The sequence below is a fragment of the Ancrocorticia sp. genome (assembly GCF_052089425.1).
GTDB lineage: Bacteria > Actinomycetota > Actinomycetes > Actinomycetales > Actinomycetaceae > Ancrocorticia.
On the sequence record NZ_JBQCZW010000012.1, the window covers coordinates 1 to 57,671 of the forward strand.

A 57,671-nucleotide genomic window follows, 5' to 3' on the forward strand; every position below is an offset into this window, starting at 1 on the left:
CGCGGCGCGGGCCACGATCCTCGGAGATCTTGAGCTGGCGGCCCGATACGCGGGCTTCGGAGATACGCTCGCGCGTCTCATGGGACAGAGGCACGCCGATCTCCACGAGGGAGAATGACGGGTAAATATCGATCTGACCTAGGTCAGAACCACGAAGCCCACCCTCATGAGTGAGTGCACCCACGATAGCGCCGGGCTTGACGCGATCCTTGTGGCCAACTTCTACGCGGTAGCGTGTGGAGTTTTCCATCTGGCGTCCCCGTCCGCCGCGGTCACGGCCACGGCCGCCACGATCTCCACGATCGCCTCGTCCGCCACGATCTCCACGGCCACCGCGCTCATCGGCATCCACCGTGAGCTTCTCGGGTTCTTCACCCTTGACGGGGCCGGGATCGCGAACGCCAAGCGCCAGCAGCGCGAAGATGAGATCCTCGCGGGACATGGGCTCTGCGCCTTCCGGTGTATCGGCCATATCGAACTCTTGGAGAACATCGCGGTATACGGAGAGGCGGCCATTGGCGTAGCGCGCGCGGGCAAGGCCCACGAGCTTCTCGGCGCGCAGCTTGGAAACCTCGGCAGGGGTGGGAAGCTCGATCTGATCCATGTGGGAGTTCGTCTGCTTCTCGATGCGGCGAAGGCGTGCGCGTTCCTTCGGGGTGACGAAGGTCAGTGATTCGCCAGTGCGCCCGGCGCGGCCCGTACGGCCGATGCGGTGCACGTAGGTATCGGTTTCGCGCGGAACATCGAAGTTCACCACAAGCCCGATGCGCTCCACGTCCAAACCACGTGCGGCAACGTCGGTTGCCACGAGGACGTCAAGTGTGCCGTCCTTGAGGCGTTCAACGAGGCGCTCACGATCGCGCTGAGCAACGTCACCAGACAGGGCGGCGGTTGAGACGCCGCGCGATCCGAGTTCGATGGCTAGATCCTCGGCGGTGGCGCGGGTGCGCACGAACACGAGGGCAGCATCGGCGTCCGTCACAGCGAGAACGCGGGAGATGGCGCCGATCTTATGACGCTCCGGCACAACGGCGAAGGTCTGGTGAACGGTGGACACCGTGGAGGCGGGCCGCGAAATGGTGACGGCCTCCGGGTTGTTCATGTGCTGATCGGCCACGCGACGAATCGCCGGGGGCATGGTGGCGGAGAACAGGGCGGAAACGCGTTCCTTCGGAAGCTTCGAGGCGATGGTTTCCACGTCCTCAGCGAAGCCCATACGAAGCATCTCATCGGCTTCGTCCAGCACGAAGTAGGTGACGTTCTCCAGCTTGAGGGCGCCACGGTCCATGAGGTCCATGAGGCGGCCCGGTGTGCCAACAACCACTTGTGCTCCACGCTCAAGGGCGCGCAGCTGAGGGGTGTAGGAGGAGCCGCCGTACACGGCAACAACGTTGAGATCGCGCGAGTGAGAGGCGAAATCTTCGATCGCTGCGGCGCCCTGCATGGCGAGTTCGCGGGTGGGGGCCAGCACGAGGGCCTGAACCCTGCGGGCATCTGGATCCACGTGGGCCAGCAGGGGCAACCCGAAGGCGGCCGTCTTACCGGTTCCGGTTTGCGCAACGCCCACAACGTCGCGTCCCTCAAGGAGGAGCGGGATGGCCTTGGCCTGAACGGCCGTGGGATGCACGAATCCCATATCGTTGACCGCTTGCTGAAGATCGTCAGGAAGGCTGAGATCAGAGAAGGTGAGGTCGGTTGAATTAATATCTGCGCCAGAGGCGTTTGTCATGAATCTACTTTCACATTGGCCAGAACATGCCGCAGACACAAAACTCACAAGGGGCGACAAGAAACTGGGGGCGCTCGATGCGCCTCAAGAAGCATAGTGGCTCAAGACGCGCGAGTGCAGTATGAGATGGGCTACTTAGTCCTCATCAAAGCTCGCAGCCAAGCGGGTTTCCTCGGCGCTTCCGGGTGCGGGCTGGGTGCGTCCAGAGATCAGGAAGCCCACAAAGATGACGAAGGTCATGAAGCCGATGGCCGCAGCGAAGGCGGGGGACTGGGCGGGGAGAATCATGGCGTAGGCGATGCCTGAACCTGCCACTGCCAAGGATGCACCCAACGTATCGGAGATCTGGAGTGCTGAGGATGTGCGGCCCTGATTGGCCTGCGCGCTCATTGCCAACCCGTGCACGGTCATCGCTGGATAGGTCAGCCCGATTCCCAGCCCTGCGACTGTCCACGCGACCAGTACAGCGAGACCGCTGACGCCAGCAAAGGCACCGGCGATCGACAGGGCAATCCCCAGCGTTTGAAGGCCCGTACCAATCACGGGAATGCGTGCCCGCCACACGGGCCCTGTCATGCGGCCCTGGACCCACGAGCCGGCTGCCCATGTGACCGAGCCGATTGTGAGAACCAAGCCGGCCTGAAATGGCCGCCAGCCGTGAACCTCTTGGAGAAGCAGTGGGAGGAATATCTCCACGCCAATGAAGGCTCCGTTGGCGATGCCGCGGATCAGAACCGTCGTGGGGAGTCCGCGGCGGGCCGTGAACGTGCCATGGGGCAGAAGCGGGCGGGCGAAGAGAATCGTCCAAATGACGAGGGCCGCGATCGTGGCATAGACGGCCGCGTTGAAGGATTCGGGTTCGGCGCCGGATAGGACTTGAAGGGCAGCGGCGCCCACCCCGGTTGCCACCGCGCAACCGACCGTCAAGCGGATATGCCCACCTTGAGGTGGCGTTGCCTCGTGCGGGATCTTCCGGGTGACCTTTACCAAGCTGGGGGCGGCCAGCAGGAGAATCACCGGCACGATTCCAAATACTAGCCGCCACGTGGTGTGTTCCACGATGAAGCCGGAGATAGCTGGCCCGATCAGCGAAGGGAGCACCCACGCTGCCGCGAATGCGGCGAAGAAGGCCGGTTGCCGGCTAGCTCGCACGCTCGAACCGACCAGCGTATACAGAGGAACCACGCATAACCCGCCGCCCAGACCTTGGATCACGCGGCCCAGGACGAACAGTTCCATGGTTGGGGCAAACGTACACAGAGCCAGCCCCGCAGCGAACAGACCGATTCCCGTATAGAGGCACGTTTGTGGGCTGCGGTGATCGGACCACGGCCCGGCAAGAGCAGTTGTCATCAGCTGAGTTGCCAGAACAACGCCCATCGCGAGCGCATACAGGTTTTGCCCGTCAAGTTCGCGCACAACGGTTGGCATGGCGGTGTTGACAGCAAGAGTTTCAAATGCGATCACGCTGATCAGGCCAACGGATAGCCATAACAGCACGCGCTCCAACGCTGGGGAAATCTTTGCCATATTCCTTATCGTAACCACGCGTGCCTGTGTGAGAAGCACCGCGAACGAAGCGGTTTGGTCACACACGAGGCGGGAGTAGCATAAAAGGGTGATCCTCACTCGTCTCGTGAGAATCTGGAGCCCGCTCGTCTCGCGGGTGATATATCAAAGAGAAAGAGGTACAGCGTGCTTCGCACCAGAAACGCCGGATCGTTGCGTTCTGCCGATATTGGCACAACAGTGACCCTCACCGGATGGGTTGACCGCCGCCGCGATCATGGCGGCATCGCCTTCATCGATCTGCGTGACGCCACTGGCATCGCACAAATCACCATTCGTGAAGAGGTTGCTCACGAGCTGCGCAATGAATACTGCGTCCGCGTGACAGGCATTGTCCGCGAGCGCCCGGAAGGCAACGCCAACGCTGCGCTGCCCACCGGCGAAATCGAGGTTGAATCGGACGATGTTGAGGTTCTCAACCCGTCAGCTCCGCTTCCCTTCCAAGTTTCTCAGCACGCCGAGGATGGCGGTCAGGTAGGCGAGGACGTCCGCCTGAAGTACCGCTACCTAGATCTGCGCCGCGCCCCTGAGCAGCACGCCATCAGGCTGCGCCACAAGGTTTCTCAGGCCGCCCGGAAGGTATTGGACACTCACGATTTCGTTGAGGTGGAGACCCCAACCCTGACGCGTTCCACTCCTGAAGGTGCTCGCGACTTCCTTGTACCAGCACGCCTGAGCCCAGGTTCGTGGTACGCGCTGCCCCAATCTCCGCAGCTTTTCAAGCAGCTGCTCATGGTGGGTGGCATGGAACGCTACTACCAGATCGCTCGCTGCTATCGCGATGAGGATTTCCGTGCAGACCGCCAGCCCGAGTTCACTCAGCTGGACGTTGAGATGTCCTTCGTGGATCAGGACGATGTCATTTCTGTGTCCGAGGCTATCCTCAAGGACGTGTGGAGCCTGATCGGATATGAGATCCAGACGCCGATCCCGCGCATCACCTTCAAGGATGCCATGGAGCGGTTCGGCTCAGATAAGCCGGATCTGCGCTTCGGCTACGAGCTGGTGGATCTGTCCGAGTTCTTTGCGAACACGCCGTTCCGGCTGTTCCAGCAGGAGTACGTGGGTGCCGTTGTGATGCCGGGAGGCGCCTCCCAGCCACGCCGTACCTTCGACAAGTGGCAGGAATGGGCGCGCGCCCGCGGCGCCAAGGGACTGGCCTACGTCACGATTGCGGAGGATGGCACCCTCGGCGGTCCTGTGTCCAAGAACATCTCCGATTCTGAGCGCGAGGGACTCGCTGCCACCACCGGCGCCAACCCCGGGGATTGCATTTTCTTCGCAGCCGGTGAGCCAACTTCTTCCCGCGAGCTGCTGGGTGCAGCACGCTTGGAGATTGGCCAGCGCTGCGGCCTCATTGATCCAGATGACTGGGCCTTCACGTGGGTTGTGGACGCTCCACTGTTCAAGCCATCCGGTGCAGCTAAGGCCGAAGGCGATGTGGCACTTGGACACTCGGCGTGGACCGCCGTGCACCACGCCTTCACTTCCCCGAAGCCCGAGTGCTTGGATACCTTCGATACCGATCCGGGCAACGCTTTGGCCTATGCCTATGACATCGTGTGCAACGGCAACGAAATTGGCGGTGGCTCTATCCGTATCCATCGCCGCGATATCCAAGAGCGCGTGTTCAAGGTGATGGGCTTGACTCAGGATGAGGCGCAGGAGAAGTTCGGCTTCCTCCTGAATGCCTTCCAGTACGGCGCACCGCCCCACGGCGGAATCGCATTCGGCTGGGACCGCATCGTGTCCCTCCTGACGAAGGCACCGTCCATCCGCGACGTCATCGCCTTCCCGAAGATCGGCAACGGCTGGGATCCTCTCACCGATGCTCCGGCCGCCATTACGCCAGAGCAGCGTAAGGAAGCCGGCGTGGATGCGAAAGCCAAGGCTCCCACAGAGTGAGTGAGGTTTGGGGGTGTGGGTCTGTCTTCTGGCAGGCCCACACTGCTTCGTTGGACGGTGAGGAGCTTCTGAGGGTTGAGGAGGTGGAGGCCGCCGTCGTCGTCGTGAAAAAACCGGACGGACGCGTCGAGCTTCTCGCCCACGGAAATCCACAACTCCTCCCTCATGTTCTGGACAATGCTCGAATCTCGGGTATTCCAGCGCCTACGTGGGCGATGCTCACGCGTGGAATACCACTGACGAAGGAGCTGCGCGCGTGGCTTCCGCCGAACTGGGGTAACTTGTGGGACTACTACTGGACGCGTGAACCGCTGGCCCCGCACCCGTGGGCTAGGGACGTTCACCGCATCACGGCCCAGGACGCGCGTCCGATCGTCACGGTGGCCAACCCGCTCAGCGAGGCCTTCGAGGATTTCGAGGGATATCGCTGGTACGGACTCACCAGTGATGGCACACTCGCCAGTGTGCTGGGCGCCAAGGACGAGCCGACGGGCGCCGTGTACATCGGCGGACTCGGCACTCTTCCGGAGTACCGCGGGCGAGGCTTTGGCGGAGCCATCATGACGGGTGTGACAGCGAACGAGCTACAAACCCATCATCTCCTGAACTTCGGTATGTGGGCGGAGAATCCGGCGCGAACCCTGTACGAATCACTCGGATACGTCCACGGAGGCGCCCAAATTATCGCCGATTCCGAACCGTTTGGACCACACTAGAACCATGGACCTTTTTGAGAGCCTAGGAACGGACAACCAGGGCGTTCCCACGGGGGAACACGGGCCGCTGGCCGTGCGTATGCGGCCGCGCACGCTGGACGAGGTGGTGGGCCAAGATCATATTCTGGCGGCCGGGTCACCGATGCGCCGCCTCATGGACCCGGAGGGAAGCGTGCCATCCTCCGTGTTTTTGTGGGGACCTCCCGGCACGGGAAAAACCACGCTGGCCTACTTGATCGCGCGTGCCGGCGAAAGGCACTTTGAGGAAGTATCCGCCGTATCTGCGGGAGTCAAGGAGATTCGTGCCGTCATCTCCACGGCACGCCACAGGCTCTCCACGCAGGGTGAAGAAACCGTGCTGTTCATCGATGAGGTGCACCGTTTCTCGAAAACACAGCAGGATGCGCTCCTACCCGCTGTTGAAAACGGATGGGTGATCCTTGTGGCTGCGACCACCGAGAATCCGGCGTTTTCTGTGGTCTCGCCCCTTCTATCACGTTCTCTTCTTATTACGCTCCATGGGCTGGAGGATGCCGATGTGCGGGAACTCGTAGAACGCGCGCTTGCGGACGAACGGGGGCTCGCAGGCCGATTCGAGCTGGAGGAAGGCGCTGAGGATAACCTCGTGCGCATCGCGGGGCAGGACGGGCGGCGATCGCTGACCCTCTTGGAGGCGGCTGCTGACGGGGCACGCTCGCGCGGATCAACAACCATCGAGGTTGAGGACATTGCGCAGGCCGCTGACGGGGCCACCGTGCGCTACGATCGCGCCGGCGATCATCACTATGACGTGATTTCCGCGTTCATCAAGTCCATTCGTGGATCGAACGTGGATGCCGCCATGCACTATCTGGCGCGAATGCTGGCGGCGGGGGAGGATCCGCGATTCATTGCCCGGCGCATCATGATCTCCGCGGCAGAGGACGTGGGTATGGCCGATCCCTCCGCCCTCCAAACCGCCACGGCTGCGGCTCAGGCGGTTGCGCTGGTTGGCATGCCTGAGGCGCGCATCATTCTGGCAGAAGCCGTGGTGCACCTCGCAACGGCCCCCAAATCCAACCGTGCGTATAACGCTATCAACGCCGCGATGGCCGATGTTCAAGCCGGCAAGCTGGCCCCGGTGCCGCTGCCCCTGCGCAACGATGACTTCGCTGGGGCGAAGGATCTGGGGTATAAGGACGGATACAAGTACGCCCACGATTATGAGGGCGGCGTGGCCCAGATGGAGTTCATGCCCGAAGGCCTGGAAAACACCCGCTACTACGAACCGACGGACCGTGGATACGAAGCGAACGTCACACAGCGGCTGGGGCGCATACGCCGTGTTCTGGACGGCAGTGATGGTAGTCTTGGCTAGCTACCCTGGGGCCTTAGCCAATTGAGTTGGCCCCGCAGCCCGTCCGCAGCGGACGTGGTTGTGCACATAATTCGACAGGAGATTCATGTCTGCAAGCAACCGTAACCGCAAGCAGGTGCGCCAGTCGCGCGCACTCGGCCTAGCTCTGACCCCGAAGGCTGAGCGCTACATGCAGCGCCGCCCCTACCGTCCGGGTGAACACGGCCGTGGCCGCACCAAGGATTCGGACTACTCGGTCCGTCTGAAGGAAAAGCAGCGCCTGCGTGCACAGTACGGCATTCGCGAAGCGCAGATGCGCCGCGTATGGGAAGAGGCTCGCCGCCAGGACGGCCTGTCCGGTGAGAACCTCGTTGAGCTTCTTGAAATGCGCCTAGACGCCCTCGTGCTTCGTGCAGGCTTTGCCCGCACCACGGCTCAGGCCCGTCAGACCGTTGTTCACCGCCACATTCTGGTTGATGGACAGATCGTTGACCGCCCGTCCTTCCGCGTGAAGCCCGGTCAGGTTGTTCAGGTCAAGGCCCGCTCACAGGCCTCATCCCAATTCCTCATGGCCGCCGAGGGTGTTCATCGCGACGTTCTGCCCAAGGTTCCGGAATACTTGGATGTTGAGCTGGAGAAGCTGAAGTTCACGTTGGTTCGCCGCCCGAAGCGTGTTGAGGTCCCCGTGACCTGCGATGTCCAGATGGTCGTCGAGCACTACTCGCGCTAATCAGCACAATGAGAACGCGCCCTCCGGGGCGCGTTCTTGCTTACTGGAGGATATTGTGGAAATTACGCTTGGTGGCATCGCTGGCATCATCGCCGCCGTTGCCTTTGTTGCCCTTGTGATCGCACTGATTCGGCCGATCGCCAAACTTTCGGGAGTTGTTGACCAACTCGCCAATACCGTCAGCCAGATAACTGATCACACGCTGCCCGCAATTGATGAGGCGGCCCAGACAGTTCGTGATGCGAACGGCCAGCTAGCACGCGTGGACACCATCACGGCGGCTGCGGCACGCACGGCGGAGGACGTTTCGGCCCTCACCACGCTGGTGAGCTCCACGATCGCCGCACCTATCTTGGCCGTCCGCAAGGCAACGAACAAGGTAAAATCTGCTTTCGGTAACAAGACCCACGAGGACTGAGGTACACATGCGCACCGCTGAGATTCGCCAGCGTTGGCTCGATTACTTCGAGAAAAACGGACACCACATTCAGCCATCGGTACCGTTGGTATCGCCTGATCCTTCGATCCTTTTCACGATCGCCGGAATGGTTCCCTTCATTCCCTACATCGTGGGGACTGAGGAAGCGCCCTATCCGCGGGTGGCATCGGTGCAAAAGTGCATCCGTACCAATGATATTGAGAACGTGGGTAAGACAACCCGTCACGGCACGTTCTTCCAGATGTGCGGCAACTTCTCCTTCGGTGACTACTTCAAAGAGGGAGCCATCGAGCTGGCGTGGGGCCTGCTGACCTCACCCGTGGCCGATGGCGGCTACGGGCTGGATGGCGATCGCATCTGGGTCACCCTGTGGGAACACGATGATGCTGCTTACCACGAGTGGACCAAGGTTATCGGCTTGGATCCCAAGCACATTGTCAAACTCAAGCGCGAGGAGAACTTCTGGGACACCGGCCAGCCGGGCCCTGCTGGACCCTGCGCTGAAATCCACTATGATCGTGGGCCCGAATACGGTCCAGAGGCCGTGGGCGGCACGGTGGATCCTGGTGGCGATCGCTATTTGGAGATCTGGAATCTGGTTTTCGATCAGTACCTTCGCGGGCCCGGTGAGGGCAAAGACTACCCACTGCTGGGTGATTTGGACCAGACGTCAATTGACACGGGAGCTGGGCTCGAACGCATTGCGTTCCTACTGCAGGACAAGCCGAACATGTTCGAAACCGATCAGGTATATCCTGTCATTTCGGCAACCGAGGAATTTACCGGTAAACCATACGGGAAAGACCACGATCACGATGTGTTGATGCGTGTGATCGCTGATCATATCCGCTCTTCGATGATGCTGATCAACGATGGTGTTCGCCCCGGAAATGACGGTCGCGGTTACGTTTTGCGCCGGTTGTTGCGCCGTTCAGTTCGCTCGGTCCGCCTTCTTGGGGTGGACGACGTCGTAGTGCCCACCCTGATCACGGCCTCCAAGGACGCCATGAAGGAGTCATACCCCGAACTGGAAACGGGCTTCGATCAGATCCTTCAAGTTGCCAGTGCGGAGGAAGAAGCCTTCCGCCGCACGCTGAGCGCCGGCACACAGATATTCGATCTGGCAGTGTCCAAGGCTAAGAACAAGACCCTTTCGGGTTCCGACGCCTTCACTCTGCACGATACGTACGGATTCCCCATTGATCTCACGCTGGAGATGGCGGACGAACAAGGGGTCAAGGTTGATGAGCAGGGCTTCCGCACCCTCATGCAGGAGCAGCGCGATCGTGCGCGCGCCGATGCGAGGGCGAAGAAGACGGGCCACGTTGACGCCCACGTGTACCACGAGATTCAGGGCCAGAGCGGTTTGACCCGGTTCTTGGGCTACACGGAAGCCAGCGTAGAGGCTAAGGTTGTTGCCCTTCTCAAGGACGGTCAGCCGGTTCCGGCCGTGACCGAGCCCGGCGATATTGACGTGATCTTGGATCAGACTCCGTTCTACGCGGAGATGGGCGGCCAGCTAGCCGATCACGGCACAATTCAGGTGGCCGGTGGCGGATACATTCAGGTTCAGGACGTTCAGGCGCCCTTGAAGGGCCTGCATGTTCACCGCGGCTACTTGGCCGAAGGAACCGTGGCGCTGGACGATCGGGTGGTGGCCTCCATCGATACCGAGCGGCGTATTGATATTGCGCGTTCACACACGTCCACTCATATGGTTCACAAGGCGCTTCACGAGTACTTGGGGGAGCAGGCAACTCAGGCCGGTTCCGAGAACTCACCATCGCGGATGCGCTTCGATTTCCGTCACGGCACCTCGGTTCCTGCCGACGTGCTCAATGATATCGAAGCGCGGGTCAATGATCGGCTCCAGGATAATCTGCTGGTCACTGACGAGGTCATGGATCTGGACAGTGCGCGCAAGGCTGGTGCCATGGCACTCTTCGGAGAAAAGTACGGTAAGGAAGTCCGCGTTGTTTCGATCGGTGGTGACTGGTCCAAGGAACTGTGCGCCGGTACCCACGTTCACGAAACCGGGCAGATCGGGCTTGTGACTGTGCTGGGCGAGGCATCCATCGGTTCCGGAGTGCGGCGTATTGACGCACTTGTTGGGGATCGGGCCTATGAGCAGGGCGCCAAGGAGCGCGCACTGGTATCCCAGATCTCCTCGATGATGGGTGTTCGCGCTGACGAACTACCCGAGCGTATTGATTCCATGCTGGGGCGCTTGAAGGCCGCTGAGAAGCTCATCGGGGCGATGCGCCGTGAGCGTTTGGCCGGTGGCGTGGATGCGGTAGTCAAGTCTCCACGCCACATCGGAGATGCCTCCGTGTATGTTGGGGCTCTTGGAGAAGTGGACGGTGCCGACGATGTGCGGACCTTCGCCAACGATGTCCGCGGGCGGTTGGATAATCACTCCACATCAGTTGTTGTGGTGACCGGCATTGTCAACGGGCGTCCTTCCATCGTGGTGACAACTACCGAAGGCGGCCGCGAACACGGTATCCGCGCGGGCAAGCTTGTCAGCGTGGCGGCCAAGGTGCTTGGCGGCGGCGGTGGCGGCAAGGACGATATCGCTCAGGGCGGCGGTACAGACGCCAGCAAGATCGATGCGGCTCAGGCTGCGATCGAGACTCAGCTCGGTTGATGCGCCCGGGAAAGAGACTTTCCATCGACGTGGGTCAGGCTCGCGTTGGGGTTGCTACATGCGATCCCGATGCGATCCTTGCCACGCCCGTCACCACTCTGGCGCGGAATGGATCCGATATCCGGCTCGCTGCAAAGATGGTCAAGGAGCAGGGCATTATCGAAGTGATCGTTGGCCTGCCATTCAACATGGACGGCACGGAGGGTGCTTCGGCCCGCCATGCGCGATCATGGGCAGGTAAGCTGGCAAAAAAAGTTACACCTGTTCCCGTAAGACTCGTGGACGAACGGTTGTCCACAGTCACTGCACACGCGCAGCTATCCGAATCGGGCAGGGGATCACGCACGCACCGCTCAGTAGTGGATCAAGCGGCGGCGATCGTTATTCTAGAGTCTGCTCTGGAATTCGAGCGGCGCACTGGAAACGAGCCAGGTGAAATCGTCCAGCCAGAAAGGAAAGCATGAGTGACATCTTCGAAACACTAGAAGACGCACCCGCGCGTAAGCAGCGGCGTTGGACCACCCCTGTGCTTGTCTCGTTCATTGTCATGATCTTGACAGCAACGGCCTATGCGTTGATTCCAGAAGTCATTCCCGATACTGATTCAGTTTCGGATTACGACGGTCCCGGTAGCGGCGCCGTGAGCGTAGAGATTCCCGAGGGAAGTTCTGGCAAGGCGATGGCCGCGATTCTCGTGGATAATGACGTGGTTGCCACCGAAAAGGCCTTCGTTGATGCGTTCAACAACGATCCGCGTTCGGGAAGTATCCAACCGGGAACGTATACCCTGCACGAAAAGATGTCGGCAGCCGGGGCCGTGTCTGCGCTTCTTGATCCAGCGGCCAAGGCCGATCAGAAGGTGACCATCCCCGAGGGATGGCCGAAGTGGCGTGTGTACGAGCGCCTAGACAGCGTGCTGGGACTGGAGCCCGGGGCCAGTGAGCAGGCCGCAGAAGAAGGCGATATCGGGCTGCCAGAAGAGGCAGGCGGGGATCCAGAAGGCTGGTTCGCTCCGCTCACCTACACATTTGCCCCCGAAACCACGCCTGAAGAGGCGCTCGCCCAGATGGTGGATACGCGAGTCTCGCAGATGCAGGATCTTGGCATTGATCGCGACAAGTGGGAGGAGTCCCTGATCAAGGGCTCTATTCTGGAGCGCGAAGCCGGTAGTTTTGCTGACTACAACATGGTGGCAGCCGTGATCGACAATCGCATCGATGATACCGATGAGGTTAACGGGCTGCTTCAGATGGACTCCACGGTGCTGTATGGCCAAGGCCTTGATGGCGGCGTACCCAATCGGGAGCAGCTTGATGAAGATACCCCGTACAACACCTACATTCACAAAGGCCTCCCGCCCACACCTATCGGGGCGACGGGCAAGGAAGCTCTGGCTGCCGTTGCCGAACCTGCTGACGGGGACTGGCTCTACTTTGTGACAGTCAACCTTGATACCGGCGAAACCAAGTTCTCCTCGGATTACAAGGAACACCAAAAGTATGTGAAAGAGTTCCGCGAGTGGATGGAAGAGAATCCTCAGGATTGATCATCTGGGCTGGCTCGGATACAGATCTCTACTTCCGGCTGCTCAGTGCCGGTAGCCCGTGTGCCGTGGTAGCGGCGGATACGCCGTTGCCTGACCTTCTTGCTGCGCGTGAGGGGGACTGGCGCGGGATTGCCGTAGCCCCCGGGATGGAGGGGCTGCGCGCCGCTGAAAGCTCAGATGGCCTTGCTCGGGCCGTGGGCTTCGCCGATACCCTTGCCTTTGCTGGCAACCTCCCCGGTGCCTTCGGCTTCCTCGCGCGTGTGGGCGGAATGGTGGCAGCAATTCGCGAGGCCTGCGGCGCACCGTATCTGGCTGGGACAGCACGAATCAACGCCACGGGGCCCGTGGCGTGGGCCGGATTGGCCGCGCTCACTCAGTTACGAGTTGAGCGGATCGAATCGCGCCCGGACGCGTTGGTGGGGGCCGTTGCCCACCGCTTGGGTGTGACGGTGAGCGCGCCGCGGGGCGAGGCCCGCGTAACGTTCGATGGTGAAGGATTTGCCGTGGACGATATCCGCGTTAGTGGCGATCGCGTGGAGCTGCATACCGCAGCCGCCCAAATCCGGCTTTTGACCAGCCGCGCGCCTGATATGGGAGCCATGGAGCGGTCCTGAAGGGGCCTGTGGATAACTTCTGCGGCATGGTTGGCCACTGGCTTAGCCTTCGTGCATGGAGTTTTGGGGGAGAGAGCGGGTTCTGCGCCGGGCGGTTGATCCCGGCGTGGCATTGGCGATGGGCGCTGCGTGGGGCACCGTCCTACTCGTGCTTTCCTTTGTTATATCGGGGACGTTGCGTGGCTCGGCCCTCGTATTCATTCCTCTGGTGGTTGCTGCCTACGTGGATTCGGTGCGCCACCTGCTTCCTGACCCTCTGTTGCTCACGGCGGGGGCGTGCGCTCTTCTGGCTGGCATCGCGGATTCCACGCTGGGCGTCTCCACATTCCTTGCCGCGGGCGGCGGGCTAGTGGTTGGCCAGCTACTGAGTTACATCAGCTCGCTGGGACGCGGCGATGCGAAGCTTCTGGGGGTACTTGGCCTGTGGCTCGGACCCGCTGTTGTTGGTGCGGTGGCAGTGGCGATCCTTGGCGCCGGTATCTATGCGCTGTTGCTGATGATGACCCGGCGTGCAGGTGCACAGACGGCGATTGCGCTGGGCCCGTGGCTGGTGGCGGGCGGATTCTGCACATTCATCGCACTCTAGATTGTGGGGACGCACGGGTGTTCACACGGGTGTACCGTTTCGCGAAACTCGATAGACTAGTGGGCAACATCCGTGGGGTGCTCGTGCAGGAGACTGTACGGCGAAGGTGTGTCAGGCAAGGAACTCCACAATGTCTGCTCTGTCTCAAGAACAACGCGCGTCATCTCTTCGCGCAATGCAAGATGGCGAATTCGATGTTCTGGTGGTTGGTGGCGGCGTCACTGGCGCCGGCATCGCACTAGACGCGGCCTCGCGCGGGCTACGTACTGCTGTTATCGAAGCGCAGGATTGGGCATCGGGAACTTCTTCTCGGTCCTCACGGCTGGTCCACGGCGGACTTCGCTACCTGTATAACCTCGATTTCAAGCTGGTGGCCGAAGCGTTGCACGAACGCGGCAATCTGCTCACCACGATCGCGCCCCATCTGGTTGAAGCCCAACCATTCCTTTGGCCTCTCAAAACCCCGGTGATCGAGCGCGCCTACTCCGCCGTGGGCGTTGGCATGTACGATGCGTTGGCTGTTGCCGGCGCTGGTGGTCATAAGACCGTCCCACTCCAGCATCATCACACGAAAAAGGGCGCACTGAAGCGCTTCCCAGAGATCAAAGAATCGGCACTGACGGGTGCCATCGAGTTCTACGATGCACGCGTGGACGATGCCCGGCTAGTGATTACGCTGATCCGCACGGCCCTGTCCTACGGTGCGCAGGCCGCCAGCCGCACCCGCGTTCACGAGTTCCTCAAGGATTCGACCGGCCGGGCAACTGGGGCCGTGGCCACAGATCTTGAATCCGGCGAGGAAGTAACCGTTCACGCTAAGCACGTCATTAACGCCACCGGAATTTGGACCGAAAAGACGCAGGATCTGGCGGGCGGCACTGGTGGCCTGAAGGTTCTGGCCAGCAAGGGCGTCCACATCGTTATTCCACGCGAGCGCTTCACTGCGAAGACGGGAATCTTCTTACGCACCGAAAAGTCCGTGCTGTTCATTATCCCGTGGCAGCACTATTGGGTTATCGGGACAACTGATACGGCATGGCACGAACAGCTCAAGCATCCAGTGCCTACGTCAGAAGACATTGACTACATTCTCGAGCAAGCCAACAAGATTCTGGATAAGCCGCTGACACGTGAGGATATTATCGGCACCTATGCTGGCCTGCGCCCGTTGCTTCAGCCGAAAGTGTTGGACGAATCCAAATCAACGAAGGTGTCCCGCGAGCACACGGTCACCGAGGTGATTCCAGGAATGGTAGCCATTGCCGGTGGCAAGCTGACCACCTATCGCGTTATGGCAGAGGACGCCGTGGACTTCGCGCTTGGCGAGGACGAGGCGAAGCGCAACCCGTCCGTCACCAGTAGCCTCCCGCTGGATGGTGCGGCAGGATACAACGCTACGCTCAACCAGTCCGCCCGATTGGGCGCGACGTATGGGTTCGATGCGGACCGTATGAAGCACCTGCTTTCGCGCTATGGAAGTGAGATCACCGACCTGCTGGCGGACATTGATGCCGATCCAGAGCTTGGCAAGCCTTTGGAGGCTGCTCCTCAGTTCTTGCGGGCAGAGGTCCACCGCGCATGCACCGTCGAGGGTGCCCTGCATCTAGAGGACATCTTCGTGGCGCGCGTTCGCCTGAACTCCGAGGCCCGTGATCGCGGCGGTGCAGCGGTTGATGAGATTGCCGATATTGCTGCGGCAGCTCTTGGCTGGAGCGAAGAGAAGAAGGAATCGGAAAAGGCGAACTACCGCGAGCGCATCGCGGCCGAGCTGGCGGCCGAGGCCGAGGATACGGACGCGGCGGCGTCTGCTGCGCGTACAGCGGCACCTGACATCATCGGTTAACTATACAATCAGGGCTATGTTGCGTTGGAGTACAGCTGGAGAATCCCACGGGCGAGCCCTGATTGCCTTGATGGAGGGCGTGCCTGCCGGCGTGCACCTCACGAGTGATGAGGTGCGCGCCGCCTTGGCCCGCCGCCGGGCAGGTTACGGGCGGGGTGCGCGCCAAAAGTGGGAGCAAGATGAGCTGACTGTGCTCTCCGGATTTCGGCACGGGGAATCGATCGGTTCGCCGGTGACGTTCCAGATCGGAAACTCCGAGTGGCCGAAGTGGGAAACCGTCATGTCCCCAGATCCGGTGGAGAAGGACTCCCTTCTCATTGACGCAGGCACGGGCGATGAGCGCGAGGTTGCACGCAACCGCCCACTCACCACACCGCGGCCTGGCCATGCGGACCTGACAGGCATGAACAAGTACGGGTTTGACGATGCGCGTCCGGTCCTCGAACGGGCATCCGCGCGCGAAACCGCGGCCCGGGTTGCGCTGGGAGCTTTGGCGGGTGCCATTAACCGCGACGGCGCCGGTATCACCGTAGTGTCACACGTGCTCTCGCTCGGTTCCGCTGAGGATGCTTCGGGCTACGTGCCAACCCCTGCCGATGCGGATGCGTTGGACGCTTCGCCAGTTCGGTGCGTTGATGCGGCCAGTGAACAAGCGATGATGGCCGCCGTTGATAGTGCCAAGAAGGCCGGAGATACGCTGGGCGGGATTATCGAGGTAGTTCTCTATGACGTTCCGGTGGGTTTGGGCACGTACGCGACACCACTGGGGCGCCTAGACGCCCAACTGGCCGCCGCCATGATGTCCATCCAGTCAGTCAAGGGCGTGGAGATTGGCGACGGGTTTGACAGTGCCAGACGCCCAGGAAGCGCCGCGCACGATGAGATCGTCCGCGAATCCGGGCATACCCATCGCGTCACCAATCGCGCCGGCGGCATCGAAGGTGGCATGTCCAACGGTGAACCGATCAGGATTCGAGTGGCATTTAAGCCGATTTCAACCGTGCCTCGGGCCTTGCAGACGATCGATACACTCACCGGCGAAGCGGCCACGGCCCTTCACCAGCGCAGCGATACCACCGCGGTGGTTCCTGGAGCGGTTGTTGCCGAAGCTATGGCCTCCCTTGTGGTAGCGAATGCCTTGACGGACAAATTCGGCGGAGATTCCATCGCTCAGATTCAGGCTGCTTTAGCTTCCTACATTGAATCGATCCCCGAGGTTCGCCGATGAGCGTGCGGGCCGTTTTCGTGGGAATGCCCGGTTCGGGCAAGTCCACGGTTGGCAGGCTGGTTGCCGCGGAACTCGGGATAGAGTTTCGAGATTCTGACGCCTTAATCATCGAGCAGGATGGCCGGACCATCCCACAGATTTTCGAGGAGAGTGGAGAATCTGGATTTCGGGAGATCGAGGCGCGTGTGATTCAACAGGCGCTTGAGGACTATCACGGTGTTCTTTCCTTAGGAGGGGGAGCGGTTCTCAGCGAATCGACGAGGACTGCTCTGAAGGACCACCCCGTGTTCTTCATCGAGGTTGAGCCCGCCGAGCTCCTGCGGCGCGTGGTGAAATCGCACACGGTTCGCCCTCTCGTGGCTGATGATCCCGAGGCTCAGCTCGCGGAACTAGGTCTCGTGCGCGAGCCCCTGTACCGTGAAGTGGCCCGATTCAGAGTAACCTCGAATGATCTGCCCGTTGTGGGTGTGGTGCGAAAAGTGTTGGAGGAACTTGCGTGATTATCCTTGTGGGGCCACCGGGGGCGTTGGCTCCGGAAGTGGCCGCGGAGCTATCGGCCCGCACGGGCTGGGAATACGGCGATACACAGGGGCTCATCGATAGTCTCGCTACACCGGAGGGTATCGATTCGTATACCGAAGAGAACATGAGGGCCATTGAGCACGAGGTGGCACTGGCAGCTCTTGGCGATCTGGAACCGGGAGCGCACAGGATTCTCGCGCTTGGCTCGGGTTGTTTGGGTAATTCGCGGGAGGACTCACAGTTCGCGGATGTTCGGGCGCGGTTGGCCACACTACGAGAGGGCGGCGCCCACGTTGTTCACCTGACCGCATCGCTGAAGGTGCTCTCACACCGTAACGGGCTGGACGGCCCGCGCCTTGCCGCGGTGGCCTCCCCTCGCCGTATTTTCTTTACTCAGCTTTCCACGCGCTCACCGCTGTACGAGGCCGCCTCGGACCTCACCATCGATACATCGGATCGCAATGCCGGCGAGGTGGCGCTTGACGTGGTAGGACGCGTTTCATAACGGCGTTGTCCCGAACGCCGGCTAGGACGCGGTATTCTAGACACGGTACAAAACTGATGAGATGGGAATTCGTGTGGCTACCACTAACGAGCTGAAGAATGGCATGGTCCTTCGTATCGAAGGTCAACTCTGGAGCATTGTTGAGTTCCAGCACGTCAAGCCGGGCAAGGGTCCCGCCTTTGTCCGCACGAAGATGAAGAATGTGCGCACCGGCAAGTCAGTGGATCGGACCCTGAACGCTGGCGTCAAGGTGGAAACGGCAACTGTGGACCGCCGCGACATGCAGTACCTATACAACGACGGCACTGATTACATCTTCATGGATATGGCTGATTACGATCAGATCCCGGTTTCCCCAGAACTGGTTGGCGATGCAGCCAACTTCCTCTTGGAGAACCAAGAAGTTATCGTGGCCTCGAACGATGGTCAGGTCTTGTTCGTTGAGCTTCCCCCGTCGGTTGTTCTGACGGTCACATACACGGAGCCGGGCCTGCAGGGTGACCGTTCCTCGGCTGGAAGCAAGCCAGCAACACTGCAAACGGGTTACGAAGCGCAGGTTCCGCTGTTCATCAATCAGGATGACAAGGTCAAGGTGGATACCCGCACTGGCGAATACATTTCGCGAGTAACTGAGTAAATGGCACGAACAACACAGCGGCGCCGAGCACTGGATGTGCTTTTCGAGGCCGATGAGAAGGATCTCCTTTCGGCGGATCTCCTCATCGAACTCCTCGAAGAGCGCCAACTCGTCTCAACGGCGCAAGTTCCGATTGGGGATTTCGGCTCTCAGATTGTGCGCGCCTATGCGGGTGACATGCTGAATGTTGATACCTTGATTGAGGCCGCGAGTGAGGACTGGGCGCTCGACCGTATGAACACGGTTGATCGCTCGATCCTCCGGCTCGGGGCTGCGGAGCTCTCCGTTCTGCTCACCAAGCGTGCGGCAGTGGTCACGGAGTGGGCGGATATCGCCAGAGAACTCTCCACGGATCGATCCGTCGGTTTCGTCATGGGCGTTCTCAATAAGGTAGCGGATATCCGCGAACGCGAAACACAAAACTGAATAATCCTGTCCTTTAACACCCGTCCAGTGAGGCGGGAAAGGAGGCCCTCGTGGCACAAATATTGGATTCAGATGATATCTCCCGATCGCTCCGGCGCATCGCGCATGAGATCATCGAGCGCAACCACGGAGCAGAGAATCTTCTGCTCCTCGGCATCCCCACAAGGGGAGTGCCCCTAGCTCACCGGTTGCGTGATGCACTGGCCGATGTGGGGGTGAATGTTCCACTCGGCACCCTCGACATCACGATGTATCGCGATGATCTGCGATCCCAACCCACCCGGACACTGGGTCCCACCCAAATCCCCGGAACCATTGACGGCAAAATCGTTGTGCTCGTAGACGATGTCCTGTTCTCAGGACGTACGATCCGCGCGGGGCTCATGGCCCTCTCCGATATCGGCCGCCCCGAAGCGGTACAGCTGGCCGTTCTTGTAGATCGCGGACACCGCGAACTGCCCATTCGGGCGGACTATGTGGGAAAGAATCTTCCCACCTCACGCAGCGAACGCGTGATGGTCACCCTCTCTGAAACCGATGATCACGATGGTGTTCGGATCGAGGAGGACTGATATGAAACACCTACTCGACACTGAATCCCTTTCACTCGACGAAGCATTGAACCTGCTGGACACCACGGAAGCGGTGGCGGCAACCCAAGCACGAACGATCAAGACACTGCCTGTGCTGCGCGGACACACGGTCTCCACGATGTTCTTCGAGGATTCCACGCGCACGCGACTGTCCTTTGAAACGGCGGCCGATCGCCTGTCCATGGATTGCATCTCCTTCTCCGCGAAGGGATCATCCGTGTCCAAGGGCGAATCGCTCAAGGACACCGCTCAAACCATTGTGGCCATGGGCGCTGAGGCGCTCATTGTGCGCCACCATGCCTCCGGCGCTCCCCAGCGCTTGGCGAACGCAGGTTGGGTGGATGTGCCGATCATCAACGCTGGTGATGGCATGCACGCTCATCCCACTCAGGCATTCTTGGATGCTTTTACGATGCGCCGCCACTTCTTCGATGAGTCCAAAGGTAAGGATCTGGCAGGCCTACGCGTGCTGATCGTGGGGGATGTCCTCCACTCACGCGTTGCCCGCTCGGATGTTCACCTCCTGCACAAGCTCGGAGCCCAGGTTACCTTGGTTGCTCCGGCCACATTGTTGCCGGTGAACATGGAGAACTGGCCGTGCGAGGTGTCCTATTCCTTTGACGAAGCTTTGGCTACTCACCCTGACGTGGTGATGATGCTCCGTGTCCAGCATGAGCGCATGGGCTCAGGTGGGTTCTTCCCCTCACCACGCGAGTACCAGTACAACTATGGGCTCGATGAGGCCCGCCTTGGCGCGGCTGGCAGCCAAGCGCTGGTCATGCACCCTGGCCCGATGAACCGAGGCTTGGAAATTACGGCGGGAGCCGCTGATTCCGTCCAATCGGTTGTGACCGAACAGGTCACCAACGGCGTATCCGTCAGGATGGCTGCGCTCTACCTCTTGTTGGCACACGGTGAGGAGATTTCGGCATGAGCACCTACATTATTCGTCACGCAGACCTTCTTGGTAACGGCCCGGTTGATATTTGCATCGCCGACGGACTGATCGCGCAGGTGGGCCCGAACCTCCAGATTGATGGCGAGGCCACGGAGATCGAGGCCGATGGGCTCATCGCCCTCCCGGGTCTCGTGGACCCCCACACCCACTTGCGTGAGCCGGGACGCGAGGATCAGGAAACGGTTCTGACGGGAAGCCGTGCGGCCGCCGCCGGTGGTTACACCTGCATCAATGCCATGCCCAACACCAACCCGGTGCAGGACAACCGGGCCGTGGTGGAGCAAGTCTTAGAATTTGGCAGGGTCGCAGGCTACGCGGATGTTCGCCCGGTAGGCGCCGTGACGGCTGGATTAGAAGGAAAGAAGTTGGCCGCGCTTGGTCCGATGGCCGAATCTGGGGCGCAGGTTCGATATTTTTCCGACGACGGTAAGTGCGTATCTGATCCAGTGCTCATGCGCCGTGCGCTTGAATACGTCAAATCTTTCAATGGAGTAGTTGCTCAACACGCTCAGGATCCGGGCCTGACCAAGGGCGCGCAGATGCATGAAGGAGAGGTGTCCGCAGAACTCGGGCTGGCTGGCTGGCCAGCGGTGGCAGAAGAGGCGATCGTTGCTCGCGATTGCCTTCTCGCCGCGCACGTGGGTTCGCGGGTCCACATTCTTCATCTGTCCACTCGCGGATCGGTTGATCTGGTGCGGTGGGCGAAGAAGCGGGGGTATCCCGTCACGGCAGAGGCAACGCCCCACCATTTGAGCCTTGATCACACCGAGGCGCGTTCCTACGATCCACGCTTTAAAGTGAACCCGCCGCTGCGGACGCAAGATGATGTTGCCGCCCTACGCGAGGGCGTTGCCGACGGCACGATCGATGTTATTGGCACCGATCACGCCCCGCACGCCATCGAAGAAAAGGATGTGGAGTGGAACGCCGGTGCCAACGGCATGATCGGGTTGGAGACTGCGCTGTCCATCGTCAAGGAATCGTTGGTGGATACCGGGCTGTGCTCTTGGGAGGACGTGGCGAGGCTCATGAGCTACGAGCCCGCCACGATCTGCCAGAATCCCGGGCAGGGCCGCCCAATCGAACCGGGCGAGCCAGCCAATATCTGCCTTTTTGATCCCCATGCCACGCGCACGATCTACGGGAGCGCGCAGCATTCGGCAGCGCGCAATACCCCGTGGGAGGGACGCGAGATCTCGGGCGAGGTCCGATACACCTTCTTGCGCGGAGTTCCAACAGTGTGGGCAGGCAAGCTTAAGGAGAACCTGTGAGAGAACCAGCACTTGTTGTGCTCGAAGATGGCACGGTGTTCAGCGGGCACGCCTACGGGGCTCGCGGGCGCACGCTAGGCGAGATCGTCTTTTCCACCGGTATGACCGGCTATCAGGAAACATTCACGGATCCCTCCTATCACCGCCAGATCATCGTCATGACGGCACCGCATATTGGCAACACCGGAGTGAATGCGGAGGATCCAGAATCCTCTCGCATCTGGGCCTCTGGGATCGTTGTGCGTGACCCGGCACGCCGCGCCTCCAACTGGCGCGCCACCGGCACCTTAGATGAGGAACTGGAGCAGCAGAACGTTGTGGGTATTTGCGATATTGATACCCGCGCGCTCACACTCCACCTACGTGATCGCGGGGTGATGCGCGCTGGCATCTTCTCCGGCGGCGCACTGCCCGCCGGTGCGGCAGAGAAGAATCCAGCCGCCATTGAGGTGCTCGTGGACCTTGTTAAGGCCGAGCCGTCCATGGCCGGCGCCAATCTAGCCAGCGAGGTCACCACGCCCGAGGCCTACACGGTGGAACCCGATGGGCAACCCGTGGCCACCGTGGTGGCTGTGGATCTGGGCATCAAGGCCCGCACCCCAGCGCGGCTCGCCCAGCGCGGAGCGCGCGTGATTGTTGTCCCGCAATCTGTCACCATCTCCCAGATCAAGGCATTCGCGCCGGACGGCGTGTTCTTCTCCAATGGTCCGGGAGATCCCGAAGCATCAACAGCAGAGGTGGATCTTCTGCGCGAAGTTCTGGACGCAGGTTACCCATTCTTCGGAATCTGCTTCGGAAACCAGTTGCTGGGCAGAGCGCTTGGTTACGGCACGTACAAGCTTGAATACGGGCACAGGGGAGTCAACCAACCGGTCCTTGACCGGGCCACCGGCAAGGTGGAGATCACGGCGCATAACCACGGCTTCGCCGTGGATGCTCCCACGGATCACACATCCACTGCACCGTTCGAGGACGGAAAGTATGGACGCGTGGACGTGTCCCACGTAGGCCTCAATGACGGCGTGGTGGAGGGGCTGAACTGCCTCGATATCCCTGCCTTCTCCGTCCAGTATCACCCGGAGGCCGCAGCCGGACCACACGATGCGGACTACCTCTTTGACCGATTCATCAACCTTATGGAGGCCAACTGATGCCACGCCGTCAAGATATTTCCTCCGTACTGGTGATCGGTTCAGGGCCGATCGTCATTGGTCAGGCCTGCGAGTTCGATTACTCGGGAACTCAGGCCTGCAAGATCCTTCGCGAAGAGGGCCTTCGAGTTATTCTGGTGAACTCAAATCCCGCCACGATTATGACCGATCCGGAGATGGCCGACGCCACCTATATCGAACCCATCACTCCTGACGTGGTGGAACGCGTGATCGCCAAAGAGCACCCCGATGCACTCTTGCCAACGCTCGGTGGCCAAACCGCCCTGAATACGGCGATGGCGCTTGATGAGTCCGGCGTGTTGGACCGCTACGGTGTTGAACTGATCGGCGCCCGCGCCGAAGCCATCACGAAGGGCGAGGATCGCGACGAATTCAAGAAGGTCGTGGATAAGTGCGGGGCGGAATCTGCCCGCTCCATCATCTGCAACACGCTCGCTGAATGCCACGAGGCGGCCGAGGAGCTCGGCTACCCCCTCGTGGTTCGCCCTTCCTTCACAATGGGCGGGCTCGGATCTGGTTTCGCTTACGGCCCCGCAGATTTGGACCGCATCGCGGGCCAGGGCCTTCACTACTCTGCCACCACCGAAGTTCTTCTTGAAGAATCGATTCTCGGATGGAAAGAGTATGAGCTTGAGATCATGCGAGATCAAGCGGATAACGTCGTCGTCGTCTGTTCTATCGAAAACGTAGATCCGGTGGGCGTGCATACCGGTGATTCCATCACCGTTGCTCCAGCGCTCACACTCACGGACCGTGAGTACCAGAAGCTCAGGGATATCGGAATCGCGATCATCCGGGAAGTGGGCGTGGATACCGGCGGATGTAATATCCAATTTGCGGTGGACCCGGCTACTGGGCGAATCATCGTGATCGAAATGAACCCGCGCGTGTCCCGTTCCTCCGCACTGGCCTCCAAGGCCACGGGGTTCCCGATCGCGAAACTGGCCGCGCGCCTCGCACTGGGATACACGCTGGACGAAATTCCCAACGACATTACCCGCTCCACTCCGGCCTCCTTTGAACCCACGCTCGATTACGTGGTAGTCAAGGTTCCGCGGTTCGCCTTCGAGAAGTTCCCCTCGGCCGATCCTGTGCTGACCACCACCATGAAATCCGTGGGTGAGGCGATGGCGATCGGGCGAAACTTTGCCGAGGCCCTTCAAAAGGCGATGCGCTCGATCGATAAGTCTGGCTCCGTGTTTACGTGGGCGGGCAAGAGCGAAGGCGCGGATCTGGCCAAACTGGTGGAGGAGGCGGCCACCCCCACGGAGGGACGGCTGGTCAAGGTTCAGCAGGCGCTCTATTCTGGCGCGACTCTGGAGGACCTGTTCAATTCCACGAAGATCGATCCGTGGTTCCTTGATCAGATATGCCTCATCAACGAGGTGGCCGAGGAAGTTGGCGATAGCCCAACGCTTGCCTCCGATGTGTTGGCGTACGCCAAGCGGTACGGGTTCTCTGATGCCCAAATCGCTCAGATCCGCGGGTTGAGCGAAGAAACGGTTCGGGAGATCCGGCGATCATACGGCATCCACCCCGTCTTCAAGACCGTGGATACGTGTGCGGGCGAATTTGCCGCGAACACGCCATATCACTACTCGAGCTACGACGAACAGAGTGAGGTGGCTCCCCGGCAGCGTGAAGCCGTGATCATTCTGGGATCGGGCCCGAACCGTATCGGACAGGGAATCGAATTCGATTACTCGTGTGTTCACGCGAGCCAAACCCTCTCCGAGGCCTATGAAACCGTCATGGTGAACTGCAACCCGGAAACGGTTTCCACGGACTATGACATCTCCGATCGCCTGTACTTCGAGCCGCTGACGCTCGAGGACGTACTGGAGGTATACGAGGCGGAAAAGGCGGCCGGTCCTGTGGCCGGAATGATCGTACAGCTGGGCGGGCAAACGCCCCTCTCGCTAGCCAAGGATCTGCAGAGCGCCGGCGTACCCATCATCGGTACGCAACCCGAGGCGATCGATGCCGCCGAGGACCGTTCGCTGTTCGGGGGAGTGCTTGCTAGTGCCGGGCTGGATGCCCCAGCCTATGGCACAGCCACAACCGATGAGCAGACCATCGAAATCGCCAATCGGGTGGGATATCCCGTGCTGGTGCGCCCCTCCTACGTGCTGGGCGGGCGCGGCATGGAAATCGTGTATGCGGAAGGCCAGTTGCGCGAGTATCTGGCGCGCCACGAAGATTCCCGTGTGGATGCTTCACGGCGGCGAGCCCCGTTGCTTGTGGACCGGTTCCTTGACGCGGCCACTGAGATTGATGTGGACGGGCTGTATGACGGTCAGGAGCTATTCCTTGGCGGCGTCATGGAGCACATCGAGGAATGTGGTATTCATTCGGGCGATTCCGCCTGTGTGCTTCCTCCAATCACCCTGTCCCAATCTGTCATGGAGCGGATCAGGCAGGCCACGGAAGCGATCGCGGCTGGCGTGGGCGTGCGTGGGCTCATCAACATCCAGTTCGGGTTGATGAACGATGTTCTCTACGTGATCGAGGCTAATCCTCGCGCTTCGCGCACCGTGCCGTTTGTTTCCAAGGCCACGGGAGTGCAGTTGGCGAGGGCCGCTTCGTGGGTCATGGCTGGAAAGTCTATAGCCGAGCTGCGCGATTCTGGGCTGTTGCCAGCACGTGATGCCACGGTTTTAGACCTGCGTGCCCCGATCGCCGTTAAGGAAGTAGTTCTCCCCTTCAAGCGGTTCCAAACCAAGACAGGCGCCGTCGTGGATACCATTCTGGGTCCCGAGATGCGGTCAACTGGTGAGGTGATGGGATTTGACTCCACCTTCCCCGTGGCCTTCGCGAAGGCCCAGAAGGGCGCCTACGGTGGGCTGCCGGAAGACGGAAACATCTTCGTTTCGCTGTCCGATGTGGACAAGGGGGCTGCCATCCATCCGATTCTGTACCTGGTGGAGCACGGCTTCGAGATTTTTGCCACGGCGGGAACGGCCTCGGTGCTGACCCGTTACGGTATCCCCGCCACCACGGTTCGCAAGGAATCCGAAGGGATCGGGCCGAATGGCGAGCCCACCATCGTGGACCTCATCAACTCGGGGGCGATCGATATGGTGCTCAACACACCCGGAACACGCGAATCTCGTAAGGACGGCTACGCCATTCGCGCGGCCTCAACGGCAGCTGACAAGCCGATCATCACCACCGTCAAGGAGTTCGCCGCGGCCGTTCAGGCCATTGCGGCCTCCCGGCGTGGAGAGTTTGCGGTCAAGAGCCTGCAGGATTGGATGGAGGCGAAGTGAACTTCGGAGAACGCCTAGCGGATCGAATGGACGATCTGGGCCCCGTTGCCGTGGGGATTGATCCGCATGCTGGGCTGTTAGATGCGTGGGGGCTTCCCGATAGCGCAGCCGGTGTGCGTGAGTTTGGGCTGCGCACCGTGGATGCCTTGTGGGAGAGAGCGGCGGCCTTCAAGCCGCAGTCCGCCTTCTTCGAGCGGCACGCGGCCGCCGGTGTTGGTGCGTTAGAGGATGTGATGGAGCACTGCCGCCAATCGGGTGTGCCCACCATTTTGGACGTGAAGCGCGGGGATATCGGTTCCACGATGGACGGGTATGCTGACGCCTACTTGTCTGGGCCGCTTCGCGCCGATGCCATCACGGTTTCGCCCTATTTGGGGCCGGGTTCCCTTTTGACGACGGCGAGGCGCGCTCTTGCAGGCGATCAGGGGCTGTTCGTTCTTGGCCTGACCTCCAATCCCGAAGGTGCCGACATTCAGCATGTTGGGGGATCTGGCGCGAGTGTTGCTGGGAAAGTGGCGCAGGCTGTCAGTGCGTGGAACGAAGCGGCGGCACCCGGAACCGTTGGTCCGTTCGGGCTTGTGGTGGGTGCCACCATCGGGGATGCGGCACGCGAGCTAGGCATCGATTTGGCGAGCTTCCGCGGCATCTTCCTCGCGCCTGGTGTGGGCGCGCAGGGAGCCGGGGGCAAGGAAGTTCGCGAGGTATTTGGGGATGCGCGCGTGCTTGCATCTGCCTCACGTTCCATCCTCGGGCGAGGGCCGGATGCTGCCGGATTGCGCGGGGGATTAGCGGCCATCGTCGATTCACTGTAGTGCCGCTGGAGTAGGATATGCCCATGGAACAGTCTCATCATGTGTTTCTCCTCGCTGGCCCTTCAGGAGTTGGGAAGGGCACCGTATTGCACGAACTGCGCGCACGCGATCCTGAGTGTTGGATATCCGTTTCGGCTACCACGCGCCCGGCTAGGCCGGGAGAAATCGATGGCGTTCACTACCATTTCGTGAGCGATCAGCAGTTTGATGAGCTCGTGGCAGCTGATCAGATGCTCGAGTGGGCGGTGGTGCACGGCAAGCATCGCTACGGAACTCCTCGCGGACCCGTTGAGGAGGCTGTGGCCGCCGGGCACATCGCCATCCTCGAGTTGGATCTGGACGGCGCGCGCCAAATCCGGCAATCCATGCCAGATGTGTTTCAGGTATTCCTCAAGCCGCCCTCGTGGGAGGAACTCGTGCACCGGCTTCGGGGACGAGGTACCGAATCCGAGGAGCAGATTGCGCGCCGGATCGAGACTGCTCGCGTGGAGATGGCGGCTGAAAGCGAATTTGACGCCACCGTGGTCAACAATTCAGTGTCCGGCGCCACGGATGAGCTGCTCCACATCATGGGACTAGACAAGTAGACTATAGGCTTGCACGCCGAATGAAGAGGTAACACATGTTTGGAACTGTTCCGAACCCCGAAGGCATTACTAACCCGCCAATCGATGACCTGCTCAAGAGCATCGATTCGAAGTATGCCCTCGCCGTTTATGGATCCCAGCGCGCCCGCCAGATCAATTCCTACCGTCAGGAAATGACACGGGCCGATGGCAATATCACTCACTTCGGACCGCTCGTTGAGGCGGGCCCTGAGGATAAGCCGCTCTCCATCGCTCTGCGGGAGATTGCCGAAGAGAAGCTCGAGTGGCGCAACGGCGAAGAGTGAGCCGAGTAGTTGTTGGAGTAACCGGGGGGATTGCAGCCTATAAGGCCTGCATTCTCGTCCGGCTGCTTCGCAAATCGGGCATTGACGTCCATGTGATCTCCACGGCCGCTGCGCTCACCATGGTTGGCCGGACAACATGGGAGGCACTCAGCGGCAACCCCGTGTACACCGAGACCACGGACGATGCCGCGAATGTGACACACGTCCGGCTGGGCCACGAGGCCGATCTCATCATCGTGGCCCCTGCCACCGCGAATACCCTCGCGAAGCTGCGTGCTGGGCTCGCGGATAATCTTTTAACCTCCACCATCTTGGCGGTGCGATGCCCCGTCATGCTGGCCCCGGCCATGCACACCGAGATGTGGCTCAATCCCGCGACTCAAGAAAATGCCGCCGTGCTGGCGGACAGGGGATTCCAGATCATCGAGCCAGCTTCTGGACGGCTGACCGGTGCCGATGCCGGTATTGGGCGTTTACCCGAACCGGAAGAACTGTGTGAAGCAGTGTTATGCGAGCTGGGCGGGGATACCTCTCTGGCGGGCAAACGCATTGCGATTTCGGCCGGTGGCACCCACGAATCCATCGATCCCGTGCGGTTCATTGGAAACAATTCGTCCGGCCGTTTCGGGGTTGCTCTGGCGCGCGAGGCGCATCGGCGTGGAGGCGAGGTCACCATCGTTGCGGCCAACGTTGATTCCAACGTGTTGAAGGATGCGCGTGGCGTGAGCGTTCAGCCGGTTGTTTCTGCCCGCGATCTCCACGATGGGATGCGTCAGGCCGCCGAACGTGCAGATATCGTGATCATGGCCGCTGCTGTGGCAGATTTCCGCCCGGAGCACGAATCATCGAGTAAGCAAAAGAAGGATGGCACAGCCACTCGCTCGCTGGACCTGGTGGAAAACCCGGATATTTTGTTCGATCTAGCCCATCATCGCTCACACGCAGGCCAGATGGTGATCGGATTCGCGGCCGAAACTGGGGACGGACAGAGCAGCGTGCTCGAATACGGGCGTGCGAAAGCGGCCCGCAAAGGCGCCGATCTCATGGTGGTCAATGAGGTGGGCACGGCGCGTGGCTTTGGAAATGTGGATACGGCTATCACTATTATCGATGCAGGCGGGACGGTCCATGGCAGTGGACAGGGATCCAAAGCGGACATGGCCAGCCTTGTATTCGATACGATTCAACAATTGCAGGAGAACATGTGACCTACCGGCAGCCTTTCACGTCCGAGTCAGTGACAGAGGGGCACCCTGACAAGGTGTGCGATCGGATTTCAGACACGATACTCGATGCCATGATTGCCGAGGATCCGGCAGCCCGGGTGGCTGTCGAAACAATGGCCACCACGGGGCTCATTCATGTGGCTGGCGAAGTAACCACCGATGCCTACGTGGAGATCCCACATCTGGTTCGTGAAACCATTCGGGAGATCGGGTACACCTCGTCCGATGTAGGTTTCGACGGGGCGTCCTGCGGCGTCACGCTTTCGATTGGGCAGCAGTCCCCGGATATTGCCGGAGGCGTTGACCGATCGCTGGAGGCTCGCGAACAAGCTGCGACCGATCGCTACGATTCTCAAGGCGCTGGCGATCAGGGGCTCATGTTCGGATATGCGAGCAATGAAACGCGCGCCCTGATGCCCGTTCCGATTCAACTGTCCCATCGCCTAGCTGAGCGCTTGGCAACGGTGCGCAAGCACGAGGTAGTTCCCGGCCTTCGCCCCGATGGCAAGACTCAGGTGACGATCACCTACGAAGATGACAAGCCAGTAGGTATCGATACCATCGTCATCTCCACGCAGCACGATCCGGATGTGGAAGGCGGCTGGCTTCAGCGGGCTCTCGGCGAGCACGTGGTGGAGCCAGTACTCGAAGCAGAGGGCTTAGATCTTGACATCAGCTCCACGCAGCTCATCGTCAACCCCTCCGGCAAGTTCGTTGTGGGAGGCCCCATGGGAGACGCCGGGTTGACCGGCCGCAAGATCATCGTGGATACGTATGGCGGCATGGCTCGTCACGGCGGCGGCGCTTTCTCCGGAAAGGATCCGTCCAAGGTGGATCGCTCTGCCGCATATGCTGCACGCTGGGTGGCGAAGAACGTTGTGGCCGCGGGGCTTGCGGCGCGCTGCGAGATTCAGGTTGCCTACGCCATTGGGCGAGCTCATCCTGTATCGGTGCGTGTGGAGACCTTTGGCACCGAAACTGCACCCATCGATTCCATTCAGAACGCCGTGAACAAGGTGTTTGATCTGCGCCCAGCCGCCATCATTGATCAGCTGGATCTGTTGCGTCCCATCTATGCGCAAACGGCGGCCTATGGGCACTTCGGGCGCGAGCTTCCCGAGTTCACCTGGGAACGTACCGATAAGATTGATGAGCTGTTGCGGGCGTTGTAGCCCCACATTGGATGATGGCCGGGCCTGAGTGGCTCGGCCATTTTTCTTGCCCACGACAGTGTGTTACTGTATTAATCGAGTAATACAGTTGGAGTGCGCATGGACATTGATGAGTCGAGGCCAATATGGCTGCAGCTAGTTGACGAGTTTCAGCGCCGCGTTGTTGCTGGCACGTGGCAGCAAGGAGCCAAAACTCCGAGCGTGCGCGAATTGGCCACAGAGCTCGGCGTTAATCCGAACACTGTTCAACGAGCCTTGAGCGAAACGGACCGGCTGGGCCTGACCGTTCCGATGCGAACGTCGGGACGATTTGTGACGGAGGACGAAACGGTTATTCATACAGCCCGCGCCACAGTGGCGCAAGAAACTATCGATCGGTTTGTGGTGGCACTGGCCGGAATTGGAATGGACCGCGATGAGGCAATCTCCATGTTGCGATCGCGGTGGGAGGCCCCCACGCGGGGAGAGGACGAATAATGACTGTGATAGACGTCCGTCATCTGACGAAGAAGTACCGGGGCAGGACAGCCCTTGACGATCTGAGCCTCGAATTGCAAGCAGGCCAGATCGTGGGCCTCATGGGAGATAATGGCTCAGGAAAAACCACGCTCCTGAAGATCCTCGCGGGCGTGCTCGCGGACTGGAGCGGCGAGGTGAGCATTGCCGGGCATCGGCCCGGGCCCGAATCGAAAGCGGCTGTCTCCTTCTTGCCTGACGCGTCCTTTCTCAGGAACGGCGATACGAGCGCACAGGCACTCGCGGAATATCAACGGTTCTTTTCCGATTTTGACGCGGCGAAGGCGCAGACGATGCTCGAATTCTTCGGCCTTCCCTCAGATCTCACATTGAAAGAAATGTCTAAAGGCATGCGGGAGAAGGTTCAGATCGCTCTTGCCATGTCACGTCACGCGTCCATCTACCTGCTGGATGAACCGATATCGGGAGTTGATCCGGCATCTCGCTCTGTCATCTTGAACGGAATCCTCGAGAACTTCCAGCCCGACGGCCTCATGGTCATTTCCACTCATCTCATTCGCGACGTCGAATCCATCGTGGACACAGCCGTATTCCTACGGAATGGCCGTGTGATCGTGCAGGGCGGGGCTGATGACCTCCGTGATCAGTACGGGGCAGGACTGGATGCGATCTTCAGGAAGGTGTATGCAGCATGATCGCCACTCTTTTTCACCATGAGTTTCTTACGACCCGCCGGGCGCTGCTGTCCATTACCGCATGGTTCTTTGTGGTTGGTGTGATTGCGCTAGTCCCTGTTGCGATCCCGATTCCATTTGTGGATCTGGCCGGCAATCTCATTGCTCTGGCGTGTTTCATCCTTCTTGTCCCCGTGCTGATGGGCTACCTCGTCTACAACTACTGGCAAACAATGTATGGGCGACGTGGGTACTTCACCATGACGCTGCCTATGCGAGGCAGGGCCATCTATTGGGCGAAAACGTGCTATGCAATCACCGTTACTCTAGCTGGCACACTCGCTGCTGCCGCTGGCCTATTCGTGACATCGCTCGCCGCGGACATTGGCGGACGCTCGAGTCTCGGGACAACAATTGGTCAGATCTGGGAGAACGTGACGGGCACATACGGGAACGCTGTGGGAGCGCTTGTCCTACTGGTTGGTGTACAGGTTCTGTGCCTTCTCCTGACAGTGCCAGCCATGATGTCGATCAGCGCGCAGGCGCGATTCAACCGTTTGGGTATCGGTGCTCCCGTGATCGGGGCAATCGTGCTCTACCTGACCTATCAAGTGAGCTCACTGATTGCCATGATGTTCGTGCCGCTCGGATTACGTATGCAGGGCCCTCAAGCTGGAACGTTCGTGGCTGAGGGGATGTGGCCGGAAGTGTCCGAACTCATGAGCACGCCAGCATCGAGTGCGGATTCCATGCCGGAGATTCTGGGCCTCGGGATGCTTTTCAGCGTGGCCGTGCTGACAGTGTGGATTGTCTGGTGGGGTATCCGGTCCATCGAACGGCGAACGTCACTGCGATAGTGTGGGAGCATCGTGGTGAAATAGAAGTATGCACGATGAACTACCGGGATTGGGTGCCCTGCCGGACTACGGCGAACAGGGTTCCTTGCTCGATGCCGGAGTTTCCACACGGAGTGTTGTTGGCGAAGTGAGCGATCCCGTGGCTCACGTCCACCTAGAAGTGCCCCAGCCCCATATGGACCGCGTCTTTGATTACTTGATACCAGCAAAGCTGGACGAGACGGCACGCGTTGGTACGCGAGTGATGGTGGACGTTGGTGCGAGGCAGGTTCCAGGCTTCATCGTTGCACGCGATTCGGTTGCCGGTGCCGGTGCGCAGTTGAGGCCGCTACGCCGGGTGGTTTCGCCGCTTCCGGTCTTGTCGGAGGCGATGTACCAGCTGTGCCACGATGTGGCGGCGCGTCAGGCAGCATCGGTTGCAGATGTCCTCAGGTTGGCGATCCCACCGCGCCATGCGCGTGCCGAGAAGGAATTCGTAGAGGCCGGAGATCAAGAACCCGCCAAGGGAACCACTTCCGGCCCGATCGGTTCTGGCTTGTGGGAGCACTATCGGGGTGGTCCCGCCTTTATCGAGCGTATTGCGGCAGGCGGCGATCCTCGGGCAGTGTGCGCTGCGCTCCCAGGAAAGGCTGGCAGCATCCGCGCGTTGGCAACGGCCTGCCGCGCCGCGATCACCTCAGGACGATCGGCGCTGATCGTGGCGCCAACTACTCGCGAGGCCCATCGGCTGGCCGAACGCCTCGGTGAGCTCACCGGCGCTCCGGTCGCTCTATATCTGGGCGAGGCTCAGAACTCCGAACGGTATCGGACCTTCTTGGAGATTCTTCACGGCCGCTGCTCGATCGTTGTGGGCACGCGCGGGGCTATGTGGGCACCCCTTCCCGATCTGGGGCTGTGCATTCTCGTGGACGATGTGGCCGATACGCTGCGCGAACCGCGTTCCCCCTACGTCCACGTTCGCGATGTCCTCGCGCTGCGTTCACGCGCTGACCATGCGGCTTTGCTCATCTACTCCCCGTATGTGAGCGAGGAATCGGCAGGCTGGGTGGAATCCGGCTTCGCCGCGCTACTCGAAGGCAGCCGGGCTCAGGTTCCGCACGTGAGTACGCCTGATCAATGGGATCACGAACACGCCCACTGGGCGCGCCTGCCCGAAGCGGCATTCCGCGTTGTACGCGACGGCTTGACCCGCGGGCCCGTCCTCATTCTTGTGCCGCGGGCTGGCTACATGCCGATCATCGCATGCGCTCAGTGCAACTCTTTGGCTACCTGCCAGCAATGCGGAGGGCCGCTTGCCATTGGACGCGGGGGAGACACCCCGCGGTGCGGGAGGTGTGGTGCGGCTCCGGCCGGTTGGGTGTGTCACGAATGTTCCGGCACGCGGCTGCGGGCCGCGCGCATCGGCTCCCACCGCACGGCTGAGGAGCTGGGCAAGGCCTTCCCGGGTACGGGCATCATCCTCTCCGGGGCGGCGGACGGCATCTCTCAAGCGGTGAGCGGCAAACCGCGCCTCATCATCGCAACACCCGGTGCGGAACCGGCAGCGCGCGGCGGATACGCGGCCGCACTTATACTGGACGCTCGCTACCTGATGGGCAATGGCCTAGGCGCAGAAACGCAGTTCATCCGGCGCTGCGCGCGTGCCATCGTCCGGGTCCGGCAGGGCGGTCACGTCATGATCGCTGGCGGAGCGGATCCGGAAATCGTCACCGCCCTGAAGACGTGGCAATTGGGACGCTACGGGCACGAGCTCCTCAAGGAACGCGAAGATCTCCACCTGCCGCCCACGTCCCGCTGGTTCGGCATCACCGGCATGCCGCGGGACATCCGGCGCTACCTCGCCCTTGCCAGAATCGGCTTAGGAGAGCGCACCGCCGAGGAGCGCAAGGATACTGATCTGTTAGCCACGGGTGTTCACCCGCTGGTGCCCGGAATCGATGTGCTCGGCCCTATACCGGGTCCCCGCGAGGGAGAAATCACCGTGTACGTCCGAACTGGCCTTGACGAAGCAGCACACCTCGCGGACGCACTGCGAAGAACGTATCGTTCCTATTCTGCCTCGGCGGTTGGCAAACCTCTCAAAATAGAGGCCGATCCAAGTATGTAAACTAGCAAGGTGAGAATTCTCTTTGCTGGTACACCAGAAACAGCCGTGCCCTCCCTGCGCCGGCTCGTGGCAGACGGGCACGATGTTGCCGCCGTGCTCACACGCGCCCCGGCACCCGCGGGCCGCAAGCATAAGCTCGTCCAATCCGCGGTGCACGATGCCGCCGAAGCCCTCGGCCTGCCCGTGATGACGCCGCGGACTCTCAAGGATGCGGAGGTTCAGGCGAACATCCGCGATGCGGCGGTAGAAGCAGTAGCTGTTGTGGCCTACGGGCTCATCATCCCAAAGCCCCTGTTGGACATCGAGTGGATTAACCTTCACTTCTCCCTGCTTCCGGCGTGGCGCGGAGCTGCCCCCGTCCAATATTCACTCTGGCACGGCGATGAGATAACCGGCGCCTCCACCTTCCGCATCGAGGAGGGACTGGATACCGGCCCCGTGTACGGCACTCTCACCGAGGAGATCCGCCCAGGCGATACGTCCGGAGAGCTCCTCGCCCGGCTATCTACCTCCGGTGCGGAGCTACTATCGCGAACGTTCGCGCTGGTGGAAGCCGGCGATGCAACCCCGCAACCCCAGAGCGGGGCATCAACATACGCCCCGATGATTCACCCACGTGACGCGCAGGTGGATTGGACCCATCCGGCGGTGGCGATTGATCGCCAGATCCGCGCCCACACTCCAGATCCCGGCCCATGGACGGTGCTTGAGGGCGCACGCGTTAAGCTTGGACCCGTCACTCTTGCCCCCGAAATAGCGGATTTGGCCCCGGGGCAGATTCGCGACGGTTTAGTGGGAACGGGAAGCCACGCCGTGGCGCTGGGTGCCGTTGCCCCGGCAGGCAAGCGGGCGATGCCCGCCGCAGATTGGTTGCGCGGAGCGCGGCTCGCAGAGGGAACACGATTTGGAGAGAAGGCTTAATGGACAACTCAGGGTGGCGCCCGCGGCGCGATCAATCAGATCCGGCGCGGCTTGTAGCCTACGATGTGCTACGCGCCGTTCATGAGGATGGGGCCTACGCGAACCTCGCGCTGCCACAGCTCCTGCGTCGCTCTCATCTGAGCGGACGCGATGCTGCCTTCGCCACGAACCTGACCTATGGGACCCTTCGCCTTGAGGGCCGGTGGGACGCGATCATCTCCCGCTGCACGCAGGGCCGCAAGCTAGAAGATGTAGATCCTGAGATTCTGGACATCCTACGGCTCGGCACGCATCAACTTCTGGCGCTCGACACTCCCGCGCACGCGGCGCTCTACGAGATGGTCACCCTCACGCGCAACGAACTCAGCCAGAACCGTGGCGGCTTCGTGAACGCCGTGCTACGCCGCGTTGATGAGAAGGCGGATCGCTGGGAAGAGATTATCCGCGCCAGCTCTGCCTCCGAAGCTGCATTCCTTGCCACGTGGAACTCTCATCCACGCTGGATTGTGGAGGAATTCGAGCAGTCTCTGGAACGCAATGGCCGGAAGGCCACAGATGTCCAAACTGTTCTTGAGGCCAACAACACTCCGCCCAAGGTGGCGCTCGTGGCCCGCGACGTCACGAAGCGCCAGCTTCGCCGCGCCGTGATATCGGAGGGCCTGCCCTTCAGCCAGCCTGCCCTCATGCCAGAGGCGCTTCTCCTAGATTCTGGGGATCCACACCACCTCCGGATGGTGCAAACTGGCGCGGCGGGCGTCCAGGATGAGGGCTCGCAGCTCATCGCCGCCATCCTTGCCGAAGCCCCTATTGAGGGCCCAGATCGCCTGTGGCTGGACATGTGTGCTGGTCCTGGAGGGAAAACGGCCACGCTCGCCTCATACGCGGTGGAGCGGGACGTCCGCATTCACGCCAACGAACCTCACGAGCACCGCCTAGATCTTGTGGCCAGCGCCGTGGATCCCTTCGCGGACATTGTGGATCTCAGGCTCGGCTCCGGCGAATCGATCGGGGCAGAAGAACCTGAAAGCTACGATCGTATCCTCGTGGACGCCCCGTGTAGCGGATTGGGATCGCTGCGCCGCCGCCCCGAATCGCGGTGGACGAAGCGCCCAGAGGACCCCGCTGAACTAGCCACGCTCCAGCTCGCACTGCTCACCTCCGCCTTCGCTGCACTGCGTCCCGGCGGCGTTCTCGTCTACTCCACGTGTACTCCAGTGCTCACCGAAACCCGCGCCGTCATTGAGAAATTCTTGGCGCAAACACCTCAGGCCGCACTGCGTGATCCGGCACCCGTTGCCAGTGACGTGGCCCTGCGCCGCGTCGAAAGCCACGACGCCATGATCCAACTGTGGCCCGATACGGACCAAAGTGATGCGATGTTCATCGCGATGTTGAGTAAGATGGCGTCATGACCGCACTGATTTCTCCTTCAATCCTCAATTGCGATTTCACCCACCTCGCCGATGAGATGGATAAGATCTCGAGCGCCGATTACGCCCATATTGACATCATGGACAATCATTTTGTCCCCAATCTGGCTCTCGGCGCTCCCATCGCGGAGGCCGCGATCAAGGCATCGTCGGTCCCATGCGATGCTCACCTCATGATTGAGCAGCCTGATCGCTGGGCTCCGGTATACGCGGAAATGGGCTTTGCATCCGTCACGTTCCACGCCGAGGCCGCCATGGCTCCGGTGAAGCTGGCCCGCGAACTGCGTGCCATGAAGGTGCGCGCCAGCCTAGCGCTACGCCCGGGAACGCCGATTGAGCCCTACATCGATCTGTTGGGTGAATTCGATCAGATCCTCGTCATGACCGTGGAGCCAGGATTCGGCGGCCAGTCGTTCTTGGATCTGACGCTGCCGAAGATCACCCGCACCCGCAAGGCGATTGAAGATGCCGGGTTGGACGTGTGGATCCAGGTGGACGGGGGAGTGTCCCGGGAAACCATCGAGCGCGCAGCGGCGGCTGGCGCCAACAACTTCGTGGCCGGTTCGGCCGTGTTCAAGGCTGAGGATGCCTACGCCGAAATCACCGAGCTTCGCCGCCTCGCCAGCGCACACATGTAGCTCAAGCTCACACAAGCGCTGCTCTCGCGTGCCAGTACAATAAGTGGTGCCCCACATGCTTCCATGAGGAACCCTTGCGGGGAGTCCATTTCGGAGCAGTAAGCTAATGAGCGCCCTAGCGCAATACAAAGTTCTTCCACAGATTTCCAGCGGATCCGCCATGGCGCTGGCGGTGGCTGCACGCGCACCCTACGCCATGATCCCGCTTGGTACGATGACGGCCGTGACAGCGTCAACGGGAAGCGTAGCCACCGGTGGCCTTGCTACCGCGTTCACGTCCATCGCACTGGCCGTCGCCTCACCGCTCATTGGGCGCTGGGCCGATCACGCGGGTCAACGCTTCGTGCTGTCCCTGCTGACGCCGATCAACGCACTGTCCCTCCTTCTACTGGTGTACACGAGCGCCACGGGTACCGAGGGTACGCTTCTGTGGCTCGCCTGCCTGTTGGCCGGGGGAACATCACTTCCGATCGGGTCCTTCACGCGCGCACGGTGGGTGGCCATGGTGGGCAACAATCGCCAGCTGAGCGCCGCGCTTTCCTACGAATCCACGGTAGATGAACTCGTGTTTGTGTTGGGCCCGGCACTGGTGGGCGTTGCCGCCTCCGCAGCGATTCCCGTGGCCCCACTCATTGTGGCCGCTGCCCTCGTGATCGTTGCCGGTATCCCGTTCGCACTGACGGCGCCTACGCGCCTTGATCCGATGGAAGCACACACAACCCGCCCCTCCATTGTCAGCATTCTGGCGGCCGTGGCTCCAGCCATCGGCATCATGATGTGCATTGGTGCGTTCTTCGGTTCCGTCCAGACGGCCACCACGGAACGTGCCCTCGAACTGGGTTCACCCTCCGTGGCTGGGCTCGTGTACGCCGTCATGGGTATCGGATCTGCCGTGATGGCCCTGATGGCCGTGGCCATCCCAGAATCGGTTCGCACCTCCACGCGTGTGCTTGTTGGCGGGCTGGGCATGATGGTTTTTATTGTGACGACGACGGCGGCCTCCGGCTCCCTCATCCTCACAGCAGCGGGGCTGCTGATCACGGGCCTATTCGTTGGTCCCACCATGGTGACGGCGTTCTCCGTGACGGAGAAGCTGGCACCAAGTGGCGGCACAGGGGTGGCGATGACCTCCATGCAATCGGCCATTACGATCGGCGTTTCTGTGGGATCTAGCGTTGGCGGAGGCCTTGCGGCCACCGGCGCCGGCCACTCGTATCTTTTCGCTGGTGGTGCTGGCCTTATCATCATCGCCATCGGCGTTGCTCTGCGCGTTGCGGGCAATGTGCGGCGGGAAAGAACGTCGTCGTCGTCAAAATTCCTGTAGTGAACATCACAAGGTTCCATTACTCTAGGGTCTATGGCGAAAAAGAAGAAGACCCCGAAAATGAACAAGGATCTCTACGAAGCGGAACTTCAGCGCCTCCAGACTGAACTGGTGGCAATGCAGGAGTGGGTGAAGGCAACCGGTGCCCGTGTTGTGGTGATCTTCGAGGGCCGCGATGCTGCCGGCAAGGGTGGCGCAATCAAGCGAATCACCGAATACCTCAACCCCCGTATCGCCCGCGTGGTCGCGCTTCCCACACCAACCGAGCGGCAGAAGACTCAATGGTACTTCCAGCGCTACGTTGAACACCTTCCGGCCGCTGGCGAAATTCGGCTGTTTGACCGCTCGTGGTACAACCGCGGGGGAGTTGAGCGCGTGATGGGTTACTGCACTCCGGAGGAACATCGGCGTTTCCTGGCTCAGGCGCCCATCTTCGAGCGGATGCTCGTGGAGGACGGGGTCATTCTGCTCAAGTACTGGTTCTCGGTATCCGATAAGGAGCAGCTGAAGCGATTCAAGTCGCGTATGACGGACCCGATGCGGCGTTGGAAGCTTTCTCCAACCGATCTGGAGTCCATCACTCGGTGGGAGGATTATTCACGCGCGAAGGACGAAATGTTCGTCCACACGGACATCACAGAGGCTCCGTGGCACGTGGTGGAATCCGAGGATAAGCGCAAGGCGCGTATCAACATGATCCATCACTTCCTCTCTCAGATTCCCTATGAGCACATCGCACCACCGGAGCTCACGTTCCCCAAGCGTCCAAAATCCACCGGTTACCAGCGCACGTCCCGCACCCTTCAGCATGAAGTCCCCGATTACGCCGGGAGCATCAGCGCAGAGGCGATCACCGAAAAGTATGTGGATCGCGAGGACGAGGGATTCGGGAAGACTCCAGATGACGTGGAAGAAGCGGCGTCCACTGAGTGAACACATGGTTTCTCGCCCGTTTATGTGTGTGCATAATTATTGAATCACTTGCATAACTGTAGCGAGGAACCATGAGTGGAATACGCGGCCAACTGACCCGGCGCAGGATGCCTGCGGGCGTCACCACCGAGGGGTGTCCGGACTCCATCGTTCAAGTGGAGGTAGAAGAGGACGATCGTCCAGCGCTCAAGCGCTCGATGTCCACACTCCAGCTCACCATGATCGGTGTGGGCGGAACGGTGGGAACCGGAATCTTCTTCATCCTCTCCGAGGCGGTGCCGGAAGCTGGGCCAGCCGTGCTGGTGTCCTTCCTTATCGCAGCTGCGGTGGCGGGGCTCACTGTGCTGTGCTACGCAGAGCTCGCCTCCACCATTCCATCATCGGGATCGTCCTACTCCTATACCTACGCGACGATGGGGGAGCTGGCCGCTTTCGGGGTGGGTGCCTGCCTCATCTTGGAGTATGGGGTTTCCGCGGCCGCCGTTGCCGTGGGGTGGTCCGAATACCTCAACCTGTTGCTGGATAACCTGTTTGGCATTCGGTTCCCAGCGGAATTGTCTGCTGCTCCAGATGCCGGCGGGGTGATCAACCTTCCGGCCGTCATTCTGGTGCTCATGTGCATGGCTCTGCTTATGCGCGGGGCCTCCGAATCTGCACGAGCGAATGCCCTCATGGTGTTTATCAAGGTGGGCGTGCTCGGTGTATTCGCGGCAATCGCGTTCACCGGCTTTAACGCCGATCACTTCGCGAACTTCGCTCCTGAAGGCTTCCGCGGCATTTCGATTGCCGCAGGTTCGCTGTTCTTCTCGTTCATCGGATTGGACGCGGTGGCAACCACGGGTGACGAGGTCAAAGATCCGAAGAAGACCATTCCACGTGCACTCATCTTTGCCCTCGGCATCGTCACGGCCGTCTACCTGATCGTGGCGCTGGCGGCGCTCGGGGCACAGGCTCCAGGCGATTTCGAGGGTCAGGAAGCTAGCCTGGCCTCGATCGTTCAGGGCGTGGTGGGCTCTACGTGGCCAGGAACCCTTCTTGCTGTTGGTGCCGTGATCTCCATCTTCTCGGTCACCCTGATCTGCATGTACGGCCAAACGCGCATCCTCTACTCCATGGGGCGCGACGGGCTGGTGCCCTCCGTGTTTGCCAAGGTCTCGCCCAAGCGCAACGTGCCGCTGATCAACACATTCATCGTGTCCGGAGCGGTGGCCACCTTAGCTGGGATGCTGCCGCTTGGGATTCTTGCGGATATGACGAGTATCGGGACGCTGGCGGCATTTGGCCTTGTGTCCATTGGCGTGATGGTGCTGCGCAAGACTGCACCCGATATGCACCGCGGATTCAAGGTGCCGGGGTATCCCGTGACGCCGGTGCTTTCGGTGGCCGCCTGTATCTACGTGATTTCGGGCCTGCACATCGCCACGCTGCAATCCTTCGCCGTGTGGATGGCGATTGCCCTCACATTCTATTTCCTGTGGAGCCGCAAGCATTCAGAACTGGCTAGGCTTCAACGGGAAGCCGAGTATCTACATTAGGAGAGTCATGTCCAAAATTGCCCTCGTGCGCAAACCAAGCCCGAATCTCAACGATGGGATCGTAGATCACATCGAACGGGTAGCGGTTGATGTTCCCCTCGCGCTTAGGCAGTGGGAAGGGTACGTTGCGGCGCTTGAAAGTGCAGGTTGGCAAACCCGACAAGTGGAATCCGTGGACGAATGCCCGGACGGCGTTTTCATTGAAGATTCCGTTGTGGTGTTCAAGAACGTGGCCGTTTCCAGCCATCCCGGTGCACAGATCCGGCGCGGTGAGGTTGCAAGCACGCGTACGGTTGCCCGCGAACTGGGCTGTTCGCTCAACCAGATCACCGCGCCCGGCACTCTCGATGGCGGCGACATTCTCAAGGTGGGGAACACCGTGTTCGTGGGCCGCGGAGGCCGGACAAATGGCGAGGGCATCAATCAGCTCCGCCGGATTCTCACGCCGTTGGGCGCGAAGGTTGTGGGCGTGCCTGTCACCAAGGTTCTCCACTTGAAGACGGCCGTGACGGCGCTTCCCGATGGCACGGTGATCGGATATCCGGACTTCGTGGACGATCCGAGCCTTTTTGAACGATTCCTGCCTGTCCCCGAGCCACACGGCACAGCAGTCGTGTGCCTGTCCGATTCTCACGTGCTCATGTCCGCCTCCGCGCCGGACACCGCGGCGCTCTTGGAAAGCGTGGGTTACACTGTCACCACCGTTGAGATCACCGAATTCGAAAAGCTTGAAGGGTGCGTGACGTGCCTATCCGTTCGAATGCGAGAACTAGCTCAGTAATCACCATGTGCTAGCCGAGTATCCACCACACACGAAAGGCCCGGCATGTCAGATCAGGTATACCTGTACTTAGCCCTCATCATTTACTTTGGCGGATTGCTGATTATCGGCTATCGCGCTTTCAAACAGACGTCCGATCACGAAGACTACATGCTGGGAGGCAGAGGCCTTCCACCGTGGGTGGCGGCGCTGAGCGCTGGCGCATCCGACATGTCCGGCTGGCTCATCATGGGCCTTCCCGGTGCCATCTTTGCCACGGGCCTCATTGAATCGTGGATCGCCATTGGGCTATTGCTCGGGGCATACCTCAACTGGAAGATCGTGGCGCCACGCCTGCGCGCCTACACGGAGGTGGCCAACAACTCCATTACGGTTCCGAGCTTCTTCGAGAACAGGTTGCGGGACAAGTCCCATATTCTGCGCATCGTTTCCGCCATCATCATCCTCGTGTTCTTTACGCTGTACGTCTCCTCCGGAATGGTGGCTGGCGGCGTCTTCTTCGAAGAATCCTTCAACATGGACTACATGTGGGGCATGCTGCTAGTTGTGGCGGTGACGTTGGCCTACACGCTCTTCGGCGGATTCCTCGGGGCATCGTTTACCGATGTGGTGCAGGGCCTGATGATGGTGATTGCACTCGTGATCGTGCCGGTTGCCGCGGTATTTGCCGTTGGTGGCATTGGCGAAACCGCTCACGAGGTGCAAACCCTCCAGCCAGGCAACCTGTCCTTTATCGGGTCCGGCCAATTCTCCGGTGGAGCCGCGGCCTTCGTTATCATCTCGGGACTGGCGTGGGGCTTGGGCTACTTTGGCCAGCCACACATCGTTGTGCGCTTCATGGCGCTGCGTAATGCTGGCGAGGCCAAGAGCGCCCGCCGGATTGGCGTGACGTGGCAGTTCATCTCCCTAGCGGGCGCAGTTCTCTCCGGTCTGATCGGCATTGCCTTCTTTGCTCAGCGTGGGGAAGTGCTGGCAAACCCAGAAACCGTGATCCTGCGGATGTCCACTGTGCTTCTTCACCCGTTCATCGCGGGGCTCGTGCTCTCGGCCGTGCTGGCCGCCATCATGAGTACCTTCTCCAGCCAGCTCATCGTGTGCTCCTCGGCCCTTGTTGAGGACCTCTATCGCGTCATGAAGAAGACTCCGCCCAGCGAGCGCACGCTCGTGCTACTTGGCCGCGGGGCGGTTCTCGTGGTGGCGATTATTGCTATGGCGCTGGCCGTCAACCCGAACGATACGATTCTGGGACTCGTGAGCTTCGCGTGGGCGGGCTTTGGAGCTTCCTTCGGGCCGCTTATTCTGCTGAGTCTGTACTGGCGCAAGCTCACCGTGGCTGGCGCGGTATCCGGGATGATCACCGGCGCCATCACGGTGTTCGTATGGTCCGCGCTGGATACCCCGCTCTATGAGCTCCTGCCCGCGTTCTTCGTGCACCTGATAGTCGCGGTGGTGGTGAGCCTTGCCACCTACAAGGAAGATCCCCACATCCAAGCGGAGTTTTCGGCTTCGGAAGAAGTGGTTAATTCCTTTAAGTGAAAGCCTTAGAATCGTTGAGGACTAACCGCTGGAGAAGCGAAAGGAGCTTCCATGAACACGTTCACGTCATTTGACGGGTTCGAATTGCCGGTCCTCGGGTTCGGCACCTACAAGCTCAAGGGCGATTCAGGTGCGGACGCGGTGGCTGGCGCTATCGCCAAGGGATACACCCTGCTCGATTCGGCCTTCAACTACGAAAATGAAGGCAGCGTTGCCGAAGGCGTTCGCAGGTCAGGGGCATCGCGCGATCAGATCATTTACACCTCCAAGCTACCGGGGCGTCATCAGGCATATGAGGATGCCAAGGTCACCATTGAGGAGTCTTTGGCCCGCACCGGGTTCGATTATCTTGATCTGTACCTGATCCACTGGCCGAACCCGAACGTTGGCAAGTACGTCGAGGCATGGCAAGCCATGATCGATGCCAAGGAACGTGGTCTCATCAAGCACATCGGCGTGTGTAACTTCTTGCCAGAGCATCTGGAAACGCTCAAGGATAAGACAGGCGTGCTACCCGAAGTGAACCAGATTGAACTTCACCCCTATTTCCCGCAGGTGGAGCAGCTGGCATACGATCAGGCCAACGGCATCATCACCGAGGCGTGGAGCCCGCTTCGCCGCGGGGATCTCTTGAGCGATCCAGTGATCACTGATATCGCGGCAGCCCACCAGGTAAGCGCCGGTCAGGTTGTTTTGGCGTGGCACATCGCCCGCGATGTGTTGGCCATTCCGAAGGCTGCCTCGCCCGAGAGGCAAAGCGAAAACCTCGGCGCGCTTGATCTGGCGCTGGATCCGGGTGAAGTTGAGGCCATCACGGCGCTCGGCCGCGCCGATGGGCGTATCAACGCCCAGGATCCGGCCGTGTATGAGGAGTTCTAGCACGCGGGGAAATCACTAGTTCACCCGTTTGTGGATCGTGGGTGAGCCAGGTTGCTACATCAAAGTCCTCAGCGATAGCGGCTGGAGTAAGCGCCGTTTCCGGCGTACCTGTCCGCTGTATCCGCCCGTTGCGCATCACCACAACACGGTGAGCGTAGCGGGCGGCCTGCGTCAGATCGTGTAGGACCATGATCACTGTCAGGCCCGTGCGCTCATTGAGGGCTCCCACCAACTCCAGAATGTCTATCTGGTGGGCGATGTCCAAGTATGTGGTGGGCTCGTCCAGCAGCAGAACCTCGGGTTCTTGGACGAGTGCCGCTGCCAGCCACACCCGCTGGCGTTCTCCGCCGGAAAGCGTGGAGAGCAAGCGATCCGCGAGCGGCGCGATACCAGCTTGGGTCATGGCATCATCTACTGCGTGTTGGGCGCGTGGGCCGCGCCAGGAGTGGCGTGCATAGCGTCCGTAGGAGACGAGGCGCGCCACCGTCAGTCCCTCGGGAATGGGGCTGGCCTGCCACAGCACAGCCATCTTCTTCGCGATGTCGCGTGGCCGCATGGCCGGAACCGATTGTCCATCCAGAAGCACTGTTCCTGAATCGAGTGGTGAAGCTCCAGTGAGCGCCCGGATCAACGTGGTTTTGCCGCATCCGTTGGGTCCGAGGATCGCATGGATCTTTCCGCTTTCGAAATCGGCGCTGACGCCGTGAAGAATCTCTTTGTGCCCCAAGGAAAGCCGGATATCGCGTGCCTGTAGCATCACATCGCCTTTCTCAGGAAGTAGAGGAAGAACGGCACACCGAGAATCGCCATACAGATCCCCACAGGGATCTCCGTGGGGCTGAACAGCGTTCGGGCGATCGTATCGGAAAAGATGACGAGCCCCGCCCCGCACAGCGCAGTAGCAGGGGTGAGGAGGGCGTGATTGTTGCCGAGAACCAGCCGCATGAGGTGGGGAACGATGAGGCCCACGAATCCCAGGAGGCCAACGGCGGATACGGCGCCCGCGGCCAGCATCGCCGCCACCGCCGTGAGGAACAGCCGATTCGCCTGAACACTCATTCCCATCGAACGCGCCACATCGTCGCCCAAAACGATCAGGTTCAGGCGCCGTGAGCTCAGGAGAGCGGCCACGATGCCGATCACCGCGTAGGGCAGAAGCATGTTCACTTCGTTCCAGCCCCGCAGGGAAAGGCTGCCGTTCATGAACAGCAGCGCGCCTTGAACTCGATCGGAGAAGAACACCATGACGGCGGAGATCCCAGCCCCGCACAAGGCAGAAACCGCCACGCCAGCGAGGATCACCCGCATCGGCTGCACCCCACCGCGCCATGCCAACGAGTAGATGACGATGGCGGCCAGCATCGCACCGCAGAAAGCGAACAGCGGAACGGAGCTGTAGAGCGCCGGGAACGCCAGCAGAATGACAATCCCGAACAGTCCGGCTCCGGAAGAGATGCCGATAATGCCAGGGTCCGCCAGCGGATTCATCATGACGGCCTGCAGGATGAGGCCGGAGATCGCAAGGCACATTCCCACGAGTCCGCCAAGCACCACGCGGGGGAGCCGCAAGTTCCAGACCACCCGGTCTTCGCCACCCCCGAAGATGCCGCTGAGCACTTCGGAAGGGGAGAGGGACACGGATCCGCTGCTCAAGCCGAACAGCACGGAGCCGATAAGGGCGGCGATGAGAACGATGAAAACACCAACGGTGTAGCGCCTCGTGTGCATCACGGGGCGACTGGTTCCCCGTAGGTCTCAGGGTGCAGCGATGCGGCAAGGTACTCGAACGCCAGCGCGTAATCGGGGCCGGCGTTATACAGGAAGTACTCCTGCGGAAGATAGATGACCCGGCCTTCCTTCACCGCGTCAACGGACTGCCACGCCGCATTCTTTTCGAACTCTGCCTCCATCACTTCGCGGGAGCGTTCCGGATCGGTGAAACGCCCAGTCACCAGCACGTATTCGGGCTGTTGCTTGACGATCTCTTCGAGGTCCAGCACGGCGGAATCCGAACCCTGATGAGGTAGGCCGGAGGCAATGTTGGTCACTCCCAGTTCGCTCAGCATGGCACCGGCGATCGAGTTATCGAGCTTGACCGAAAGGGACTTCTCGCTTTGGAAGAGAATCACCGCCGATTCGCCAGATTCTCCGGGCCACTGCGCCGTAACGGCGTCCGTTTCTTCGTGAATCTGGGACACCCGCTCATCGGCCACATCCGATGTGCCGTTCAGTGCACCGAAGATGTCATAGACGGCGTCCAGATCGCTCAGATCATTAGTTCGCACAGTCAGTGTCCGAAAGCCCAGCTCCTGAAGCTGAGAGGAGAGAGTGTCCTGCATACCGAACATCGTAATCACTAGGTCAGGATCCAGCTCAACCAGCTTTTCCGCGTCCACGCTGAATGGCTCGCCCAGCATGGGAAGTGCCTCAATCTCCGCCTTGTAGTCTTCGCTCACGTGAACGTTTTCGGAGATGTTGGAGGTGGCAATCGCCGTACCGGACACGTCATACCAGAGGTTCAACGGTGTGCCGGACAGGATGGCCACCTTCTGTGGCGCCTCCTCGAACGTTTCCTCGTGTCCCGTCCAGTCCGTTACCGTCATAGGAAACGTGTCAGAGGAAACTCCGGGCTCGGTTGTCGCGTGCGTACTGGGAGCCGATGAGGCCGGTGCGGTAGGCTCACTGGCCCCCGATGCGCCACAGCCAGCCAGTGCGAGTATTGCGGCGGCGAAAGTTAGCGACACCCGTCGAACGAACCGAGGGCGTGATCCCATGAGAATGTCCTTTACCAAAGAAGTAGTGGCCAATTGGCCACGCCAATAATATAGCGACACACAAGAGCCGCTCTGGGCCCTATGGTACTCGCACTTGAAAGGCTCGCGAGAACCGGCGATACTTGTCACGAACACAATGTGCTCCGGGGTCAGTGAAAATCTGAACCGGCGGTGATAGTCCGCGACCCACGTAAGTGGCTGATGAGGTGAAATTCCTCGACCGACGGTTAAAGTCCGGATGGGAGGCGCACTCGGTTCGGCGTACCCATGTGCGCCTGCCGGTCTCTTTCCCCGTGGCGTGAGGAAAGAGGACGAGACACTTTGTCACGAACAAAGTCGCATTCGCGATGGTTACCGGCAGTCGCCTTCGGCGCTGTTTTTGTGGCGCTCTGGTGGGCGCTCACAACATCGGGCATCGTCGCACCAACGTTTCTCCCCACTCCTCAATCGGCGCTCGCTCGCATGTTTTCGGGACTCACCGAAGGCTACTTGAGCCAAGCACTGATCGTCACGGTGCAAGAGGCATTACTCGGTTGCCTTTTTGCGGCGCTCGTGGGGATTCCCTTGGGCTACGCGATCGGCAAATCGAAGCTGTTTGCCAGTATCGTCCAGCCCTATGTTGCCGCATCCCAGGCAATCCCAGCGGTGGCGATCGCCCCCTTGCTCACGATCTGGATCGGCTACGGCCTATCCTCGATCATCGTGCTGTGCACGATCATGGTGATCTTTCCGGTGATCGTTTCTACATCCGTTGGGGTCCGTCACATCGATAAGGATGTTATCGGGGCGGCCCGCCTAGACGGCGCGGGAGGGCTGACGCTGTTTCGCACGATGGAGCTTCCGTTGGCCGCTCCCGGCATCCTCGCGGGGATGCGTACTGGTTTCACGCTGTCCATCACCGGCGCTGTTGTGGGAGAAATGATAATTGGTGGGCATGGGCTTGGAATGATCTTGCTCAGCGCGCAGGGGGCCGGGGATATTCGTGGCATGTTTGCCGCGATCATTCTGTTGGCAACCAGCGCCATGATCATCTACGGGCTCATCTCGCTCCTCGAGTGGCGCGTCAATCGCGAGGTCAAAGATCGTCGGCCGCGCCCTCACTCGTTGATGAAGAAGGAATCATGAAACGGATACTCGCAACACTAGCGGCAGCTTCACTCGCACTGGCGGGATGCTCCTCGCCCGACAACTCGATCACACTTGGACTCACGTTCATCCCGAACGTCCAGTTCGCACCAATCTACGTTGCCGAACATGAGGGCTATTTTGAGGATGCAGGCTTAGATGTGGAGATTCGCCATCACGGCTCCCAAGAATCGCTGCTGGGCGCAGTCCAGTCTGGTGAGGAAGATATCGTGTTTGCTGGCGGAGATGAGATGCTTCAGGGCCGCGCCGCCGGCACTGATATCGTCAATTGGGCCACGATGTACCAGCAGTATCCGGTGACCCTTCTGGTTCCCGCTGATTCCGATATTGAATCGCCCGCAGATCTTGGGGGGCGCACAGTGGGCCTTCCGGGCCCCTACGGTGAAAACTACTTCGGGCTTCTCGCGATGTTGAGGGACACGGGCTTGGACGATTCTGATGTGGACGTCCAGTACGTGGGTTACACGCAGGCCGCAGCCCTGTCTAGCGGGGATGTTGACGCCATCATCGGCTTTTCGAACTCTGATTTGGTGAGTATCGCCGCCACGTTCGGTGCGGATATGGATGGAGATCCGGCGGAGTGGCCCGTACGTTCGATCGATCTGGTTGATGGTGATTTGCCGCTCGTGGGCGTTGGGCTCGGTTCACTTCAGGGCACGCTAGACGAACACAGTGAGGATTTCCAGAAGCTCCTTGGAGCCATCGAGAAGGGGGTGGAATTCTCGCAGGAAAACCCCGAGGAGACCTTGGATATCGTGGCCACCTACGTTCCCGATTTGGCTGAACCGGAAAACCGGCCGGCAGCCGCAGCCACGCTCCAGCACACTCTGGAGCTATACACCGGGGGAGAGCGGTTTGGGGCGCAGGATCCCGACGCGTGGAATGCGATGGCGGACTTCATGTGGGACAACGAGTTGTTGGAGGAGCAGGTTCCCGCCAGTGATGGCTTCGTGGATCTGAGTGCCGAGTAGTTTCAGGTAAAGTTGTTCTGGTGAAAACATTTGATGATCTGTTTGATGAACTGAGCCGCAAGGCCACCGAACGGCCCGAGGGATCCGGGACTGTTGAAGAGCTGGATGCCGGCGTCCATGCGATCGGCAAGAAGATCGTGGAAGAGGCCGGCGAAGTGTGGATTGCCGCCGAATACGAGAGTGATGAAGCACTTGCTGAGGAAGCCTCCCAGCTTCTCTACCATCTGCAGGTCATGCTCATTTCGCGTGGGCTCACGCTACAAGATGTTTACCGGTATCTCTAGCTCCAAGGAACACGTCATGCTCCGTATTGCTGTCCCCAATAAGGGGTCATTGTCCGAACCCGCCTCCCAGATGCTTCGCGAGGCGGGTTACCGCCAGCGCCGCGGCGGGCGCGAACTCGTTATGCGCGATGAGGCTAACCAGGTTGAATTCTTCTTCCTTCGCCCGCGAGATATCGCGGTGTACGTTGGATCGGGAACCGTGGATGCCGGAATCACCGGCCGTGACCTGTTGCTCGATTCTGGCGCGTTGGCCGTTGAGCATCGGGCGCTTGGCTTTGCCGGCTCAACGTTCCGATTCGCGGCGCCGATTGGCACGTGCAGCACTCTGGCCGACGTTGAGGGCAAGAGGATCGCCACCGCCTACGATGGCCTCGTGCGCCAGTATTTGGAGCGCAAGGGAGTGGTAGCCACGGTGGTGCACCTTGATGGCGCCGTGGAATCCTCAGTCGAGCTGGGCGTAGCAGATCTGATCGCTGACGTGGTGGAAACGGGAAGTACGCTGCGGGCCGCGGGACTGGAAGTGTTCGAGGAACCAATTCTTCGTTCCGAAGCTGTGCTCATTCGCCAAGACGGCCCCGTGCCCGATGGCCTGAACACGCTGACCCGCCGCCTCGAGGGAGTCCTTGTGGCGCGCCAGTACGTCATGATGGATTACGATTGCCAGTCCGAGGTTCTTGATCAGGCCGCCAAGATTACTCCCGGCCTTCAATCGCCCACCGTTTCTGCCCTCCATGAGGATGGCTGGGTGGCGGTGCGTTCCATGGTGCTGCAGAGCGAAACCAATCAGGTCATGGATTCTCTCTATGACTTGGGAGCTCGCGGCATCCTTGTCACGCCCATCTTGGCCTGCCGAATCTAGAAGAGCTCCGCTGCCGCGTATCCGGCCACACCGGCCGCGAGGAACGCCAGCGGATCTTCCCTCAGCCCACGCCCCATCGTGCGCAGCCCTACGGGGCTGTCGCTCAGGGTGCGGCTGAGTCCGGCAGTCGAAACATCGGCGCGGGCGAGCCTCTCGCAAGAAAACAGCTCGGATAGTTGGTGGTCCAGCAAGGCTCGCATCGGGGCGTCGATCAGGCCGGATAGCTCGTCTTGTTCTGCGAAATCCGGGACGGCGCAGGTGGCGGGGGAGAGCGCCACGCGGGTCAGGGCCGTCACCGAGTGATGGGACAACCCGACGTGGCGTTCTCTCGCATCTGCGTTAGACATCCGAAGAAGAGCAATGGCAGCTCCTTCAAGGGCGTTCACCGCGTTGACTGCCTCACCCACTCCCGTTCCTGAGAATCCCCATCTGGTGCCGGTTCCCAGATTTCCAGGCCCCTGAGTGATGATGGCAACGTCCGCCTCCCACACGATGCGAGCCGCCAGAAGAGCGGTATGAATGTTGACGGTCTCCAGCTCGCCGCCAAAGGCCTGACGCGCCGAGATGGTGCCAAGAATATGACCCAACTCAGTGAGCCGAGAACAAGCCTGCGAAAACCACACCGGAAGCGCCCCGCCGTCGTCCATAATGTAGGCGATCCGGGCATCCGGCTTCCTCGCACGAATCGCGGCCACAACGGCAGGGAGCGCCGAATGTAAATCGGCCACAACAACGGGCAGGCCCTCGATCGAATCGGCCTCCCGGAGCTGTTCGTGCCACGGGGATTCCTGCTCATCGGCGCCCATCGTCATGTACTGAAGCGGGGTGTAACGCGCCTTGACAATGTGGCCGGGCGCCGGCGGCGGATCTGCGGGCAGGCGCCCGGGAATGGCTACCACCATGAGGTATCCACCCGTCCCCAGCTTCTTGGCGGCGGCAGCCGCCGATAGCAGCACCTCGTCACCAACGCGCACCTGCCCAACCATTGGCGTGTAGGCCAGCGCCTTCGCTTCGGTTTCGCCATCGATTCGTACGCGGCACTCTTGCGCCCCACTCCACGCCTTGCCCAGAGAGAGAACGGTGCCTTTTCGCCACATCATCACACGAACAGTGTACCGTTCTGGCTAGAATGAGATTCGTGAGCTACACGCCGAATGAACGCCAATTAACGCTTCTCGAGTTCATCATGGTCCGCGAGCGCGTCTCGCGCGAGGACATTGTGGCATCAATCCCCGCCTACGCTGAAGGTTCGAAGGTCGCGGTACAACGCAAGGTTGAGCGAGATTTGGACCATCTGCGAGGATGCGGATACCCGATCGCCACAGATTCTGCGAACCGATACTTTTATGATCGGGGAGCGCCACTGCTGGCCAACGTGAGCGCCTTGGATGTGGGGCTGCTCCGCTCGATTCTCACCGGAATTCGCTCCTCTGGGCCTCTACTCAACGCGGCCAACAGTGGATTGAATAAGGTATTGGCGTTTTCTCCCGCCGAATCGGCCGAGCTGAAGTACCTTCAGGCAAACATTCCGGCTGGAGATTCGGCTCTCTTTCTCGCCCGCGCCATACAAAACCGGCAGCGAGTGAGTTTTCACTACGAAAGCACCAGCCGCGCCGGTAGCCGGACCTATGAGCTGGAGCCGGCGGCATTGGCCGAACACTTCGATGCGTACTTCGTCAGTGGCCCGGGGCGCGAACATACGGGTGCGCACATGTCGTGGCGCACCTTCCGCACCACGAGGATCGATGAATCCTCTCTGCACGTGACGGGACCCGCTACCTCGGCCGTGGCGGAGCCTACCGAATCCGTGTTTTCCTACACGGACGTCATCCTTGCGATCCGCCCGGGATGCGCTGGCCCGCTTGTTGGCCGTGGCCACGGCGTTCAACCCCCTGATGGTGCAGGCTGGCCGCACTACCTTTACCGTGAACTCAGCAGAAATCAGTTGTTCGAGACTCTGGCAACCTACGGGAAAGACGTTCGGATCGTTGCCCCAGAAGCGGCGGTGACGGAGTGGAACGCCAGATTGCATCATCTGGCCAGCTTGGGAGGCCACCATGGCTAACGTTCGTCAGGTGGTCCGCACCAATGCGATCCTCACCTACCTCTCTCACAAGGAAACGGCCACGCTGGGGCATCTGGCCGATCACTTTGATATGCGCACAGATGCGGTCCTCAAACTGCTGTGGGATGCGAATCTGGTTGAGGTAGTGGGGATGCCCATCCCGTTCGATCTGCAGTTGCCTGACCCGGAGGACGCGGGCCGCGATGCCGTGGTGGGATTCTCTGATATGGGGAGCGGGCACATCCCACCGCTGCCGCTCGGGCTGGATGAGGCGATTGTGCTTGTTGCCCTCATCGATCAGGTCCTTGAGGTGACGGCGCCCGGCCCGGCAAGCGAAGCGTTACGCGATCTGCGCATCAAACTAGCTGAGGCCGCCGAGGCGGCCGGTTTCGCCAGCGCCATGTGGCCGGAACCTGAATCGCCGATCGCTCCCACCACCCTGACAACGCTCACCGGCGCCATCGCGGACCACCGCCATCTGACAATCACCTATCACCGGCAGGGCAGCGATCTCCACGAGCGGGTAGATACGATTGACCTGATCCCGCTTGCCATCTCTACCGGAACCTCGCCCACGCTTCGTGCCGCCCGCGAGGTGAGTGGAAGGTTGGAGCTGCGGAACTATCGCTTAGACCGTATAAGTTCGGCAACGGCTGGCGAGGAGGTGGCACGGGGAACGTGGCGGGCCGCCAACGCACTGCCCGGCCAACCCACGTGGGTGCCGGATGGGCCAACGGTCACGCTCACACTCACGCGTGGGGCGAAGTGGGCGGCGGAAACACTTCCGGGAGCGGTCACCACCGAATCGGAAGGAATCCTCACGATGAGCCTTCCCATCACGAGCGAAGAATGGCTATTCTCGCTCCTCGCCCAATTAGGCGATACAGTGGTGGCCGTAGATCCGCCGGAGATTTCGGATCACATGGCAGCCCGCGCCAGAGCTTTAGAGGAGAACCAGTGAAAATCCTACTCATCATTCTTGTGACACTGGTTGTCCTTGCCTGTCTGGTTCTCTACGCGTTCTTTTCCGGCAGAGCGGTGTTTCGTTCTGGCAAACGGGCAATGACCATCGTGACGGACGCGGGCACTCATCTGGCCGAACCCTTTTCGCGGTATGAGCCACTGCCGGCCGATGATCCGATCGCCTCGCCGTTCCTTCCTGAGCGCCGCGCACAGGCCATCGCCGATCTTCGGCGTGTGGCGGCAGTGCGCGCCGTCAACCGGCGGGCGCGCCTAGAGCGTTCGACAGCTCGCTGGGCGGTGGGGATCAATCCCGATCGCTTTGATCTCCCGCGTGCCAGAGCGCGCTGGGAAGAACGGAAATAGTGCAGGTATTTGCTAACTATGCCGATAGATACCGCGCCCGCGGTATCATTCTTGACCCGTTTCAGGTAGAGGCCTGCGGGGCGCTTGATCGCGGCCACGATGTGCTGGTCTCAGCGCCCACGGGCTCTGGTAAAACCGTCGTGGCGCATTACGCCGTTGAGCTGGCGCTCGCCTCCAATCAGCGTTGCGTCTACACCGCCCCGATCAAAGCGCTGTCCAATCAGAAGTTTGCCGAACTCAAGGCGATGCTCGGGGATGAGGCGGTTGGCCTACTCACCGGGGATCTCTCGATCAATCGCAACGCTCCGATCCTTGTGGTCACCACGGAAGTTCTGCGCAACATGCTCTTCCACAGTGCACCGGAAATTGACGATGTGGGCTATGTGGTTCTCGATGAGGTCCACTACCTCGCCGATCCTGATCGCGGCCCCGTGTGGGAAGAAGTGATCCTATCGTTGCCCTCTCACGTGCGCCTCGTGTCCCTTTCCGCCACGGTTGCCAACACGGAAGAGGTAGCGGGCTGGATGCGATCGGTGCGCGGAACCACGGACCTCGTAGTGTCCGATGTGCGTCCGGTTCCGCTCGAACAGCACGTGGTACTTCGGAGCAAGCTGCTGCCCGTGTACGGCCCGGATGGCGAACCGTCCTCCTTTCTGCGCAATGCGTTGGCGCAACGCGGCCAGCGCGATTCGCGTGAGCATTCTCGGTTGGGGGATGCGGACCGCAGGCGCATCATCCGCCTGTTGGAGAAGCGGGACATGCTCCCAGCCATCGAATTCATCTTTTCCCGTAAGGGGTGCGATCTGGCTGTTACTGCCCTGAAGCGCCACGATGTGTGGCTGACCTCTGAGGCAGAGCAGCGCGAGATCCGCAAGCACGTGGATGCCGTGCGCGAAACGCTTTCGGAATCGGACCGCCGCGCCGTCCACTTCGAATCGGCGGCCAATGCTCTGCTGCGTGGATACGGCGCCCACCACGCCGGCATTCTCCCGGCACTGAAGTCTCTGACGGAACGTCTGATGGAAGCTGGCCTCCTGCGGATCGTCTACGCCACCGGTACTCTGGCGCTCGGCATCGATATGCCGGTTCGGACTGTCGTGCTTGAGGAACTCCAGCGCTGGAATGGCGAGGGCTTCACGGACCTCACGGCCACCGAGTACACCCAGCTGATCGGACGGGCAGGCAGGCGCGGCAAGGACAAGGTGGGCCACGGAGTAGTCATGGGGACAGAGGAACTGGACCCCTATGCTTTGGCCGATCTGGGATCCGGGCGCGTTGAGCCCCTGATGTCCGCCTTCCACCCCTCCTACAACACTGTGGTGAACTTACTCGCGGACCGCACCTATGACGATGCGCGTGCCATTATGGGACGGAGCTTCGCCCAGTACCAGCGCAACGCCGATCTGGCTGATATCGAAGGCCGCGCCGCGCGAATCCGCTCCCGGATCGCGCACGAGGAGCAAAACCTCAGCTGCAGTCACGGTGATCTGGTGGAATACCTCCGCCTGCGCGAAAATCTGGGCAGGGCCGCCAAGTCCGCCCGAAAGGCCGCCAAGCGCGAGTACCGTGAACGGATCATTGACACGTTCGATCGCGCGCAAACTGGAACGCTCTACGCCTTCGCTCGGGACAAGGAACTCGAATACGGGGTAGTGCTCTCCACAGATCGCGCGAATCTTCGCGTGCTGAACTGGTACGGAGAGGTCTACTGGCTCCGCGAGGATCAGCTCTCCTCTGAGTTGCGCGATGTGGAACCGTTCGCCATGCCGATGGGGCTCTCCCTGAAGAGCCGCGAAGTGCGCGATGACATCGCCGATTCCCTATACGACGCGGTGTCCGAACGCGTGGAGCTGGGCGTTGATCGGGACCTCCTCGGGTCCTGGGCTCGCTTCGCACCGCCACGCGACCGCGCCTTCGTGGATCATCCCGTCAACGAATGCCCGGATCTGGCTCAGCACATGCGGGACGGCGAGGTTCTCCTTTCGCTCGATGCTCGCTTACGCGAGATGGTGGACTTGACGGAAAACTTTACGGATTCCGTGGGCAAGGATTTCGATCGAACCGCTGCGGTACTTCTGGAGTTGGGTATTTTGAAGGACGACGACGGCGTGACACTTGGCCGCGGCGCCACCACACTGTCGCATTTGCATGTGGACAATGACGTGCTGCTGTACGGCTGCCTTTCCCAACTCACTGAGGGGGAGCTGGACGGGCCGGCAATGGCCGGATGGGCCTCCATGTTCTTGGGTGAGGACAGGCTGGGTACGCGCCAGCCCACATGGGGGATACTCGGCCAGCTCGCCAATCGCGCCCGCCGCGAAGCGGATTTCCTCCGCGGGCTCGAACACCGGCACGAGATCGTTCGCACCGGGGAGGTCACGCCCGGCTGCGCCGATGTCTTTTCCGCGTGGTGTTCCGGAGCTACCCTCGAAGACTGCTTGGCCATGTCCCACATGGTGGCCGGAGATTTCATCAATGCCTCCCGCCGGGTCATTGACCTGCTCGGGCAGATCGTTGTGGCAGGCGAAGGTACGTGGATCGAGGACGTGGCCCGCGAGGCGCGCGACGGCATGCGCCGCAGCGAGCTGTTCTAACGAGTATCCTCATTCTGTGAAATCTTTTGCCAATCTGGCCGCGATCGCAGGGGGACTGGCCCTCTTTGCCGCCTTCCCGCCGCTCGGTATCTGGCCACTGGCCATTGTAGGGGTCGCACTTCTGGTTGGCGCCTTGGAGGGGCGTAGCTGGTTCGGTTCGTTCTGGATCGGCACGCTTTTTGGGTTCGCCTTCTTCTTCCCCCTATTCGATTGGGCACGGATCGCCTCGGGTGTTGTGATCGCCCAAATCGGATTGTCTGTTGCCGAAGCCCTCTACATTGGCGCCATGGCCATCGTATGGCAAGGTCTCATGCGTGGGCGTCTCGGATCGTTCGTTACCCTGCGCGCACTCACGCTGCCGCTCGTGTGGATCGCTTTCGAGCAGCTGCGCGGCACGTGGCCATTCGGGGGAATGCCGTGGGGAACCCTTGGTTTTTCGCAGGTTGATAGCCCACTGGTCCGCTTGGCACCATGGGGTTCCGTCATGCTGGTTGGCTTCTTCGTGGTGGCTATCGCGGTTCTGCTGGAGTGGTGCGTGAAAACGGCCATCGAACGCCGGTTGGGCAACGCGATCATTGCCGTAGCCTGCGGGGGAGCGCTGCTGTACGCTCCCATGTTCCTTCCCTTGGGCGCCAGAGCCGACAGCTACATCACCGCAGGTTTTGTCCAAGGGATCGTTCCGGATGAGGCCACGCTGGGGCCCGATGAGTCCCGTGCCCTGACCGTTACTGAGAACCTGGTGAAGTCCACCGACAACCTGCCAGGTGACCCCGATGTTGTATTCTGGCCCGAATCCGCCTCCGATCGTGATCCCAGAACCAGCGATGATGCGCGAGACCTCATCGATCAAGCATCGCAAAGCCTCGGTGTTCCGTTAGTGCTTGGCACTCAGAGTTATCCGGGGGAGAACCGCTACAACGAATACGTGGTGTGGATGCCAGATGGAACCATCGCGGGATCCTATTCAAAGCAACACCCGATCCCGTTTGGCGAGTACATGCCATACAAGGACTTTTTCCGGAATTTCACAGACGCCGTTGATCTGGTGACTATCGATATGCTCGCCGGAACCGAGCCAGCCGTGCTAGATGTTGAACTGGCCGATCAAACGCTCACCATTGCTTCTCCCATTTGCTTCGAGGTGGCGGAAACCCAGATCGTGGCTGAGGCAGTGCGAGGGGGAGCGGAGCTCATCATCGTGCCCACCAACAACGCCT

General features: G+C 60.7%; 53 protein-coding genes, 1 pseudogene and 1 riboswitch (1 of these 55 running past the window's edge). Of the genes and pseudogenes, 48 read left to right on the top strand and 6 right to left on the bottom strand.

Features of this window, described 5'->3' with window-relative positions:
• Positions 1 to 1,729 (bottom strand): DEAD/DEAH box helicase (locus tag ACTHV6_RS05570; protein ID WP_441386291.1); only part of this gene is annotated, 1,729 nt, incomplete at its 3' end.
• A 135-nt stretch (positions 1,730 to 1,864) separates the two neighbouring features.
• On the bottom strand, positions 1,865 to 3,259 hold the full coding sequence (locus tag ACTHV6_RS05575) for an MFS transporter (RefSeq protein ID WP_441386292.1): 1,395 nt from the start codon (positions 3,257 to 3,259) through the stop codon (positions 1,865 to 1,867).
• 165 nt (positions 3,260 to 3,424) lie between these two features.
• On the opposite strand from ACTHV6_RS05575, the gene aspS reads away from it, so the two are divergent.
• From aspS to ACTHV6_RS05770, 39 genes and pseudogenes are all read left to right on the top strand, one after another.
• Entirely contained in the window at positions 3,425 to 5,203 is a 1,779-nt protein-coding gene (aspS, locus tag ACTHV6_RS05580; protein WP_441386293.1) for an aspartate--tRNA ligase, read from the top strand.
• On the top strand, positions 5,200 to 5,919 hold the full coding sequence (locus ACTHV6_RS05585) for a GNAT family N-acetyltransferase (RefSeq protein ID WP_441386294.1): 720 nt from the start codon (positions 5,200 to 5,202) through the stop codon (positions 5,917 to 5,919). The genes aspS and ACTHV6_RS05585 overlap by 4 nt, the downstream gene beginning before the upstream one ends.
• 4 nt (positions 5,920 to 5,923) lie before the next feature.
• Positions 5,924 to 7,276, top strand: coding sequence for a replication-associated recombination protein A (locus tag ACTHV6_RS05590; RefSeq protein WP_441386295.1), 1,353 nt, complete (start codon positions 5,924 to 5,926; stop codon positions 7,274 to 7,276).
• A gap of 85 nt (positions 7,277 to 7,361) precedes the next feature.
• Positions 7,362 to 7,985, top strand: a complete 624-nt coding sequence (rpsD, locus tag ACTHV6_RS05595; RefSeq protein WP_441386296.1) for a 30S ribosomal protein S4 — start codon at positions 7,362 to 7,364, stop codon at positions 7,983 to 7,985.
• Between the two features lie 55 nt (positions 7,986 to 8,040).
• Positions 8,041 to 8,403 (top strand): DUF948 domain-containing protein, encoded by a 363-nt coding sequence (locus ACTHV6_RS05600; protein WP_441386297.1) that lies wholly within the window; start codon positions 8,041 to 8,043, stop codon positions 8,401 to 8,403.
• Between the two features lie 7 nt (positions 8,404 to 8,410).
• On the top strand, positions 8,411 to 11,071 hold the full coding sequence (gene alaS / locus ACTHV6_RS05605) for an alanine--tRNA ligase (protein WP_441386298.1): 2,661 nt from the start codon (positions 8,411 to 8,413) through the stop codon (positions 11,069 to 11,071).
• Positions 11,071 to 11,535, top strand: a complete 465-nt coding sequence (gene ruvX / locus ACTHV6_RS05610; protein ID WP_441386299.1) for a Holliday junction resolvase RuvX — start codon at positions 11,071 to 11,073, stop codon at positions 11,533 to 11,535. The genes alaS and ruvX overlap by 1 nt, the downstream gene beginning before the upstream one ends.
• The gene (gene mltG / locus ACTHV6_RS05615) at positions 11,532 to 12,617 is read left to right on the top strand and encodes an endolytic transglycosylase MltG (protein ID WP_441386300.1); all 1,086 of its coding nucleotides are present in this window, start codon (positions 11,532 to 11,534) and stop codon (positions 12,615 to 12,617) included. Before ruvX ends, mltG begins: the two co-directional genes overlap by 4 nt.
• On the top strand, positions 12,590 to 13,231 hold the full coding sequence (locus ACTHV6_RS05620) for a hypothetical protein (RefSeq protein WP_441386301.1): 642 nt from the start codon (positions 12,590 to 12,592) through the stop codon (positions 13,229 to 13,231). Before mltG ends, ACTHV6_RS05620 begins: the two co-directional genes overlap by 28 nt.
• A 55-nt stretch (positions 13,232 to 13,286) precedes the next feature.
• Positions 13,287 to 13,817, top strand: coding sequence for a prepilin peptidase (locus ACTHV6_RS05625; protein WP_441386302.1), 531 nt, complete (start codon positions 13,287 to 13,289; stop codon positions 13,815 to 13,817).
• 130 nt (positions 13,818 to 13,947) lie between these two features.
• Complete coding sequence (locus ACTHV6_RS05630; RefSeq protein WP_441386303.1) at positions 13,948 to 15,660, top strand: glycerol-3-phosphate dehydrogenase/oxidase; 1,713 nt, start codon at positions 13,948 to 13,950, stop codon at positions 15,658 to 15,660.
• Between the two features lie 16 nt (positions 15,661 to 15,676).
• A complete protein-coding gene (aroC, locus tag ACTHV6_RS05635; RefSeq protein ID WP_441386304.1) occupies positions 15,677 to 16,888 on the top strand; it encodes a chorismate synthase in 1,212 nt (403 codons plus the stop codon).
• Positions 16,885 to 17,388 carry a shikimate kinase gene (locus ACTHV6_RS05640; protein WP_441386305.1) on the top strand — a complete coding sequence of 168 codons (504 nt, stop codon included), beginning with the start codon at positions 16,885 to 16,887 and terminating at the stop codon, positions 17,386 to 17,388. The genes aroC and ACTHV6_RS05640 overlap by 4 nt, the downstream gene beginning before the upstream one ends.
• On the top strand, positions 17,385 to 17,915 hold the full coding sequence (locus ACTHV6_RS05645; protein WP_441386306.1) for a shikimate kinase: 531 nt from the start codon (positions 17,385 to 17,387) through the stop codon (positions 17,913 to 17,915). The genes ACTHV6_RS05640 and ACTHV6_RS05645 overlap by 4 nt, the downstream gene beginning before the upstream one ends.
• A 73-nt stretch (positions 17,916 to 17,988) precedes the next feature.
• Complete coding sequence (gene efp, locus ACTHV6_RS05650; RefSeq protein WP_441386307.1) at positions 17,989 to 18,552, top strand: elongation factor P; 564 nt, start codon at positions 17,989 to 17,991, stop codon at positions 18,550 to 18,552.
• Positions 18,553 to 18,978, top strand: a complete 426-nt coding sequence (locus tag ACTHV6_RS05655) for a transcription antitermination protein NusB (protein WP_441386308.1) — start codon at positions 18,553 to 18,555, stop codon at positions 18,976 to 18,978. It begins immediately after the preceding gene.
• Positions 18,979 to 19,010: 32 nt separating this feature from the next.
• Positions 19,011 to 19,550 (top strand): annotated as a pseudogene (pyrR, locus tag ACTHV6_RS05660) (bifunctional pyr operon transcriptional regulator/uracil phosphoribosyltransferase PyrR); the annotation flags it as partial.
• A 1-nt stretch (position 19,551) separates the two neighbouring features.
• Positions 19,552 to 20,505 carry an aspartate carbamoyltransferase catalytic subunit gene (locus ACTHV6_RS05665; protein WP_441386309.1) on the top strand — a complete coding sequence of 318 codons (954 nt, stop codon included), beginning with the start codon at positions 19,552 to 19,554 and terminating at the stop codon, positions 20,503 to 20,505.
• Positions 20,502 to 21,800, top strand: a complete 1,299-nt coding sequence (locus tag ACTHV6_RS05670; RefSeq protein WP_441386310.1) for a dihydroorotase — start codon at positions 20,502 to 20,504, stop codon at positions 21,798 to 21,800. Before ACTHV6_RS05665 ends, ACTHV6_RS05670 begins: the two co-directional genes overlap by 4 nt.
• A complete protein-coding gene (gene carA / locus ACTHV6_RS05675) occupies positions 21,797 to 22,951 on the top strand; it encodes a glutamine-hydrolyzing carbamoyl-phosphate synthase small subunit (RefSeq protein WP_441386311.1) in 1,155 nt (384 codons plus the stop codon). Before ACTHV6_RS05670 ends, carA begins: the two co-directional genes overlap by 4 nt.
• Positions 22,951 to 26,241, top strand: coding sequence for a carbamoyl-phosphate synthase large subunit (gene carB, locus ACTHV6_RS05680; protein ID WP_441386312.1), 3,291 nt, complete (start codon positions 22,951 to 22,953; stop codon positions 26,239 to 26,241). Before carA ends, carB begins: the two co-directional genes overlap by 1 nt.
• Complete coding sequence (pyrF, locus tag ACTHV6_RS05685) at positions 26,238 to 27,053, top strand: orotidine-5'-phosphate decarboxylase (RefSeq protein ID WP_441386313.1); 816 nt, start codon at positions 26,238 to 26,240, stop codon at positions 27,051 to 27,053. Before carB ends, pyrF begins: the two co-directional genes overlap by 4 nt.
• 23 nt (positions 27,054 to 27,076) lie before the next feature.
• A complete protein-coding gene (gmk, locus tag ACTHV6_RS05690; protein WP_441386314.1) occupies positions 27,077 to 27,640 on the top strand; it encodes a guanylate kinase in 564 nt (187 codons plus the stop codon).
• 35 nt (positions 27,641 to 27,675) lie between these two features.
• Positions 27,676 to 27,945 carry a DNA-directed RNA polymerase subunit omega gene (gene rpoZ, locus ACTHV6_RS05695; RefSeq protein ID WP_441386315.1) on the top strand — a complete coding sequence of 90 codons (270 nt, stop codon included), beginning with the start codon at positions 27,676 to 27,678 and terminating at the stop codon, positions 27,943 to 27,945.
• Positions 27,942 to 29,153 carry a bifunctional phosphopantothenoylcysteine decarboxylase/phosphopantothenate--cysteine ligase CoaBC gene (gene coaBC / locus ACTHV6_RS05700; RefSeq protein WP_441386316.1) on the top strand — a complete coding sequence of 404 codons (1,212 nt, stop codon included), beginning with the start codon at positions 27,942 to 27,944 and terminating at the stop codon, positions 29,151 to 29,153. Before rpoZ ends, coaBC begins: the two co-directional genes overlap by 4 nt.
• A complete protein-coding gene (metK, locus tag ACTHV6_RS05705; RefSeq protein ID WP_441386317.1) occupies positions 29,150 to 30,343 on the top strand; it encodes a methionine adenosyltransferase in 1,194 nt (397 codons plus the stop codon). The genes coaBC and metK overlap by 4 nt, the downstream gene beginning before the upstream one ends.
• 99 nt (positions 30,344 to 30,442) lie before the next feature.
• The gene (locus tag ACTHV6_RS05710) at positions 30,443 to 30,820 is read left to right on the top strand and encodes a GntR family transcriptional regulator (protein ID WP_441386318.1); all 378 of its coding nucleotides are present in this window, start codon (positions 30,443 to 30,445) and stop codon (positions 30,818 to 30,820) included.
• Positions 30,820 to 31,515, top strand: a complete 696-nt coding sequence (locus tag ACTHV6_RS05715; protein WP_441386319.1) for an ABC transporter ATP-binding protein — start codon at positions 30,820 to 30,822, stop codon at positions 31,513 to 31,515. The genes ACTHV6_RS05710 and ACTHV6_RS05715 overlap by 1 nt, the downstream gene beginning before the upstream one ends.
• Positions 31,512 to 32,351 (top strand): hypothetical protein, encoded by an 840-nt coding sequence (locus ACTHV6_RS05720; RefSeq protein ID WP_441386320.1) that lies wholly within the window; start codon positions 31,512 to 31,514, stop codon positions 32,349 to 32,351. Before ACTHV6_RS05715 ends, ACTHV6_RS05720 begins: the two co-directional genes overlap by 4 nt.
• Before the next feature lie 28 nt (positions 32,352 to 32,379).
• Positions 32,380 to 34,458, top strand: coding sequence for a primosomal protein N' (locus ACTHV6_RS05725; RefSeq protein WP_441386321.1), 2,079 nt, complete (start codon positions 32,380 to 32,382; stop codon positions 34,456 to 34,458).
• A 9-nt stretch (positions 34,459 to 34,467) separates the two neighbouring features.
• Positions 34,468 to 35,379, top strand: a complete 912-nt coding sequence (locus ACTHV6_RS05730; protein WP_441386322.1) for a methionyl-tRNA formyltransferase — start codon at positions 34,468 to 34,470, stop codon at positions 35,377 to 35,379.
• The gene (locus tag ACTHV6_RS05735; protein ID WP_441386323.1) at positions 35,379 to 36,791 is read left to right on the top strand and encodes a transcription antitermination factor NusB; all 1,413 of its coding nucleotides are present in this window, start codon (positions 35,379 to 35,381) and stop codon (positions 36,789 to 36,791) included. Before ACTHV6_RS05730 ends, ACTHV6_RS05735 begins: the two co-directional genes overlap by 1 nt.
• Positions 36,788 to 37,447, top strand: a complete 660-nt coding sequence (gene rpe / locus ACTHV6_RS05740) for a ribulose-phosphate 3-epimerase (RefSeq protein ID WP_441386324.1) — start codon at positions 36,788 to 36,790, stop codon at positions 37,445 to 37,447. Before ACTHV6_RS05735 ends, rpe begins: the two co-directional genes overlap by 4 nt.
• Positions 37,448 to 37,553: 106 nt before the next feature.
• Positions 37,554 to 38,771 (top strand): MFS transporter, encoded by a 1,218-nt coding sequence (locus tag ACTHV6_RS05745; RefSeq protein ID WP_441386325.1) that lies wholly within the window; start codon positions 37,554 to 37,556, stop codon positions 38,769 to 38,771.
• 60 nt (positions 38,772 to 38,831) lie between these two features.
• Entirely contained in the window at positions 38,832 to 39,704 is an 873-nt protein-coding gene (gene ppk2, locus ACTHV6_RS05750) for a polyphosphate kinase 2 (RefSeq protein ID WP_441386348.1), read from the top strand.
• A gap of 71 nt (positions 39,705 to 39,775) precedes the next feature.
• Positions 39,776 to 41,239 (top strand): amino acid permease, encoded by a 1,464-nt coding sequence (locus tag ACTHV6_RS05755; protein WP_441386326.1) that lies wholly within the window; start codon positions 39,776 to 39,778, stop codon positions 41,237 to 41,239.
• A gap of 7 nt (positions 41,240 to 41,246) precedes the next feature.
• The gene (gene ddaH, locus ACTHV6_RS05760; RefSeq protein ID WP_441386327.1) at positions 41,247 to 42,020 is read left to right on the top strand and encodes a dimethylargininase; all 774 of its coding nucleotides are present in this window, start codon (positions 41,247 to 41,249) and stop codon (positions 42,018 to 42,020) included.
• A gap of 45 nt (positions 42,021 to 42,065) precedes the next feature.
• Positions 42,066 to 43,556, top strand: coding sequence for a sodium/proline symporter PutP (gene putP, locus ACTHV6_RS05765; protein WP_441386328.1), 1,491 nt, complete (start codon positions 42,066 to 42,068; stop codon positions 43,554 to 43,556).
• Positions 43,557 to 43,607: 51 nt separating this feature from the next.
• Positions 43,608 to 44,435 (top strand): aldo/keto reductase, encoded by an 828-nt coding sequence (locus ACTHV6_RS05770; protein ID WP_441386329.1) that lies wholly within the window; start codon positions 43,608 to 43,610, stop codon positions 44,433 to 44,435.
• Here ACTHV6_RS05770 and ACTHV6_RS05775 read toward each other — a convergent pair.
• Genes ACTHV6_RS05775 through ACTHV6_RS05785 form a run of 3 tightly spaced genes read right to left on the bottom strand, consistent with a single transcriptional unit; the run spans position 44,398 to position 47,038 of the window.
• Positions 44,398 to 45,192, bottom strand: a complete 795-nt coding sequence (locus ACTHV6_RS05775; RefSeq protein ID WP_441386330.1) for an ABC transporter ATP-binding protein — start codon at positions 45,190 to 45,192, stop codon at positions 44,398 to 44,400. The genes ACTHV6_RS05770 and ACTHV6_RS05775 overlap by 38 nt on opposite strands.
• The gene (locus ACTHV6_RS05780) at positions 45,192 to 46,163 is read right to left on the bottom strand and encodes a FecCD family ABC transporter permease (protein ID WP_441386349.1); all 972 of its coding nucleotides are present in this window, start codon (positions 46,161 to 46,163) and stop codon (positions 45,192 to 45,194) included. The genes ACTHV6_RS05775 and ACTHV6_RS05780 overlap by 1 nt, the downstream gene beginning before the upstream one ends.
• A complete protein-coding gene (locus ACTHV6_RS05785) occupies positions 46,163 to 47,038 on the bottom strand; it encodes an ABC transporter substrate-binding protein (protein ID WP_441386331.1) in 876 nt (291 codons plus the stop codon). Before ACTHV6_RS05785 ends, ACTHV6_RS05780 begins: the two co-directional genes overlap by 1 nt.
• Positions 47,039 to 47,344: 306 nt before the next feature.
• A riboswitch (FMN riboswitch) is annotated at positions 47,345 to 47,463 on the top strand.
• A gap of 67 nt (positions 47,464 to 47,530) precedes the next feature.
• Here ACTHV6_RS05785 and ACTHV6_RS05790 point away from each other — a divergent pair.
• The 4 genes from ACTHV6_RS05790 to hisG are packed head-to-tail and all read left to right on the top strand — an operon-like array spanning position 47,531 to position 50,469.
• On the top strand, positions 47,531 to 48,334 hold the full coding sequence (locus tag ACTHV6_RS05790; RefSeq protein WP_441386332.1) for an ABC transporter permease: 804 nt from the start codon (positions 47,531 to 47,533) through the stop codon (positions 48,332 to 48,334).
• Positions 48,331 to 49,326, top strand: coding sequence for an ABC transporter substrate-binding protein (locus ACTHV6_RS05795; RefSeq protein WP_441386333.1), 996 nt, complete (start codon positions 48,331 to 48,333; stop codon positions 49,324 to 49,326). Before ACTHV6_RS05790 ends, ACTHV6_RS05795 begins: the two co-directional genes overlap by 4 nt.
• Positions 49,327 to 49,346: 20 nt before the next feature.
• Positions 49,347 to 49,610 (top strand): phosphoribosyl-ATP diphosphatase, encoded by a 264-nt coding sequence (locus ACTHV6_RS05800; protein WP_441386334.1) that lies wholly within the window; start codon positions 49,347 to 49,349, stop codon positions 49,608 to 49,610.
• A 16-nt stretch (positions 49,611 to 49,626) separates the two neighbouring features.
• Positions 49,627 to 50,469 (top strand): ATP phosphoribosyltransferase, encoded by an 843-nt coding sequence (gene hisG / locus ACTHV6_RS05805; protein WP_441386335.1) that lies wholly within the window; start codon positions 49,627 to 49,629, stop codon positions 50,467 to 50,469.
• Here the strand turns inward: hisG and ACTHV6_RS05810 are convergent.
• Positions 50,466 to 51,569 (bottom strand): DUF3866 family protein, encoded by a 1,104-nt coding sequence (locus ACTHV6_RS05810; protein ID WP_441386350.1) that lies wholly within the window; start codon positions 51,567 to 51,569, stop codon positions 50,466 to 50,468. The two genes, hisG and ACTHV6_RS05810, sit on opposite strands and share 4 nt — an antisense overlap.
• A 38-nt stretch (positions 51,570 to 51,607) precedes the next feature.
• Here ACTHV6_RS05810 and ACTHV6_RS05815 point away from each other — a divergent pair, with 38 nt between their 5' ends.
• The 5 genes in view from ACTHV6_RS05815 to lnt are tightly spaced (at most 16 nt apart) and all read left to right on the top strand, a layout consistent with a single transcriptional unit that may run on beyond the window.
• Positions 51,608 to 52,534, top strand: coding sequence for a helix-turn-helix transcriptional regulator (locus ACTHV6_RS05815; RefSeq protein WP_441386336.1), 927 nt, complete (start codon positions 51,608 to 51,610; stop codon positions 52,532 to 52,534).
• A complete protein-coding gene (locus tag ACTHV6_RS05820) occupies positions 52,527 to 53,495 on the top strand; it encodes a helix-turn-helix transcriptional regulator (protein ID WP_441386337.1) in 969 nt (322 codons plus the stop codon). The genes ACTHV6_RS05815 and ACTHV6_RS05820 overlap by 8 nt, the downstream gene beginning before the upstream one ends.
• Entirely contained in the window at positions 53,492 to 53,860 is a 369-nt protein-coding gene (locus ACTHV6_RS05825; RefSeq protein WP_441386338.1) for a hypothetical protein, read from the top strand. The genes ACTHV6_RS05820 and ACTHV6_RS05825 overlap by 4 nt, the downstream gene beginning before the upstream one ends.
• Positions 53,860 to 56,454 carry a DEAD/DEAH box helicase gene (locus ACTHV6_RS05830; protein WP_441386339.1) on the top strand — a complete coding sequence of 865 codons (2,595 nt, stop codon included), beginning with the start codon at positions 53,860 to 53,862 and terminating at the stop codon, positions 56,452 to 56,454. The genes ACTHV6_RS05825 and ACTHV6_RS05830 overlap by 1 nt, the downstream gene beginning before the upstream one ends.
• Before the next feature lie 16 nt (positions 56,455 to 56,470).
• Positions 56,471 to 57,671, top strand: partial view of an apolipoprotein N-acyltransferase gene (gene lnt / locus ACTHV6_RS05835; RefSeq protein ID WP_441386340.1) — the 5' portion only. The gene runs 311 nt beyond the window's last position; the window shows 1,201 of its 1,512 coding nt (coding positions 1–1,201); its start codon is at positions 56,471 to 56,473; its stop codon lies off the right edge, out of view.

Excerpts from the sequence above, each read along its gene's own strand:
- aroC (WP_441386304.1), top strand. The coding sequence starts at position 15,677 with ATGTTGCGTTGGAGTACAGCTGGAGAATCCCACGGGCGAGCCCTGATT.
- mltG (WP_441386300.1), top strand. The coding sequence starts at position 11,532 with ATGAGTGACATCTTCGAAACACTAGAAGACGCACCCGCGCGTAAGCAG.
- ACTHV6_RS05715 (WP_441386319.1), top strand. The coding sequence starts at position 30,820 with ATGACTGTGATAGACGTCCGTCATCTGACGAAGAAGTACCGGGGCAGG.
- ACTHV6_RS05575 (WP_441386292.1), bottom strand. The coding sequence starts at position 3,259 with ATGGCAAAGATTTCCCCAGCGTTGGAGCGCGTGCTGTTATGGCTATCC.
- ACTHV6_RS05820 (WP_441386337.1), top strand. The coding sequence starts at position 52,527 with ATGGCTAACGTTCGTCAGGTGGTCCGCACCAATGCGATCCTCACCTAC.
- ACTHV6_RS05625 (WP_441386302.1), top strand. The coding sequence starts at position 13,287 with ATGGAGTTTTGGGGGAGAGAGCGGGTTCTGCGCCGGGCGGTTGATCCC.
- gmk (WP_441386314.1), top strand. The coding sequence starts at position 27,077 with ATGGAACAGTCTCATCATGTGTTTCTCCTCGCTGGCCCTTCAGGAGTT.
- ppk2 (WP_441386348.1), top strand. The coding sequence starts at position 38,832 with ATGAACAAGGATCTCTACGAAGCGGAACTTCAGCGCCTCCAGACTGAA.
- ACTHV6_RS05710 (WP_441386318.1), top strand. The coding sequence starts at position 30,443 with ATGGACATTGATGAGTCGAGGCCAATATGGCTGCAGCTAGTTGACGAG.
- ACTHV6_RS05780 (WP_441386349.1), bottom strand. The coding sequence starts at position 46,163 with ATGCACACGAGGCGCTACACCGTTGGTGTTTTCATCGTTCTCATCGCC.
- hisG (WP_441386335.1), top strand. The coding sequence starts at position 49,627 with ATGCTCCGTATTGCTGTCCCCAATAAGGGGTCATTGTCCGAACCCGCC.
- ACTHV6_RS05630 (WP_441386303.1), top strand. The coding sequence starts at position 13,948 with ATGTCTGCTCTGTCTCAAGAACAACGCGCGTCATCTCTTCGCGCAATG.
- ddaH (WP_441386327.1), top strand. The coding sequence starts at position 41,247 with ATGTCCAAAATTGCCCTCGTGCGCAAACCAAGCCCGAATCTCAACGAT.
- ACTHV6_RS05725 (WP_441386321.1), top strand. The coding sequence starts at position 32,380 with ATGCACGATGAACTACCGGGATTGGGTGCCCTGCCGGACTACGGCGAA.
- ACTHV6_RS05735 (WP_441386323.1), top strand. The coding sequence starts at position 35,379 with ATGGACAACTCAGGGTGGCGCCCGCGGCGCGATCAATCAGATCCGGCG.
- ACTHV6_RS05670 (WP_441386310.1), top strand. The coding sequence starts at position 20,502 with ATGAGCACCTACATTATTCGTCACGCAGACCTTCTTGGTAACGGCCCG.
- ACTHV6_RS05755 (WP_441386326.1), top strand. The coding sequence starts at position 39,776 with ATGAGTGGAATACGCGGCCAACTGACCCGGCGCAGGATGCCTGCGGGC.
- ACTHV6_RS05810 (WP_441386350.1), bottom strand. The coding sequence starts at position 51,569 with ATGATGTGGCGAAAAGGCACCGTTCTCTCTCTGGGCAAGGCGTGGAGT.
- ACTHV6_RS05665 (WP_441386309.1), top strand. The coding sequence starts at position 19,552 with ATGAAACACCTACTCGACACTGAATCCCTTTCACTCGACGAAGCATTG.
- ACTHV6_RS05655 (WP_441386308.1), top strand. The coding sequence starts at position 18,553 with ATGGCACGAACAACACAGCGGCGCCGAGCACTGGATGTGCTTTTCGAG.
- carB (WP_441386312.1), top strand. The coding sequence starts at position 22,951 with ATGCCACGCCGTCAAGATATTTCCTCCGTACTGGTGATCGGTTCAGGG.
- ruvX (WP_441386299.1), top strand. The coding sequence starts at position 11,071 with ATGCGCCCGGGAAAGAGACTTTCCATCGACGTGGGTCAGGCTCGCGTT.
- ACTHV6_RS05640 (WP_441386305.1), top strand. The coding sequence starts at position 16,885 with ATGAGCGTGCGGGCCGTTTTCGTGGGAATGCCCGGTTCGGGCAAGTCC.
- rpsD (WP_441386296.1), top strand. The coding sequence starts at position 7,362 with ATGTCTGCAAGCAACCGTAACCGCAAGCAGGTGCGCCAGTCGCGCGCA.
- ACTHV6_RS05720 (WP_441386320.1), top strand. The coding sequence starts at position 31,512 with ATGATCGCCACTCTTTTTCACCATGAGTTTCTTACGACCCGCCGGGCG.
- ACTHV6_RS05795 (WP_441386333.1), top strand. The coding sequence starts at position 48,331 with ATGAAACGGATACTCGCAACACTAGCGGCAGCTTCACTCGCACTGGCG.
- putP (WP_441386328.1), top strand. The coding sequence starts at position 42,066 with ATGTCAGATCAGGTATACCTGTACTTAGCCCTCATCATTTACTTTGGC.
- ACTHV6_RS05770 (WP_441386329.1), top strand. The coding sequence starts at position 43,608 with ATGAACACGTTCACGTCATTTGACGGGTTCGAATTGCCGGTCCTCGGG.
- ACTHV6_RS05785 (WP_441386331.1), bottom strand. The coding sequence starts at position 47,038 with ATGACGGTAACGGACTGGACGGGACACGAGGAAACGTTCGAGGAGGCG.
- rpoZ (WP_441386315.1), top strand. The coding sequence starts at position 27,676 with ATGTTTGGAACTGTTCCGAACCCCGAAGGCATTACTAACCCGCCAATC.
- ACTHV6_RS05775 (WP_441386330.1), bottom strand. The coding sequence starts at position 45,192 with ATGCTACAGGCACGCGATATCCGGCTTTCCTTGGGGCACAAAGAGATT.
- rpe (WP_441386324.1), top strand. The coding sequence starts at position 36,788 with ATGACCGCACTGATTTCTCCTTCAATCCTCAATTGCGATTTCACCCAC.
- ACTHV6_RS05590 (WP_441386295.1), top strand. The coding sequence starts at position 5,924 with ATGGACCTTTTTGAGAGCCTAGGAACGGACAACCAGGGCGTTCCCACG.
- ACTHV6_RS05745 (WP_441386325.1), top strand. The coding sequence starts at position 37,554 with ATGAGCGCCCTAGCGCAATACAAAGTTCTTCCACAGATTTCCAGCGGA.
- alaS (WP_441386298.1), top strand. The coding sequence starts at position 8,411 with ATGCGCACCGCTGAGATTCGCCAGCGTTGGCTCGATTACTTCGAGAAA.